This is a genomic window from Vibrio sp. B1REV9 (genome assembly GCF_905175395.2).
Taxonomy (GTDB): domain Bacteria; phylum Pseudomonadota; class Gammaproteobacteria; order Enterobacterales; family Vibrionaceae; genus Vibrio; species Vibrio alfacsensis.
Genome location: NZ_HG992745.1, coordinates 1,728,663 through 1,786,333, shown reverse-complemented (window position 1 = coordinate 1,786,333; position 57,671 = coordinate 1,728,663). Strand labels below are relative to the sequence as shown.

Genomic DNA, 57,671 nt, shown 5'->3' with positions numbered 1-57,671 from the left:
CTGGCGTTATCAACATCCGTAAATTTACATCTTACGAAATAGAAGTAAGTGCTTAAGCCATTTACTTTTCCCAAAAAGAAAAAGCTCGAGTCAATCACTCGAGCTTTGTTTGCTAAAAATAGTATCACTTAGGCATCAAGGATGTTTTCCAGTATATCAAACAACATATCTATTTCCGCCGTGGTGTTGTAGTGCATACAGCCGATACGAACCACGCCCCCCGACTCCTCTAAGCCTAATTGACGTACCAAACCCAAGGCGTAGAAGTGACCATTCCACACACAGATATTGTGCTCCCCTAACGTCTTAGCAATAAATTCAGGAGAGTATCTATCAAATGTTAAAGCAAAAGTAGGCGTTCGATGTTGACTGCTTTCGTGATTAATACCGAATAAATTAACACCATCAAGCGCGCTTAAACGCTGTAAAAAATGTTCGCTTAATCGCTCTTCATGTTGATTATACAAAGCGTAACTTTGCTCTAGTCTCTGGCGAAGTGGCAAGCCTGCTTCTCCAAATTGTGCTAAGTAATCCACCGCAGCGGTGACGCCAGCCAATCCTTCGAAACTTTGCGTGCCCGTTTCAAAGCGCCCAGGGCCAATATTCGTGGCAGGCTCAACCTTATATGGTTTAACCGTATGTAGCCACTGATCTGCCACGTATGCAATACCGACATGAGGACCGAAAAATTTGTACGCAGAACATGCTAAGAAGTCACATTCTAGCTCTTGCACATCCACTAAATGATGAGGCGCGTAATGAACTGCATCAACATACACCTGCGCACCAACCTGATGGGCCATGTCAACGACACGTCGAACATCTACAATCGAGCCTGTCGTGTTGGAAGCGTAAGTCACTGCAACCAAACGGGTCTTTTCATTGAGCAAGTTTTTCAAATGGTCGAGATCTAATGTGCAGTCTTCTTCATTAACTCGAACTTGATGAACAACCGCCCCTTTGTCTTGCGCAGCTTGCTGCCAACTCGATACATTTGAATAGTGATCTAATGAAGAAACGATAATTTCATCGCCCTCTTTCCAGTCACGACTGATTGCACGACTCAATTGAAAAGTAAGAGAAGTCATGTTTGCGCCAAACACAATATTACCTGAAGACGGTGCGTTCAAAAGCGCTTGTGCAGACTCTCTCGCCAACTGCATCACTTGGACGGTTGCTTGGCTAGAAAAGTAATGCCCACCAAGGTTTGAATTAAAACGGCCCAGATAGTTAACCATACTATCCAATACCCTTTTCGGTACTTGCGACCCGCCCGGGCCATCAAAAAATGTCACCGGTCGATCATTATGATATTGAGCCAATGCAGGGAATTGCTCTCTGATCTGATTAAGATTGAAGTTCATTGCGCTTGTCCGTTGCTGTCAAAACAAAAACATCCATGTGACCTTCTTGATCATTAATAACAGAGCGAATTGGGACGGCGTTATGCCACAGCTTACTGTCTGCCAACATAGCCACTTCTCCATTCTCTAACACTTTCCTAAAAAACGGTGCTTGGTTATGACTGCTATATAACATGATATCCCCCCCCATGATGTTATGACGCCCCACACCAACTAAAGCGATATGATCAAATCCATCTTGGTGTACCCCCTCTGGGGCAACTTGGGTTTCATCATAAATGGCCGTGATTCGAATCTGATGAATCTCAATTTCTTGTCCATCCGCTAAATGATTCGCGTTCATAAACAAAGCACACATCTCTCGGAATCCCTCGCTTGAGATGATTTCCTTTTCAATCGGTTCAAATTGACGAACGACATCGCCTTGAAATCGGTTGATATCCGAAGATTGGACAAAACTGTTCTTGTTTAAATCCACAACTTGTCCATTTTCAAAACCAACCACAGAGTAACGTCTAAGACGATATTGGCCATCTGCATGTTCCGTGCGTGGTAAGCCATTAAATGATGGCGAAAGCTGCTCAATGGCTGCCATGCTGAGCTGGGTTAAATGTAGGGTATTCTCACGTGAATGTAACATCATTGACTCCTTTAATGAGGCACATCTAGTTTATTTATTTAACATTTAATTTACATCATAGGATACGCAAATATCCTGCAATTGCCAGCATTTGACGTTGATAGCTTCAACATATTACATAAAACGTCATACTATGCTTAAATTTCAACCAAAAATAGATTAAACATTCAAACATGAGCATTGGCAACATTTGAAACTAGCGTTCTCTACTATAAATAGAATTTTATGCTGCATTAAAACCACGATTTATGAACATCAGCAAGTTCTAACCTATAACCATTAATTCGATCAGAGGCCGCCGTTTATGCTTTTAAAGCACGGAGAATTTCCCTACAATCGAGAGAAATGTTCTGCCCTCTTTGGAGCCATAATGAGCGACGTAAAACACTGTAAACTATTAATTCTTGGTTCTGGTCCAGCCGGATACACTGCCGCGGTATACGCAGCACGTGCTAACCTAAATCCGGTACTTGTGACGGGAATGCAGCAAGGTGGTCAGCTAACCACAACAACAGAAGTAGAAAACTGGCCAGGTGACGCGGAAGGACTGACTGGTCCTGATTTGATGGAGCGCATGAAAGCGCACGCGGAGCGATTCGAAACAGAAATCGTATTCGATCACATCAACGAAGTAGAATTGTCTCAACGCCCGTTCCGTCTAAAAGGTGACTCGGCGGAGTATACCTGTGATGCATTGATCATCTCCACTGGTGCATCTGCGAAATACTTAGGTTTAGAATCCGAAGAAGCGTTCAAAGGCCGTGGCGTTTCGGCATGTGCAACCTGTGATGGGTTCTTCTACCGTAACCAAAAAGTAGCAGTAGTAGGCGGTGGTAACACTGCTGTCGAAGAAGCACTTTACCTATCGAATATTGCTTCTGAAGTTCACCTCATTCACCGTCGCGACACATTCCGCGCAGAGAAAATCCTCGTCAAACGACTGATGGACAAAGTAGAAAGTGGCAACATCATTCTCCATACGGATCGTACACTCGATGAAGTGCTAGGTGATGATATGGGTGTCACCGGCGTTCGCATTAAAGATGTAAACAATGGTGCAACTGAAGATCTTGAAGTCATGGGCGCATTCATCGCAATCGGCCACCAGCCAAATACTCAAATCTTTGAAAACCAACTCGACATGAAAGACGGTTACATCATCGTTAAATCAGGTCTTGAGGGTAACGCAACACAAACCAGTGTTGAAGGTGTCTTTGCCGCAGGTGATGTGATGGACCATAACTACCGTCAAGCAATCACTTCTGCTGGTACAGGTTGTATGGCCGCATTAGATGCAGAACGCTTCCTAGATGCACTACCTGAATAACCTTTGCTCACTAAGATATATTGACATATAACTTTTCACATTTGTGTCATATCCTTACAGCCCAGCGGTATTCCCGCTGGGTTTTCTTTTGTATACTACCGCCTCATTAAAACAATTATCATTAAGCCTTCATAATGGATAAGAAAAAGCAAAGCAGCTTGAATAAGTGGCTTAAGCAACAGAGTAAGTTGGCCAAGCGCTGGCTAATGGTTGCGATAGGCCTAGGCGTACTATCAAGCGTGTTTTTATTGGCTCAAGCAGCCCTGCTCGCCTCCATTCTTCATCAGTTAATCATTGAACATGTCGACAAAAATGAGCTTGTTTGGCATTTCGTCGGATTAGGCGTCACCGTTATTGGACGTGCAGCTTGTACGTGGGGACGCGAAATCGCAGGTTACCGCTGTGGTGAGCAAATCCGCGTTTACATCCGTCAACTGATTCTAGATAAAGTCCACCAGCTTGGCCCCGCTTACATTAAAGGCAAACCTGCTGGTAGTTGGGCAACACTGATCTTAGAGCAAGTGGAAGATATGCAAGACTTCTTCTCTCGCTACTTGCCACAAATGTCACTGTCTGTACTCGTGCCTTTTATCATCCTCGTGGTGGTCTTCCCTATTAACTGGGCTGCGGGTCTAATTTTCCTTATCACTGCTCCGTTAGTTCCGATGTTCATGGCACTTGTTGGTATGAAAGCCGCGGATGCCAACCGCAAGAACTTTAAAGCACTGCAACGCTTATCCGGTCATTTCTATGATCGTTTACAAGCGATGACAACCATTCGTCTGTTTGACCGCACTCAATCCGAAACAGAGACACTGAAAGGGGCCTCTGAAGTATTTCGCACTCGCACCATGGATGTGTTAAAGATTGCGTTCTTATCTTCAGCTGTTCTTGAGTTTTTCACCTCTATCTCTATCGCAATTACCGCGGTGTACTTTGGCTTTAGCTACATTGGTGAGCTCAACTTTGGCTACTACGGTACAGGGGTCACTCTATTCGCGGGCCTCTTCATCTTGATTCTTGCCCCTGAATTTTATCAACCACTGCGTGACCTTGGCACGTTTTATCATGCCAAGCAGCAAGCTGTTGGTGCAGCCGAAAGTATCGTAGAGTTTCTTGAGTTAGATGTTGACCAAGTCAAAAATGGCAATAAAGCAATAGAGCCAAATTCAGCCATTCATATTGAAGCGACGGACCTGATTATCTTTAGCCCTGAGGGAAAGCAGTTGGCAGGCCCACTGAGTTTCACACTAGATTCAAACCAAAGTACGGCGTTAGTCGGACCAAGTGGTGCCGGTAAAACCAGTTTAGTGAATACTATCCTTGGCTTTATGCCATACAAAGGCAGCCTGAAGATAAACGGTGATGAATTGTCTGAATTGGATCTATCCACATGGCGTAAAGCCATTAGTTGGATTGGCCAAAACCCAATGCTTCTTCACGGCAATATTCGTGACAACGTCACTCTTGGTAAGCAGAATATTCAAGATCAGCAAGTGCACTCGGTACTCCATGATTCTCATAGTATTGAATTTGTTGAGATGCACGGTTTGGATTACCAGGTCTCCGACCGTTCCGGTGGTTTATCTGTCGGTCAGGCGCAACGTCTCGCGCTTGCACGTGCGATGTTGCAAAATGGTCGTTTTTGGTTACTGGACGAACCGACAGCCAGTTTGGACGCGCGCAGTGAAAAGCTTGTTATGGAAGGCATTACTAAATACACGGCGTCTACCACCAACTTGATGATCACTCACCAACTTGCACCACTACAAAATGTGTCGCAAATTCTTGTTATGCAACAAGGTCAAATCGTTCAACGTGGTGACTATACTACATTAGCCTCTCAAGATGGTTTATTTAAAGAAATGTTGGCAGCGAACCTCGCTCAACGTGAATCAGACAAGGGGAACTTAGATGCGTGATTTACTCCCTTATCTAAAGCTGTATAAGAAACATTGGTTTGGCTTGTCGTTAGGCATGTTATTAGCATTCCTCACTCTAGCGGCTTCTATTGGGCTATTAACTCTTTCTGGTTGGTTTATTTCTGCATCGGCAGTTGCGGGCCTCACCATTGCACGTGAAACTTTCAACTACATGTTGCCAGGTGCAGGAGTACGTGGTGCAGCGATGGCACGAACCGCCGGTCGATGGGGAGAGCGTGTTGTTAGCCATAATGCAACATTCAAACTTCTGACCGACCTACGGATATTCTTCTTTAAGAAGCTTGCACCGCTTATTCCCGGCCGTATTTCAACTTTACGTGATGCAGACCTCCTGAATCGCTTAGTGGCTGATGTCGATGCAATGGACCACGTTTATCTGCGTCTTATTAGTCCAGTAATTGTTGGTATCTTCGGCATTTTAGCGATGACCGCCGTTTTAGCGTTCTTCGATTGGCACCTTGCTATTCTACTAGGCGGCATCTTAACGGTTATGCTCCTGATATGGCCGGTGCTGTTTTACAAACTTGGTAAACACAATGGTGAGCACCTCACTCATAATAAAGCTCAGCTACGCGTTGCGACATTAGACTGGCTGCAAGGTTACAGCGAATTGAGTCTATTTGGCGCGGAAGAGCGTTACCGAAATGCGATTCTTGAAAAGCAAAATCAACTGCTGTCGAACCAGTTCGTAAACGCAAATCTCACTGGTATGGCTTCTGGTTTGCTGATGCTGGCAAACGGACTAACGTTGGTGGTTATGCTATGGTTTGCGGCGGATGGTGTTGGTGGTCGAGCGCCCGATCCTTGGATTGCTCTATTTGCATTCGCAACCCTGGCAAGCTTTGAGATCCTCATGCCAATTGCAGGTGCATTCCAATATCTGGGTCAAACCTTAACTTCTGCACGTCGTTTGAATGACGTCATTCTGGCACAGCCTGACGTTATCTTCCCAGAGCAATCTGAACGACCAGATTTACCACTGGATATTGAATTCGACAATATTGATTTCACTTACCCTGATGGCCAGCAGAAAGTAGTAAAGGATCTCACGCTATCACTACCGCTTGGGTCAAAAACGGCGGTCGTTGGTCAAACGGGTTCAGGTAAATCAACGTTAATACAATTGCTATGTCGCTACTGGGACGTAAACAAAGGCCAAGTGCGTATTGGTGGTGCTCCACTTCAAGATTGGAGTGAGTCTGATTTACGTGCTGCGATCACGGTAGTAAGCCAGCGCGTGGACGTTTTAAATGGCACACTGCGAGATAACTTATTACTTGCCGCTCCAGAAGCAAGTGATGATCAACTTGTCGAAATTCTAACCAAAGTGGAACTGGCAAATCTGTTAGATGAACCAGGGCTAGACGCTTGGTTAGGTGATGGTGGTCGTCAGCTATCTGGGGGCGAAAAACGCCGTATTGGTATTGCTCGAGCACTATTACGAGATGCCCCTATTCTACTTCTTGATGAGCCAACTGAAGGTCTTGATAAGCGCACTGAACAAAAAGTAATGGAATTGTTCCAGCTGCACTTTAGCAATAAAACAGTCGTATTCATCACTCACCGCTTAATTGAGCTCGAAAGCATGGACAACATCTGCTTAATGGAGCAAGGCGAGATCATCGAGCAAGGTGATCACCACACGCTGCTTGCACAAAAAGGCCGATACCATCAGCTGTGGCAATCTTTATAGCGACAACATTTATACACAAGGCTCATCGTTTGGTGAGCCTTTCTTATGGTACATCGATCTTCTCACCTCTGATTTTTGTCCATATAATTATTCTGCGGCATATAGACTATGCACTCAGCACTGTTTATTTCATAAGTCGTTACATAAACCGACGCTTTAATGCTTTACATCTGCGGCTGAGCAGTAAACACTTCCCATCGAAGTGAAATCGTATCCGACACAATAGAGTCATTAGAAATTATGAGTAACACGACCACAAAAAAGTCGAATCCCTTATTCGAGATCCTCTTTAACGTCTTCATCCCCTCTTTCATCTTGATGAAATTTAGTGGCGAAGAGCATTTGGGAACAGCAATGGCACTCATTGTTGCTTTGCTCTTTCCCATTATTTACGGCGGCATGGATCTTATTCGCAATAAAAAGTTTAACTTTATCGCTGCACTAGGCTTTGTCAGCGTGCTATTAACTGGTGGCATCGGTTTATTAGAACTTGATACACGTTGGTTAGCACTTAAAGAGGCTTTAATTCCTGGTCTTATTGGTTTAGCAGTACTGGGGTCGACGTTCACACGCTACCCGTTTATGCAAAAGATGCTACTCAACGACACCATTTTGAACCTCACACTAATCAAAGAGCGGTTGACAGAAAATGGGCGTACTGACGAGTTCGAGCGTTGCCTCATGTCATCAAACTACTTGTTCGCAAGTACTTTTGCGTTCTCTTCAGCAATGAACTACTTCCTTGCTACATGGATTGTGACTAGCCCTGCGGGCACTGCTGCTTTCAATGAAGAGTTAGGCAAGCTCACGTTATACAGCTACCCAATGATAGCCATTCCAAGTATGTTGATGATGTTCGGTATTTTTTACTACGTATGGCGCCAAATTCGTGCTTTGACATCACTCGAAACAGAGCAAATTTTCCATACTAAGTAAGTCGTATTTAGAGTAGATGCAGTTCAAATTAACAAAGCTCCAATTAACATAATTCAAGTTCGTTGAGATTCCATGGACGAGCATTTCTAATAAAACGGCCAGCAATAGGAAAACCTATGCTGGCCGTTTACATTTTGTCTCATCCAATTTCGTCATTGTTTGTACAAGACGAATAGATGAATCAACATAGTGCTTTAGTCAAAAGAATGCACTTTGTAACGTACTACAAGGAATAATACTCTCTTTTCTTACGGTACATCGCTTCATCAGCAATGGAGATCAAGCTGTTTAGCGGAGCTACTTCGCTAGTCTCACCACCAGCCGAAAATTTAACTGGATAACGCTGATTCTCAGACAATTCAATCCATTGCTCGTTCTGTACAGAATCTAGCGCGGCAACAAGCGATTCTAACTCTTGCTTACCATGGTTTTGGGCAATCACCGCAAACTCATCACCCCCAATTCGATACAAAGAATGACCATCACCCAAGATACTGCGAATAAGGCGCGTTGACTTCATAATAAGGATATCGCCTCGGTCATGCCCATAAGTGTCATTTAACGTTTTTAGACCATTAATATCGATAATAATCATCGCCATCGCCCCCCAACGATTCTGGGCAACCGATTGACAAGCATATTCGTAATCTTCATCAAACGCTTTACGGTTAAAGCACTTAGACAATTTATCTCTTCGAGCAAAATCCTCAAGCTCCAACCAGGAGTACAACTGTTTTTTGAACAATTCGAGTAGGAGTCGCTCTTCATCATTCATCTTATAAGAACCATAATCAAAATAGCCTAAGATCTCACCATGAGAAGAACACATGGTTTTAATACGGTTTCCTTTAGGCCTTAGAAAGCTAAAACTCATATCTGAATGAGGAAACAATCGAAGTAGGCCTGAATTAATTAAATCCGGTATAGCATGATAACCAACGCCGGCATGACTCGTAGTAAAGTTAATGAGCGTCATCAAGTGGGCTTTATGGGCTTCTTCTCTGGCTAAGTTAGTTCGTAATTCTGCCGTTTGCTCACCAACACAATGCTCCAGTTCTTGGTTAAAGTTTTCTAACTGCGCATTAGTCTCTTGCACTCTTTGGTTTGCTTTATGCAAGGCTTGGTTCCGAATTTCTAGCTCTTCTACATAATTGGTGATTTGCAGCCACATCGAGTCCAGCAAACTCATCAACTGTTTAAATTCTTTAAATTGAACTCTTTTTGATTGTAGATCGGGGCGTTCGTTGTCTTTAAAGCTACGTACCACCTCTTCCATTTGTCGAATTGGCTGGGTTAGCCAACGACTCGCCAATATGGCAATGCACAAGGTCACGATTAACGTTGCGATAATGATATTGTTCAATTGTTGCTTAGATTGCTTCAACTCCTGATCACGGACAACATTAGAAACGGAATGGATCATCGAAATATCAAGTGGCTCAACAAAATGCGTGTTTGGAATCTCTACCGTGGAAAGATGGCGATCCCCATCTCCTTTTGTATTGCTGACATCCCCATAATGGAAATCGACACTCTCTTGCTTATACAAAAATGGCTGAGATATCTGGATAAGGTTTTGATAAGAGATCAACACCACAATATAACCTTGAGGCTCATATTCAGATTCAGGAAGCAGCGTGTAAGGCAACAAAGGGCTCACTAATGCAATACCGTTCTGTCCTCCTTTTAATACCAGTCCCTCGTCAAAATAAGTGGTATGCAGCATCTTACCTTGTTTATAAACCGATGTGGCCGCACGGACTTTTTGTAATAACCGACTTTTCTCCAGATGATAAACAGAGCCATTGCTTTCATACATGGGTTGCCAATTCTTATCCACAATGTAGGTCGTGCTAACATTGGTTGCCAACTCTTCAAACGTTGCAATCATCTGCCAGATAATGCTGGAATAAAGAACATTGTCCATTCCTTGAACCAACAAACGATCTTTCGAATACCAACTGGTTAAGTTAGTAATAAACGTCAGATCTTCTTTGATACTTTTTTGAATACCTTTGGTGCTGTTTTCTAACTTAAGTGCTTTTTGAACTAAGAGATCGTCTTGGTGTTTGTCGATCATCGTCGTTCCGACCCAATACGCCGGTAACAAAGAGCCCATCACAACAATCAACGTTAAAATATTACGTAAACTTATCATGATGATTTCCTACTACTGTGAATACGCTCAGAATGCTCATTAATGAACTCAATGACGAACTTTGCCGCCTCTTCTGCGGGCATGCCTGCACTGTATCTTTTATAGCCGCGTATTAATGCTTCCCATGTCACCGCCATTTCCACCGAACTTGGCATTACATAAGATGGCGATAACTCTCGGTAAAGATCACTGTAATAGGAATGAGTTTTGTCATACCACTTGCGATTAATCGTTTGATTGGTCGATATCAGATTCTGGTTTATGATAACGTCTTCAATAAAATCAGGCTTTTGAACAATCATTGCTAACGTTTTCATCGCTTTTCGTTTTTCAGGAACGAGCATCGCTTGCGCATTAAACGCTAACACTTTACCCCCGCTTAGAGAGTGCATATGATGATTGTTATACGTTGGCAAACGGCTTATCTTCAACTCATCGGAGAAATGCATCCTTAGCTCACCTAACGCCCAATCCCCATCGATCAGATAAGGCACTTCCCCATTCACAAATTGAGCACGAGCTTGTTCCTGTGTATAGCTACCTTGAAGCACACCATCTTTAAGTAACCGTCCATAAAACGTCAGCGCTGCAGCCAAAGCCTCGGTATCAAATGCGGTAACGGGGTCAAAACGATGATCCGAGAACATCGGTATAAATGACATCAAAAAATACATATTGGGGTATTGCATTGCCAGCGAAGCCCGTCCTTGGCCTGCCAAACTGCGCAATCTCTCCCAAGTCGGATAAAGATCGTCCGTCAGCTTAGCATTCACATACAAAACTAAGTGATTACCGAGTCCGAGCGGAACCCCATAGATGGCATCCCCAACGGTGACCAACTCCAATGCTTTGGGCTCTATTTTCTGTTTATCTATCCAACTTAGTGGAATTTCTGCCAAATCAAAATAATCGTGTAAACCAAGAAAGTCAGATGGCACCCAAATCACATCCGGTACAGTGATGCTTGTCTGCTTTGCCAATAAAAGCTCTGAACGAATATTATTGACATCGAATTCCCTAATCGTGAGCGTGTTACCTGTCTCGGCCTCAAAGCGTTCTTTGATTTCAGCAACGGTTGAATACTCAATACCACTCCATACTTGAATGCTCTGAGCTAACGTCACAGAAGAGAAGCAAAATATTAATACCAGGCAAAGTTGTCTCACGAGGATTCTCTATAGTTGATGATGAAACAAAAGTAACGAACCTAAATCGCGCATTCAAAAAAGCTCAATGAAAATGTGCGTATGCTTCCACTTAACGGAGTTAAACTAGCACAATACATCTTGCGCGTAGTCAGCACCTATTGAAATAAGCAGTCATCGGAAAAAATCGGCATTAGCATTGCAGTAATAAACACAAAAAGCGCCGCAATTGCGACGCTTTAAATGAGTATACCACAGCGAGTGATTAAGCGTATTGCTGCTCAAATTCTCGCATAAAGTCAACCAGCGCTTGTACGCCTTCAATTGGCATTGCATTGTAAATAGAAGCTCGCATGCCACCCACTGCTCGATGACCTTTTAGTGATTTCAAACCTTTTGCGTCTGCAAGTTCTAAGAAAACACCATCTAGATCTGGTTTCGCAAGTTGGAATGGCACATTCATCAATGAACGGTTACCCGAGTGTACTTCATTTCGGTAAAAATCTGATTGATCGATGAACTCGTAAAGTAATTGCGCTTTATCGCGGTTAACTTGCTCAATCGCTTTAACTCCGCCCTGTCCTTTTAGCCATTTGAATACTAGACCAGACAAATACCAGGCGAACGTCGGTGGCGTATTAAACATGGATTCTTTTTCTGCCAATACTTTGTAATCCAAAATGCTCGGTAATACCTTTTTGGCTAGGCCAAGTAGATCATCACGTACAATGGCAATTGCTATGCCTGATGGACCAATGTTCTTTTGCGCTCCAGCATAAATTACGCCATATTTTGATACATCAATTTCACGAGATAGAATCGTAGAAGACATATCGGCGACGATTGGTTTATCTGTAATAGGCAACTCATTGATTTCAACGCCGTCAATGGTTTCGTTTGGACAAAAATGAACGTAAGCCGCGTCAGGTAGTATTTTCCACTGTGAGGCTGGCAGCACCGCGATTTTTCCATCAATCGTTGTTTTTGCGTCAAATACGTCGGGTTCACAGTACTTTTTTGCTTCTTCTACTGCGCTCTCTGCCCAGTAGCCAGCATCAATGTAAGTCGCTGTTTTAGCATCACCCAGTAGGTTAAGCGGAACCGCTGCAAATTGAGCACGAGCACCACCTTGGCAAAATAGCACTTTGTAATTGTCAGGGATGCTTAACAGATCGCGAAGATCTTGTTCTGCTTCCTCTGCAACTTTGATGAACTCTTTGCTTCGGTGACTGATTTCCATCACTGAAGTACCAAGACCTTGCCAGTTAATTAGCTCCTTTTGTGCTTGCTGCATAACTGCTTTTGGCAGACCTGCTGGCCCTGCACTGAAGTTAAATACGTTATCCGTATTTTGTTCCATGATGCTCATTGCTCCTGCTAAGTAAAGATTACGAAATTAATATCACGTTTTCGTGGGGATAAAAACAAGAAAAGAGGTCTTACGACCTCTTTTTGTACTGAAAAAGATAAAAACTCATTTTGTATAAAAATAACGTTCGATCACCGTCATAATTATCAAGCAATATCAGATAATGCTTTTAACAATGAATTGCACGAATCATTTTTACTTTTTACTTTTTAACTTACAGCTTAGTAAATATGCTGTCAGGACTATTGCATCAAAGCAGGCATCAGCAAAGTGATCAAAGGAAACTCTTGACCGTTTTCAAATTTCAGTTTGCCATCCGATATTTGTGCTTTTAACTCATAGCCATTGTCTTTTTTCTCAATCAGCTCCATCACCATTAACTCATCGATGCCCTCTTGAATAAACGGATACTGTTCGACAAGTTCATCTGAGAAGTAAGTGCTCAATGAACCCGTTGTCGCCATCATTAACTTCATCGGATCTTGTGTAATATTGTCGGTTCCTTGAGGTACAGAAAGTTGCCACTCATTTCGGAACTTACCCTCACCAAACGCAAGAGAAAGTTCATTGACCGACAAGTTAAAACCTTGACTGAATAAAGTATCGATGTAAGGCAACAAACTTTCAATTTCTTGTGTATCCAGCATTGGTGAGCTTTGGTAAATCGACATAATCTGGTCGAATGATTGGCTATCAACATCTGCAATCGAGAAATCCAGCTTAAAATCATCCACAACCGTACCATCGGTTAAATGCATTTTCTGCGCGCCGAGATTGAGATTACTGTTTAACTTCTCTCCAGCTTCATCTAGTTTTGTCACTCCGCTATAGCTTGCGTTCTCAATGACAAAAATAGGAGTAAGTGACGCATCTAACACATCCAACTTTTGCAGTGAGAATGTTTGCTCACCGAGCCAATAACCTTTTGCTTGTTTTCCTTTTCCATGACCGGTCAGTTTATTGAGGAATATTTCTTCACCATTATCAAAATCGACCTGAACGGATGGGATAGAAACCGCATAATTGAGATCCCCTAGTACAGTAATATCTCCCGTCACTTCCATTGGACTGGTTGATACCGAAACGCCTTGCGCTTCATTTTGGTAATTCCAACTGTCCAAATTCAAGGTAAATTCTGTATTCCCATTCAGTTGGGTTTGACTATGCATTGTTAGAGGTAACATGTCATTGTCGACCAACTCCGAATCCGCACTTAGACTCGTCAAACCATGTGAAACTTGGCTCGTTACATCAAATGTCGTCGCCAGACCATCTCTTTCTAACTCCGTTTTCAATACCGGGTCGATAACGGTGTAGCGCGTATGCACAACGGAAGAAAGGTAGCCTCGGTCATATTGAACGATTTCACTTTTAAACATGTCGTCGTTCATATTCGCAATACCATCTTCAATAATGGATTGTCCGATTTGACCAACAGCAAGTGGCCAACAAAGTGCCAACGCGACAGCACCGCCAATCGCTCCAATTTTTCGTAAATTTTCCATAACGTCACTTTTTAAGTATTTGTACTCAGTCTAACCTAAACCCTGCGAGGTTAAAACATTGAGATAAATCAGAGTATTGACGGTTATCTATTCAAACAAGTTCAGAATAAAACCTAGCTCTCAACCAGAGTATGCCAAAATTGCTATGGTGAACAACGCAAGTTTATTACCGGAGCCTTAACGCCAGTGAACCGTTACGCCGTATTGTGCCTCGATAACAACCCCATCAGTGCCGAGCAATTTCGGTTAGAGTTGTCCGCGTTCTCAAGTAAATTTGACATCCTCTCTGTGGAGTCAATTGAAGAAGCCCAACACGCTCTTGAATATTTAGAAGAAAAAGAGCAAACCGTCGCGCTCGTGATCGCAAGCCATCACACCCAATTTAACGGTGTTGATTTTCTGATTGGTCTGGACCGCAAACCGCACACTGAGCAAGCTCGGAAGATACTAATCAGCTGTTCATCGGATATTGACGCCATTCTCACTGCCGTCAATGAGGGGCGTCTTGATCACTGCTTGACCAAGCCACTTCCTGATAATGTCTTGTTCAATACGGCACAAAAAGAGCTCACACAGTTCGTCTTACGCCATGACAAAGACGAGCTACTTAATTACAGCCAAATCCTTGACCAACATAAATTGCTCCGTGCTCATATTGAAAACCAAATGAGTAATTTTCAAGCCGGTTTTTTAAATGACTATCATGCTCTGTCTGATTCCGCATTGGCAGAACAAGTCATTACTGCCCTGCAAGATTTTTTCGAGCAAAACAAGGATACAACCGCTTGTCGCACATACTCTCCAGAGCACTTACTGACCACCGAAGGCGAACCCAATAGTTTTTTGTGGTTTATTACCAGCGGTGAAGTCGCCTTATATAAACGCGATGAGCTTGGTATGCAACGTGAAGTCGTCCGTCATTCGAAAGGTAACATTGTTGGTAGCATGTCATTTGTCACCGGTGAACATTCCTTTTCTACCGCATTAACCCTGACTCAAACTGAGGTCATCAAGTTAGATAGAAATGTATTTCGCAAAGTCATGCAAAGCGATTCAAACTTACTGCCTCTGTTTACCAACCTACTTTTACGACATTTCAATCGACGGCTTCAACGCAGCATCAACACGAAACTACAACTACAAAAAACGTTAGAATCATTAGAGTCTGCCCATCAACAATTGATTGAGCGTGAGAAAATGGCCATGCTAGGACAACTTGTTGCAGGCGTAGCACATGAGCTTAACAACCCAATTGCCGCCATATTACGAGGGGTTGAAAACCTTACCCAAACCCTTGAACAACTCTTAATAACGCGCCCAAGTCACGAAATACAAGATCAAGGTGTCGCACTACTAAACCGAGCACGAACGGCCAAACCGGCCTCCACTTCGGAGTTAAGAGATCGAGTAAAACAACTGTGCCATATATTGCCTGAACGAGCGTTGGCCAAAAAAATGGTTAACTTAGGCTTAGAGACCGATCAAGCACTTATTGAGCAAATCAAACAACAAAAACACCATTCGCTCGATATGCTCGCTACATTTGAGCACTATCATCAAGTCGGCTCTTCTCTGCGTTCAATTAACGTTTGTGCAGCTCGAATTGCCGATATGGTAAAAAGCCTCAAAGGCTATGCTCGCTCAGATGATGAGACGTTGCATTTTGCCGATCTCCATGAAGGCATTGAAGACACATTAGTGATCTTTGAAAACAAGCTCAAATTACACACTGTCAGAACAGAATATGCTGACTTGCCAAAAACATTATGCCAACCCATAGCACTGCAACAGGTTTGGACCAACCTCATATCTAATGCGATTGATGCTTTTCCTGAACGAGGGATACTGACTATCCAGTCAAAACTCGTCAAAAAACATCAACAAACCTACGCCGTCATTTCTTTTCGAGACAACGGCAGTGGGATCCCAGAGTCACAGAAAAAAGCAATTTTTGAGCTCAACTATACAACGAAGAAAGAAGGCAATTTTGGCTTGGGCATTGGGCTTTCTATCTGCCAACAAATTGTAGCCAGTCATCGAGGATGGATAGACGTTGATTCAGAACTCAACCAATTCACGTGCATGACAGTCTGGTTACCTATTACTCAAGAAGGAGATGAAGCATGACTAAGTATCTAATATTGTGCGTGGATGACGAAAGAGAAGTCTTAGAGAGTGTCCTTCAAGATCTGATGCCATTTGAAGACAACTTTATCGTTGAAGGAGCGGAATCCGTCACAGAAGCCAAACAAGTGATAGAAGAAATGGCGGAAGAAGACATCAAATTAGCACTGATCTTGTGTGATCACATCATGCCAGAACAAACTGGTATCAGCTTCTTGATTGAATTGAGTCAAAATAACGACACTAAATCGGCACGTAAAGTACTATTAACCGGACAAGCTGGCCTTGAAGACACGGTTGAAGCCGTTAACCATGCGAGTCTCGACTACTACATTGCTAAACCATGGCAAGGAGAGGCTCTTCGTTCAGCAATCATCTCTCAACTGACTGCTTTTATGATAGAAAACGATGACAACTTACTTCCCTGGACGGCAATTCTCGATTCAGAAGCCATTTTAAATGCCATGTCAGAGAGGCGCGCCAGTTTCGGTGAGTAAGAAAAAATCTAGAAAACGCGCCATGTCGAGTTGAGGTGGCGCGTTTTTTGCTGTTTAGTTGGCACAATTGAGTCAATTGACAAAACATCGACACATTTTTGTTGGTCGTAGACCACCGTTTTTATTATGATGTCGAACAAATCAGATTACGGTTCAAGTGTTTATCCCAATCAAAGTAAATCCGTGTTCATAGTTAGCGTAATAACAAGCTAACATGACTCGTTATTTGCAGCGATTGGAATGACTTGTGCCCACGGGAAAATTAAACAAGGTTTATCGTTAGTTATGCGTAAAACATTATTAGCCGCGGCTCTACTTATGGCATCAAACCACGCTCTAGCTGCAGACGATTACAACTCACCTGCAACTATGAGCAACTTTAGCTACGACTATTTCGAAGCACGTATTGGCGCAAGCCCAGTGACATTCGGTGCAGGTTTTAGTAAGTCTATCCACCCAAATGCACACGTTATTGCTCGTATCGACTCTGAGTTCGATGGCGATTTCGACTCTGCAGCTGGTTTTGGTTTCCATTCTCCAGTCAACAACTGGGCAGACCTAACCGGTGCAATGCTAATGCGCGTCGTTCAGCCATCATCTTCTAGCAGCGCTGATGTGGGTATGGAACTGAACCTAGGTGTTCGCCAGTGGCTTGGTCCTCAACTTGAAGTGGGCGGTAAAGTTGGCTATGTTTCTATCGACAACGATGACGATTGGATGGGTTCAGCTTACGCACGTTTCCACTCCACAGAACTATTCTCTCTAGGTGCTGAAGCTCGCATTAATAATTTCTACGGTGATCAACTAATGTTCACTACACGCTTTAAGTTCTAAGCAACCATCTAAGTTCTATTTGTATAAGCTCTAAACGATATAAGCTTTACACGATCAAAAAAACCGAGCTCAAACCTCGGTTTTTTATAACTTTTGCGTTGTAATGACAGTCGCCATGAAGCGGTCAAAAACGTTAACTTCCTTTTAACTTTTCAACACTTTGTATATTATGACTCGCGAACTTCATTCCAAATGAGTCATTACTACCGTTATTCAATACCAACACCTAAGTCACGAGTTTCCGTTCGCTTAAATTAGGTAACGCAACAACGACACTACTCACACATAGAAAGCAGCTGTTTCTTACGCGGTTCTTGAATCAACTTCCAGTGAACGCCATCAACTGCACCAGCAAACTTCCATAGCAACTTCACGTCAACATCACTACCATAAGCGGCTTTGACTTTGTTAAACGTTTCAACTGGCCCCAATTCTAAGAACATTTCAACGTCATCAATGCCCGCTTTTTTAACCATGCGCTCTAAGGTAAGTTGCATGTTTGGGAGATCGCGTAGACGTCTACTTGCGAGAGAGCGTTGATGCTTGCGCTCTTTCACTGAACACTCGATGGATTTACTTAATAATTCATCTAAGCCTGCATAACCTGATTCAAATAGCTCTGTCACTTCATAGTAATTAACTGTTGCCGTGGTTTGCTTCTTGACGTGCTTATACTTTTCACAATCCAGTCGAATAAACTCTTCATCTAGCCCATCTCCACCACGCAAGTAACAACTATCATTACTGACTAACGCGAACATGGCATCATTGCTAAATAATCCAATTCCACCGAACATAGAACGTTTTTGAAACTTAGTAAAACTGCTTACATACTTAAAAAAAGCTTGGTCTGTCATTTCCATTGACCTCTTTAATCTGAATAAATTACCCCGATTAGCGAGTCGCCAGATATACAGCAGCTTGAAGCGAATAAAATGTTATTACGTTGGCGATATTTTTTGTGATTTGTACTCACCAACTTGCCTAATCATACTTAACGACAAAAAATAAGTTAGGATCTGCGTCACATAAGACAAAAAACACTTAGCAAATTCGTGATAATTATCACGAAAATTAGCCGATAATGCTATTTTTTTGACGAACTCAACGTCAAGAATCAAACATCAAATTAAGCAAATACAACGATAACCTTCTCATTTGATTGATAAGTAACTCGTTGTAAGGGTAAACTGTCTAAAAGTTCTTAAGCACTATAATATAAATGGAACACTTATCATTTTTTTGGCTGCCAAATAATAAAGACAAGCTTATAAAAGCACTGGAATCAGAGTTTGCACAACTGGTAGAACAGTCGATTTCTACTGGGAAAATTTCGCTACCTCCGATCCCCGATGTCGTTTTAAAGATTCAAAAGCTATGCACTGAAGAAAACACCACTATTATCGATGTGGCCAGTGCATTGCTAGAAGACCCAGGATTAGCTGCGGTCGTCATTCGTGTGGCAAATTCCGTTATTTTCAATCGTCGCAACATTACCTGTACCGACTTAAGTACTGCGGTTTCTCGTTTAGGTATCCTGCGAGTGCGAGACATTGTTACCGCACAAGCCATTGAACAGTTGAAACATTCTGTCAATCTGTCTAAAGACTGTAATCTCATTTTGATGAAGAGTGCGGCCGTTTCTCGAGATTTGGGCGCAACCATGGTCATGGTGGTTCAAGAGTTTCGAAAGCATGAACCTTCAACGTACGGTCACCTTGAACAAGAAAAAGCGCTATTAGTTGGCCTACTGGCGGATATCGGCCTTTTCTGCTTAATCAATGAATACCACCTCTATCTGGACAAAGGTAATTACTTAGACGCAGACATCGCACTACAAATTTTCCAGACTCGCTGTTCAGCAACAAGTAAACTGGTTTTGGAAAGTTGGGGGTTTGATAATGATTTCAGAGAAGTCTCTTCTAATGAAAAATACCTCGATGTACGCCCTGAAGTCAGTTATTTGGATATCGCGAGAATAGCCAACCACTTACTGATGTTCCGTAATCAAGATGAACGTATTGAAGATCATGACGTTGAGTTTAATGTCACTGGCGCAGAAATACTCTATGAGTTGAGTAACATGAGTAATGTCGATTTTCAGCGTAAAATTAGCGATGTACTCGTAGCGAGTGGTCTTTAATCAACAAACTATCGTTCCGTAGGCTCTTTCACTTATTAGATTTACTAATAAATACTGAAATAGTGCGGTTATCTCACAAAGGAATTTCTGAGTCTTATGTTTTCAGGGATGCTATTTATATTTGCCCCACTTGTTGTGGGGTATTTAATACCAATTTCTCGTGCCTCTGTTCTCGAGAAAATCAACCGTTCTACCTCCTATCTGATTTACGTCATTTTATCATTAATGGGATTAAGCTTAGCCGCTCTTGATAACTTAGGGACGAACTTACAGACGATCTTGCTTTACGCTGGTACCTTTTTCTTTTGCTTAAGTGTATGTAACTTATTAGCCTTACCGGTTATCGACAAATTGATCCCTCTTCAAACGGATCACAACTCTAAAAAACTACCACTTTCTTCTATGGCATTAGAGTCAATCAAACTTGTCGTGGTTGTTGGGGGTGGTTTGGCCGCGGGACTACTATTACCGATTGGCCTGTCATGGGTGGATACTGCAAGCGAATGGATTTTGTTTTTACTACTGTTTTTCATTGGTATTCAACTTCGAAATAGTGGCCTGACGTTAAAGCAAATTCTCTTGAATAAGCAAGGTATGGCGATTGCCGCCCTTATTATTGTGACTTGTATGCTAGGAGGAGTCATTGCTGCAGCCATTTTGGACATTCCACTTTATCACGCCCTTGCGATGTCTTCAGGCTTTGGTTGGTACTCACTTGCTGGCATTTTAATGGGTGATGCGTTTGGGCCAATTTTTGGTGGCGCATCATTCCTTATTGAACTCATGCGAGAGTTACTGGCTCTTGTGGCCATTCCTTTGCTAATTCAACGCTACCCTTGTACTGCTATTGGTTATGCTGGCGCAACGGCAATGGACTTTACTCTTCCAGTCATTCAGACCACGGGGGGTGTACGGTGTGTGCCCGTTGCCATTGTTAGTGGTTTTATTCTTAGCCTGCTCGTACCTGTATTGATGCTTCTCTTTGTATCACTTGCTAGCTAGATCTCAGGAATAAGTTTTAACATCTATTACAATATGGAAAACAAATATACCCAAACAGCCTCTAGCCAAATGTTACAAGCTATTGGTTTCAAACCATTGGTTTCAAGCTATTGGTTTCAAACTAAACGCGACTTGGGTATCACTCACAATTGAAAATAAAGTATCGTTCGCATTAGTGTTAAAACGGATAAAACTAAAAGGAATAATAATGAAACGCTTTGTCGTTGCAGCGCTCCTCGCTACAAGCTCAACTTTCACTTTTGCTGCTGATCAGCAGTGCCTCGCAAATAAATATGATGGTTACGTTGACGCTTCTCTACAGTGGTATCAAGATTTAGTTGATTTAACTGTCTCTCAATATCCAGACCTGAAAGAAGTTGGTCAATGGTTTCTAGACGGACGCAAACATCACTTTGAGTTAAACCGTGAAGCCGTGCATTACTTCTTAAAAAATGAACCCAACCGAGTAGCAACAGAGCAGCCAGTTGAAGCCTGGCTAAAGCTTGAACAACACGATGTAAAGCAATTAGCGACACGTGATGACAAACTAGGTGAAGTTGCAAAGAAAACGTTCAGCGATCGCCAGTCAACTAACCACCCGCAAAACTACGAACTGCGCTCAGCATTCGCCGATTTGCTAAGCCATCCAAAACAGATCGATACCGCTTTAAACTCGTACAATCAATCCATTGCTAAAATTGAGCAACTAAAATGCCAGTAACCGCACGATAGTGTATTTCATTCTGGCAATATGGGTTTCAATAATTAAAACGGGACTTTGCGCCCGTTTTGGTTTAGATTGTGCCGTTCGCATTACCACTATAACTACAAAGATTCTTTGCCATGGTTAAGGAACAAAAAACCGCTGACGTTAGCTTTGAAAGCTTGCTAAAGATCTTCACGATTCCTGAAGGTCCTGATTCTACGTTAACCAAAATTGACGTAAGTCTTTCCCAAAACCTTAACGAATTTCTTCGTGAACATATCGTTGCAGAAGAAAAGCCTTTACATGAAATCGAAAAAGACTTTTCTTCTGCTCAGATTCCTGAGCAACCTGAGTTTGTATCAGACCATACCGAACACTTACTCGATACATTAGTCTCTCACTCCGTTCATACATCGGCACCTAGTTTTATCGGCCATATGACATCAGCTTTGCCATATTTCTTAATGCCATTGTCGAAAATTATGATCGCGCTGAACCAAAACTTGGTAAAGATTGAAACATCAAAGGCATTCACACCATTAGAACGTCAAGTTCTTGGTATGCTGCACAGGCTTATCTACGGCCAAAGTGACGACTTCTATACCAAGTGGATGCACAGTGCTAAGCATTCGCTAGGTGCTTTTTGTTCAGGTGGTACCATCGCGAATATTACCGCGCTTTGGGTAGCTAGAAACCGAGCACTGAAAGCAGATGGTGCTTTCAAAGGTGTTGAGAAAGAAGGCTTATTCAAAGCCATGAAGCATTATGGCTATGATGGTTTAGCCATACTGGTTTCAGAGCGTGGTCACTATTCACTCAAAAAAGCGGCGGATGTCCTTGGTCTTGGTCAAGATGGCCTAGTTGCAGTGAAGACCGACGCGAATAACCGCATTATCGTGGATGATTTAAAAGCCAAAATGGCCGAACTTGAAGCTCACAATATCAAGCCGATAGCCGTTGTTGGTGTTGCTGGTACAACAGAAACCGGAACTGTTGACCCGCTACCACAAATTGCAGAAGTTTGTGCGGCGCATGACTGCCATTTCCACGTTGATGCCGCTTGGGGTGGTGCGACTCTTATGTCGAACAATCATCGTCATCTACTAAGCGGCGCTGAACTGGCGGACTCTGTTACCATTGACGCCCACAAACAGCTGTACATTCCAATGGGCGCAGGAATGGTTCTGTTCAAAGACCCTGATGCGATGAAATCAATTGAGCACCATGCTCAATATATTCTTCGTAAAGGTTCGAAAGATTTAGGAAGCCATACCTTAGAGGGATCACGTTCAGGTATGGCAATGCTAGTTTATGCTGCTATGCATATCATCAGTCGACCTGGTTATGAGTTATTGATTGATCAGAGTATCGCGAAAGCACGTTACTTTGCAGACCTGATAAATCAACAAGACGATTTTGAACTCGTTTCTGAACCTGAGCTTTGTTTGCTAACCTACCGCTATCTACCGAGCGATATTCGCCTGGCGCTTGAAAAAGCGCAAGGTACACAAAAAGAAAAGCTCAATGAGCTGATCAACCAGTTGACTCAGTTTATTCAAAAACGTCAACGTGAAACGGGTAAGTCATTTGTATCACGTACTCGACTTAACCCAGCTCACTGGCAACATCTCAATACCATCGTGTTTCGTGTCGTGTTGGCAAATCCATTAACAACGAATGAGATACTGAGCTCGGTACTTGAAGAGCAAAGAGAAATTGCACTGCAAGCACCAAGTTTAATGGCTAAAATTCAAGAAACCGTACAAAAGATCCACAACTCATGATCTTTTGAATGAGTGAGGTCAATCTGGATAAATCCGTTATCAGAACATTTGCGGACAAAATCGCCTAAAGCAAAGTATCAATGTAGTAGCTAGTGCTTTTCACTAAGAACGCTTTTAACTAAGAACTCTTTTCACTAATAAAGCTTCTAGCTACTCATGGCTCTACCTATAAAAACGGTAACGCAGCCATCAATGATTTTACCTAGCCAGAATGTTGAATGGATAATTTGGATTGACATTACATCGACTTGAAAATTTCTTTCGTTTCGATGTAACTCAGTCACATTATCGTGCCACAAGCGGCACAAATGTGCGAAGAGACATTCATTTCTGTAGTTTTTACAACATTTTGTTTGAGGCTTGTCAAATTCTCACCAATTTGTAACCGTATTTGTTTTAGCCAGATTGTGGTTCGGGTTTATACTGGTTTTATGGCGCTGGTTGCTTTCGTTAACGCCCCTCTTACCCTAGAAGCTAGGATGTTTCTGTCCGTTAACAGAGCCAGCGAGTTGTTCTCTATACCCTCGTGAACACTATGAATACATTAGAAAAAATTCAAAAAAATCTGGAGAATTTCAGTAAGTCAGAGCGCAAAGTTGCGGAAGTAATTATGGCGTCGCCACAAACTGCTATTCATTCTAGCATTGCTACATTAGCTAAGATGGCTGATGTAAGTGAGCCTACTGTAAACCGTTTTTGTCGACGTCTGGATACGAAAGGTTTTCCTGACTTCAAATTGCACCTTGCACAAAGCCTTGCTAATGGAACACCTTACGTTAACCGCAACGTGGAAGAGAGCGACGGCCCAGATGCCTACACGCATAAAATCTTCGAATCCACGATGGCTTGTTTGGATGTAGCAAAAAATAGTTTAGATCCAATGCAAGTGAATCGCGCTGTTGATTTGTTGACTCAAGCGAAACGTATCTCTTTCTTTGGCCTTGGCGCGTCTTCTGCTGTAGCGCGTGATGCTCAAAACAAGTTTATTCGTTTTAATATCCCTATCACTTGTTTCGAAGACATTGTAATGCAACGCATGAGCTGTATTAATTGCAGTGATAACGATGTCGTGGTGCTGATTTCTCATACAGGGCGTACTAAGAGCCAAGTGGAAATTGCAAATCTAGCGCGAGAAAATGGCGCAACTGTCATTGCCATTACAGCAAAAGACTCACCACTTGAAAAAGCAAGTTCACTCGCTATCACACTGGATGTCCCTGAAGATACAGACGTGTACATGCCAATGGCAAGTCGTGTTGTTCAAATGACTGTTATCGACGTTCTCGCTACAGGCTTTACGTTACGTCGCGGAACTGGTTTTCGTGAAAACCTAAAACGAGTGAAAGACGCGCTAAAAGACAGCCGTTATGACAAACTCAGCCAATACTAGCGATTAACCAGTACTAACTGTCAGCTACTACTTATCTGGTCAGTTTTGCCTCAATCAGTACTGGTCAAGGCAAAAACATCAAACGTTGGCAGCTTAATAGTAGCCAAATCATTCTAAGGGGAGCAAATATTGCTCCCCTTTTTAATCATTTACCCCTGTTAGGTCATGATCTTGTTTGAGTACTTCGACAGAGCTTAAATGACGTTTTCCAATGCTTTCACATTCTTCGCTGCCATCACAGACTAGCCCTAATATATGGATTAACCTGTCTTGCGTAAGAGGAAGTGGATTACCTTTGATTGCGACAGACTTGAGCGCATCATCAGCGACTTGTTCAAATGAGGTTTGGCAAACACCAAACTTTCCAAGTTGGGGCAACTCTAGTTTATCCAACACCATTTTGACCCAAAGTACGCCATCATTTTCATTCGCATTTGCTCTTTCAGTAACGATCTGAGCAATTTTTCTGTAACGACTTATCACATCACTGCGCCCGGCCCTTTTTGCTGCATTAATGTTCTCTTGCATTACATGCGGAGCTAGCCGTGCGGTAATGACACTATGAGGCGCATTTAGCTTACCGCCTAAAGCCGACGCTAACCCATGAGCCGCCCCCAATTTTGCATTGGTGATTGCCATGCCGCCAAGCAAAGCAGCAAACGCAAGATCGGAGCGTGCTTTGTGGTTGTCTTGTTTGCATCCCGCAATGACTGAACGGCTTAATCGTCGCAGCCCCTCCTCACAAACCATATCGGTCAGTGGGTTTGGATCACCACAAACATAAGCTTCCATTAAATGAGTAAACGCATCCATTGCGCCTCGCCCAGAAGTGTATTGATCGGTGCCATAGGTTAATGTGGGATCAACAATCGCAACATCAGCGAGCATCTCGGGGCTGCGGAGGCTTACTTTAACTTGATCTTGGCCTGATTTTAGAACCGCATTGCGCGTCACTTCTGAGCCTGTACTAGCGGTAGTAGGAATGGCGATAAAATGAATGGGTCTGGTTTTTAATGGGACATTACGACCGACTACCTCAACGTAATCATAAACGTCACCTTGGTTTGGGATGATAGCAGCCAGTGCCTTCCCCATATCTATAACGCTTCCTCCCCCAATAGCGATCACCATATCTGGCTGAAACTTGCGCCCCAAAACGGCGGTTTCTTCTACCATCGTGATATTGGGTTCCCCACTGATGGCAACATGCTGATAACGCATATTCTGCGCTTTAAGATAATTAATAATAGGTGTAGCTCTTTGCGTATCTTTACCCGTAACAAGTAAAACGCTGTAGCCAAACTGATTGATTACAGACAACGAAGATTGGAGCGCGCCCTCGCCGAAGATAATCCGTGTCGCAGTCATAAACTGAAACATACACTTCCTCCCCAAAACAACAACTGACTCTAGAGTGCTTTGCTTTGATTGAAAAAAAATTGACCCAGTGCACTTTGCCACTATTAACCTTACAAAATGTATGTTTTTATGCGTTAGTTCACATACATTGCCTTATTTTTCAGCAATTCCAATTTCGACTCAAAGTCGAGTCCGCGCCGCTTTGTAACGAAAATGCCTAGTATTTATACGATAGAATTTGCCTATTGAAACAACAGGTAATTGCTACTTTATTTCCGGATCTGGATCGGGCATAGTTAGGTCAACAAATGAAAGCGTGTCACGACATAAAGTCAATCCGCTCTCAACAAGAATAAATTTTAGGAGAAATGAGATTATGTTCGTAGTTATCTTTGGTCGCCCAGCTTGTCCTTACTGTGTTCGTGCGAAAGAACACGCAGAAACACTTAAAGCAAAACGCGATGATTTCAACTACCGTTACGTAGACATCCACGCAGAAGGTATTTCTAAAGCGGATCTAGAAAAAACCGTTGGTAAGCCAGTAGAAACGGTTCCTCAGATCTTCATCGACCAAGAGCACATCGGTGGTTGTGATGACTTCGAAGCTTACGCGAAAGAGCACCTAGGTCTATTCGACGAGTAATACAGCTAAGACTGTAATAAAAGAAACAAAGAATGTTTAAAAGCCGCTATGCGGCTTTTTTAATATGAGAGAGATTATTTCCTTACGTCAAGTAATGACAAAAGCAAAAAAAATTCACTTATCTTTTGGCGATTATTCGTTACAATTCGCAACTCTTAATCTTTTTGGCACCCACTTTACCGAGCCACACAGTGAACATAGACGTCGTACACCTTCTTGAACAAAACCCGATTCTTCTGATCTTCGTCGTATTAGCCATCGGTCTTGGCATTGGTAAGATTCGCTTTGGAAGCCTGCAGTTAGGCAATTCTATTGGCGTTCTTATCACCTCGCTCATCATGGGCCACCTCGGTTTCTCATTTAATCCAGAAGCGCTCACCATTGGCTTTATGCTATTTATCTACTGTGTAGGAATCGAAGCAGGGCCCAACTTTTTTGGTATCTTCTTCAGAGACGGAAAACATTACTTTATTTTAAGTATGACCGTATTAGTCGCGGCAGTCAGTTTAACGTACTTTTGTAGCCATTATTTTGGTCTCGATTTTGGACTTTCTGCGGGCATGATGGCAGGCGCATTGACAGCAACGCCTGTTTTAGTTGGCGCACAGGATGCTTTAAATTCCGGCCTAGCCACGATTCCACGTAACATGGACTTTTCACTGGTATTAGAAAACCTATCCGTCGGCTATGCGATGGCCTATCTAGTGGGTTTGATCAGCATGATCATGTTCGCCAAATTGCTGCCTAAACTACAAAAACAAAACCTCTCGGATTCAGCACAACAAATCGCACAGGAACGCGGTCTCGGCAGTTCAAGTCAACGCAAAGTGTATCTGCCAATAATCCGTGCTTACCGAGTGGGTCCAGAATTGATTGATTGGACCGATGGTAAGAACTTGCGTGAGCTAGGTATTTATCGTCAAACAGGTTGCTACATCGAACGCATCCGTCGTAACGGTATCCTAGCCCACCCTGATGGCGATGCGATCCTGCAGGAAGGGGATGAAATCGCACTGGTTGGTTTCCCAGATAGCCATGCGCGTTTGGATCCAAGCTTTCGAAATGGTAAAGAAGTATTTGATCGCAACTTGTTAGACCTTCGCATTGTCGAAGAAGAAATCGTCGTTAAAAGTGATGCGATTGCCGGTAAGCGTTTGTCTGATTTAAACCTATCAGAATTTGGCTGTTTCTTGAACCGCGTGGTACGCGCGCAGATTGAAATGCCGATGGATTTAGACATCGTTCTTGCCAAAGGCGACGTGTTGCAAGTCAGTGGCGAAAAGAGCCGCGTTCATGGTCTTGCTGAGAAAATCGGTTTCATCTCGATCCACAGTCAAATGGCTGATCTACTAGCATTTTGTAGCTTCTTTATCTTAGGCATTATGTTTGGCCTCGTCACGATGACGTTTGGTCAAGTATCATTCAGCCTTGGTAATGCAGTTGGTCTATTGCTATCAGGTATCACTCTAGGCTTCTTACGTGCCAACCACCCTACTTTCGGTTATGTGCCGCAAGGCGCGCTGAACATGGTCAAAGACCTAGGCTTGATGTTCTTTATGGTAGGTATCGGTTTAAGTGCAGGTGGAAAAATGTTTGAGCACCTTACTCAAGTCGGTCCTCAAATCATTGGCTTAGCATTTATCGTTAGTGTGGTTCCTGTCGTTCTAGCTTACCTTGTTGGCGCTTACGTGCTTAAGATGAACCGTGCCCTCCTCTTTGGTGCTATCATCGGTGCTCGTACATGTGCGCCAGCGATGGACGTGGTAAACGAATACGCGAAGTCAACAATCCCAGCACTGGGTTATGCAGGTACGTACGCGATTGCCAATATCTTAATGACGCTCGCAGGTACTATCCTTATCATCCTGAGTTAGTTACTTTTGAATGAGCGTTGCTGGTTGGTTTACGTAGCGCTCATGATTCGACACAAAGCTTTAAGATACAAAGCTTTAAGACACAAAAAAGGCGCTCATTGAGCGCCTTTTTCAATTTCGTTAGAAACAATTAGATTTGTGTGAAATCAGTTTCTACTGCTGGGTTCACGTCTGCTTCGTAATCTACACCGTCAACCCCAAAGCCGAATAGCTTCAAGAACTCTTCTTTGTACTCAACGTAGTCTGTCAGTTCTTTTAGGTTTTCAGAGGTAATTTGTGGCCATAGGTCGCGACAGTGTTGTTGGATATCTTCACGCAGTTCCCAGTCATCCAGACGTAGACGGTTTACTTCATCTACTTCTGCAGCGCTGCCATCTTCTTTGTAAAGACGTTGGCTAAACATGCGGAAAATCTGCTCCATACAACCTTCATGTACGCCCTCTTCACGCATTTTCTTAAATACCATAGCGATGTATAGAGGCATTACAGGAATTGCAGAACTTGCTTGAGTCACAACAGACTTAAGTACCGCTACGTTTGCGCTACCGCCAGTTGCAGACAGTTTTTCGTTCAGTGCTGCTGATGCACGATCTAGGTCCATCTTCGCTTTACCTAAAGCGCCATCCCAGTAGATCGGCCAAGTTAGCTCAGTACCGATGTAGCTGTATGCCACGGTTTTACAGCCATCTGCTAGCACGCCAGCGTCCGATAATGCGTTAATCCATAGTTCCCAGTCCTCACCGCCCATTACGGTTACTGTGTCTTGGATTTCTTGTTCGGTTGCTGGCTCTACGCTTGCTTCGATGATTACATCTTTGTTGGTATCAACAGCTGTCGCGGTGTAAGTCTCACCGATAGGCTTAAGTGATGAACGGATTACTTCACCCGTTTCTGGCATTTTGCGTACTGGAGAAGCCAATGAGTAAACCACCATATCTACCTGACCAAGATCTTCTTTGATCAGATCGATTGTTTTCTGTTTTGCTTCATTTGAGAAAGCGTCACCATTTAGGCTTTTCGCATACAGCCCCTCTTCACGAGCCAATTTCTCAAACGCTACCGAATTGTAAAAACCAGCTGTACCTGGCTTCTTCTCAGAGCCTTCTTTTTCGAAGAACACACCGATAGTCGAAGCACCGCCACCAAATGCCGCAGCGATACGAGAAGATAGGCCGTAGCCACTTGATGCACCCACAACAAGAACGCGTTTTGGTGCGTTTTTAATTGGGCCTTGTGCTTTAGTGTAAGCAATTTGTTCTTTTACGTTAGCTTCACAACCCACTGGGTGCGTAGTAGTACAGATAAATCCACGAATTCTAGGTTTGATGATCATATTCAACTTCCTTTAAAAAACGTTGCTAGGATAAAAGTTTCGGCCGGACTTCGCACCTAATTTCTGTAAAAATGCAGCGAAAATGCAAGTGGTTGGAGCACTCATGCTACTAACCACTGACAATCTGGTACAAAAAAGCACCTCATTGGAGGTGCTCTTGTTCGTTATCTTTGACCCTAATATTTATGCGGCAGAGTTCAGGTGTGATTTCTTCGAAGCGTTGGTTCGAACTTCTGAAAAATCGTGACTAAAATGATCAACTTGAATCGCATGGTAACGCAACTTATCCGCCGCCATGATCTGGTCGATTTCTTGCTCAGTCAGTACGCCCGCTTCAAACGCTTGCTGCAAACGATCATGTAATAAACCTTTGCGTGCAACTTTGCCATCTTTCGCTGCTTTCATCAGCTTGCGCTCAAGTGGTTTCACTTCGTACATAGCTAAGAACGCACGCTCCATCAAGCCAACGCTGTCATCCTCTTCTTTTCCGATATAACAAAGGTGTGTCATGCGGTCACGCTGCGCTCCTGGCGTCATCATCGCTTCAGCGAGCTTCACACAAAGCTCATCGCTCGGCGCTTCAAAGTGATTCCCAAGCGGGAACAACAAGCCTTTAAGTACACCACCAACATACTTTACAGGGAAGTTAGAATAAGCTTCATTTAGTGACTTAGCTGCATTGTATAAACAGTACTGAACGGCATAGTGTACAAAATCTAAATCGCCTTGCTGACGACCCTCGTCTTCGTATTTCTTAAGCGCAGCGGATGCCATGTAAAGGTAACTTAGACCATCACCTAGGCGTGCAGAAATCATTTCCTTACGCTTTAGGTCTCCGCCTAATGTCAGCATAGCGAAATCAGCACTTACTGCTAGCGCGCGACTTAGACGAGTGATGTCTTTGTAATATTGTTGCGTTGGCCCACTCATGTGCGCTTTGACAAAACGCGACCCCGTCAATGCGGCGCCTAGCGCTCCAAAGGTGTTACCTGTCGCATGGCCAATATGTTTGAACAGCAGTTCATCAAACGCTTTGGCGCCTTCATTGGCATCTGGGTTTGCTGCGGCTTCCATCTCTTTAAGCACATATGGATGACAACGCGTCGCACCCTGACCAAAGATCATTAAGTTACGCGTTAGGATATTTGCACCCTCAACCGTAATCGCTACAGGAATACCTAAATAGTGCTTCGCAAGATAATTCATCGGACCATCTTGAATAGCACGGCCTGCGTGAATATCAAAAGAGTCATTTAAAATCGTACGCGCTATTTCCGTCATATGGTATTTCGCAATAGCGGTAACGATCCCAGGTTTTTCTTTCAAATCTAACGAAGTAGTCGTCAACGTTCGTGTTGCTTCCAACAGATAAGTCAAACCACCAATGCGGCCCATCGCCTCCGCGACGCCTTCAAACTTACCGATAGACATACCAAACTGTTTACGAACATATGCGTATGCCCCTGTGGTGCGCGTAGTAAGGTGGCCAATTGCCGTTCCAAGAGCAGGCAGAGAGATACCTCGGCCCGCAGAGAGACACTCCACAAGCATACGCCACCCTTTTCCTGCGTACTCTGAACCACCAATTAGCCAATCCATTGGAATGAAAACATCATTACCGCGTGTTGGGCCATTCATAAAAGCCGAACCTAGTGGATCATGACGCTCTCCGATTTCGACGCCATCGTGATCTGCCGGGATCAGTGCACACGTAATACCAACGTCTTTCTTATCACCCAATAAACCGTCTGGATCTTGAAGCTTAAAGGCAAGACCAAGTACAGTCGCCACTGGTGCAAGTGTAATGTAGCGTTTATTCCAGCTAACACGGATACCAAGAACTTCTTTCCCCTCGTGCATGCCATAACATACAACGCCTTGATCAGGAATGCCGCCCGCATCTGATCCCGCTTCTGGGCCAGTCAACGCAAAACAAGGAATATCCGTACCATCGGCTAGTCGTGGTAGCCAATAGTCTTTTTGCTCCTGAGTACCATAATGTGAAAGCAGCTCACCTGGACCGAGTGAATTAGGCACCATGACAGAAACAGCAGCACTGATACTACGAGTTGCAATACGAGAAACAATGGTGGAATTCGCAAGTGCAGAGAACTCACGACCGCCATACGATTTAGAAATTATCAAGGAAAAGAAACGCTCTTTACGCAAGAAATCCCATACATTCGGCGGAAGATCTCGATCGTCTTTGACGATTTTTTGGTCATCCAACATTTCAAGTAAGGTTTCTAATTCATTGTCCATGAACGCTTGTTCTTCAGAAGACAACGTCGGTTTTGGATAATGATGCAGCGTAGTAAAATTTGGCTTACCCGAGAACAGCTCTGCATCCCACCAAACGCTACCGGCTTCCATCGCTTCTTTTTCGGTGCTTGATAGTGGTGGCAGCACTTTCTTAAAAACTTTAAAAGCTGGGTCACTAATCCATTTTCTTCGTAGAGAGCTCATAGTTCAGATCCTTTTGTTCACTTTACCGCATGCGGCTGGTCTTATTATTAATTCTGTCGTTGCTTATAGTGTTATTCTTATACGTCTTTCAATGACTACTTCGTTGACATTCCGGCGGACAAGTAAGGGATGAGTAAATCAACCACTGATTTTGCATCCACTTGTTTATCAAACTTACTCTCAGCCAGTTCTGTTAACGCTTGACTTGATGCCATGGTAAATACACAGGTACCAAGCGTGAAATGTAATCGCCAGAAAAGCTGCTCTTCGGTCAAATCAGGACTGGCTTTCTTAATCGACAACAAAAACAGGTTCAAAACTTCCTCATATCGAGTGCTAACAAACCAGCGCAGATGTCCTTGCACGTCTGTATAACCTCGCCCAATCAGCAACATAAACAACGCTGTTCCATTTGGTCTTACGTCGTTCAGTGCTCTAAGTGGTAAACGCAGAGATTCAAATACTTCGTCCATACTGTAAGAATCGCGCGTATTTAACTCGACTAACGACGTCTTAATACTGGGCATTAAAGCCTCTAAGTATCTATCTAGCACCGCTCTAACCAATGTTTTCTTATCACCAAAATGATAGTTAACTGATGCAAGGTTCACATTTGCTTTGCCTGTGATCGTTCTTAACGATGTGTCATTGAAGCCGTATTCTGCAAACAGTCCTTCCGCAACATCGAGTATTTTTTCTTTAGTTGTACTTCTCGGGGCCATTTCAATCACTCGTATTAAACAACTGTTTGAAAATATACCCTTGAAACTATAAGTTAACAAATGATTAACATCACATTTTCAGCAATTGGTCCGACCAGAAAATCAACGATGCTTCCAAACTAATGAATTACAAGCAGATATTCTTTAATCAAAAAAACTTTTAAAAAAATTGGAACTGTTTGGAAATCGCTCGGTCTGAATAACTGTAACGATTAGGGCATTTAGAGTTTTACTGGCCGTCGAACTTGTTTCAATCTAATGGTTACACTGCTGCTTTTTTCTTATTAACTCCTATGTTTGTATCCGCCCAGACACTTTTTCGTCTGGGCTTTTTTTCGCCGCTTCTTCTGTGACAGGCTAATTGTTACCTGATGTCCATTACTGCCTAAGTGTGACCCTTTCCTAACTATTCGTTTTCCTAACCGTTAAATCTCTCTAGCCGTTAGCTCTCCTAACTATTGATTTTAGTAACTATTGATTTTCAGTAACTATTGGCTTTCGGTAACCATTTTTAACAGCCGTTTGTTTTCAGTAACGATGACTACTCCCATGCTCTGAGGCATGTTTTGGTACAGTTTGCTGTACGGTTATCTGTTCAAATTTGATGACGTTTCACAAATTTCAGGCATAAAAAAACCTCCTATCAAAGGAGGTTTTATGATTAATTTCTGTGTAATTATGCTTCTGCGGTTTCTTCAGCTGCTGTCTTTGGTAGCGAGAAATGCAGCAGAGCATAGCCAAGAATCGCCGCTGTCGTTGAACCCATCAAGATACCTAATCGAGCATAGGTATCAAACTCTGGGCTTACATTCGCAAAGGCCAGTGAAGAAATGAAGATCGACATAGTAAAACCAATGCCGCACAACACTGATACTGCAAAGATATGCATGAAGTTAACGCCTTGAGGCAGCTTCGCAATCCCCATTTTCACTGCCACCCAGCTAAAGGTGAAGATACCAAGTGGCTTACCAACTAGCAGTCCCAAAGCAATGCCTAATGGAAGCATTGAAGTCAAACCAGACATTGATACACCTTGAAGTGAGATGCCCGCGTTTGCAAATGCAAATAGAGGAAGAATCCCGAACGCAACGTATGGATGCAGCGCGTGCTCCATATGTTTCAGTGGAGAGTGTTCGCCTTTTTTGCCTTTCAACGGAATAGAGAAGCCGATAACAACACCCGCAAGCGTTGCGTGTACACCGGATTTCAATACCGCAAACCAAAGGATGGCACCTACTATCATATATGGCGTCAGCTTAGTTACGTTTTTCGCATTTAGCATGAACAGGACGCCAGTCATGACGAAACCAACCACTAGAGCCATCGTTGATAGATCGCCTGTGTAGAACAATGCGATGATGACAACAACACCCAAGTCATCAATGATCGCTAGCGCAAGCAAGAAAACTTTCAAGCTAATAGGCACACGTTTACCTAATAGCGCCATAATACCAAGCGCAAATGCGATATCTGTCGCGGCTGGGATTGCCCAACCTGAAATCGCTTCTGGATCACCTGCATTAAATGCAACATACACAAGTGCCGGAGCTAACATACCGCCTACCGCTGCGATCGCCGGGAAGATAGCTGTTTCTTTTGATTTTAATGCGCCTTCAAGTAGCTCGCGCTTCACTTCAAGACCGATTAATAGGAAGAACACAGCCATAAGGCCATCGTTGATCCAGTGAGAGACTGACATACCAAACACATAAGTATGCAGCATTGCCTGATAAGTTTCGCCAAGTGGTGAGTTTGCAATAGTCATTGCGATTGCCGCTGCAATCACTAGAAGAATACCACCTGCAGATTCCATTTTGAAAAAGTCACGAATGACATCGTTCATGGTTTCGCCCTTATATTTATTATCTTAATAAACGAGTAACAAAGAATGATGAGAGTTTATAGCTGTGGAAAATTTAAGAATAATCGCTTGTTCAGAGTATAAAGTTCGTTTTTTCCGATACTTTGTATACGATACATCGTTTTTTCCAACAACATCATAAATACTTGAAGTCCTTTTCGTCTCCCCTATCAAACGAATTGCACACATAGACTACTATTAAGTTAATGTAATATGTGATTAATTTTCGTGATTTAAATGTTATTTTGGATGAAGTTAATGTCATCCATGCCTAAAAAAGCCACCTTACATGGCGGCTTAAATCTTAAATCAGTACCCCGTTAGCTGCATAAATCCCCACGCCTCATTGGAGCCCGATGCAAGTATCGGCCCCTCCCAATAAGGAATCAGAAATGGCTGCCACATATCGGATTTACTGATCCGTGTCGTTAGGTTGATACCATGTTTTGGCACGTTTACAATCCATTGCAAAGGTATTCGTCGCCCATTTGCTAGGCTGGTCACTTGCATCGGTGTGATGCTGAAATCTTTCTCAGTTAAATTAAACACCGTGCCAGAACGGGTTGAAAGCGTGCCAAATAGATGTGGCACTTGCCCATTCTGTCGATAACGGCTTACCGTCAGTGCTCTACCATCATCTAAATTGAATACAAGCCAATCCCAACCTTGTTGATCTTCCCCGATCAAGCCGCTGCCCCACTCTTTTTGAGTCCATGCAGAACCTGTCACAGAAATGGGCTGACCATTGAGTGTTATTGTCCCTTTTACATTTAGGAACGGAGCACTAAAGCTAAAAGATGAAACAGATAGCAATGCATGCTTAACCTGAAAGCCTTTATCGCCATTAACCACAAACGGTCCATTGGTCGTGGTATTTAACTCTAGACCAAATGTGTCGGTTGAAATTTCAAGCTGCCCAGGAAATGGCGTCGTGCCTAACGCACGCCAATACCAGTTATCTATCCACAATCGAAACGGACGATTGCTCATCCCTGCTTGGCCTATTCCACCACGCGCAACGCGTTGTTCTCGCCAAATATGACTACCACGGCTGATAATGATATGAGAGATAAAAAGCTGTGGGTTTTGCCAACCACGCGTATCACGTTCATCGGTCGCAACTCTAAAGTAGCTCCACTGTACGTTGTAAACATGGCCATCTTGATCTTGAAGTTTCGCAAAATAATTCCACCATTCATGCTGGTAGTTAGGATGAAAACGAAAATCTTCTGGTAATGACACGTGTTCACTCGGCAAAACAGGATCAAAAACCGTCCTTTCTTCTCGTTTCAATACCGCGCTGATTTCGCTTTCTTCTGTTGCAGTCGCTTCAGCCCAAAGGGTTAAATAGAACGCTCCACCAATCAATATAATGAAAGCAATGACAACCAATGCAGAGATAGAAAAGATTTTTTTCTGCTTCATGTTATTCATTACAGCGCATCCCTTAGCGACTTCATTGGCGTGCTCTTGATCATTCTGATGACAGGAAGTGCCCCTGCTAACATGATCGCTAACATTGCCCAAGCAATCGTCTGTGCGTATTCCCACGGTATGACTTGAAGCTCTAATGACCACCCAAATGATTGTTTAATTATGATATCAACAATAAGGTGTGCCAACGCTAAGCCAAGCGGAACGGCGACAATTGCAGAAATAGTGCCAAATACGAATAACTGCAAGCCTCCCAAAGCAACAAGCTCCCTGCCTGATACGCCCATACAACGTAATAGTGAGAAATGTCGTTGACGAGACAGCTCTCCCGCTAATGTCGCAAAAAATAGGCCAAAAACAGCAATGATCAAGGTAATATTGCCAAGCGTTCCAGCAATCGCGAACGTATGGTCAAACACCCGCATCGCTTGGTTATAAATATTGTTATTGTCGAACAAACGATCTTGAGGTAAACGATAGACACTTTCTAATCGTCGTTTTAACCCATCTCCATTCACGTTCTCTTGCAGAACAACACCCAAGCCAACGTTACCTGAACCGGCAAACGCTGACAGCCAGTTTCGATGAGACATCATCACTTGGTTATAAGGATTACCATAATCGTAGTAAACCCCTACAATCTGCCAACCACCGCCAAGTGGAGGGAGTAAATCAATGTAATCACCAGGGCGAAGATCCAACTTCAATGCCATCGACTCGCTGATCATCAAGCTCTTAGAGTGATGTAAGTGATACCAGTAGTTCGGTACACCAAGTTTAACGGTAAGCGAATCAAGTTCTCCCTCCGATGCCCCTGTACTCACCACTTGAAGCGCACCTCGCTCCGTCGGAAAATCTTTTTCCCAACGCCACCAAACTTCATCAACTTCCGGCTGTTTTTGTAACCATGAGCTCATTCGTGCTGCTGAGTTATTGGTTGGGTAAATATAGATATCCGCCGCCAAACGTTGGTTAAGCCATTTATCAGTCGTATCTCTGAAGCTGCCTACCATGGTTTCGACACCAATGTTCGCCGCTAGCGCTAGCATAAACGCCATCGTCGCAACACCTCGGTAGCTCATACTTGCCGCCGCATCAGAGAAAAACCAGCGAACACGAACCCAACGCATAGAATAAGAGAAGCTTTGGAACATATGCCACATCAAAAATGGCATAAATAGCGCAACACTGACTAACATAAGCGCAATGATCGTAAAGCCGGACTCTTGCGTTTTAGGCGCTTGATAAACCGCAATGGCAGCAACACAAAGTGCGCAAGCAGCTAAAGCCTGCCAAGAAAACTCTCTGCCAGCAAAGCGCATAAGCGAGAGCCTTGAAGACAAACGAATAGGTTGTGCTTTAAGTAAGCGGATCAACGGCCATAAGCAAGAAAGCAATGCACCCAATGATGACATGGCCAAACTGTATAAGCTCGACTCCCAAGACCAACCTATCGTTAAGCCAACATTGGCATCATACAAATCACTTAAACTGGATGAAACCGCTGGAATCAATTCATTCGCGAGAATCAAACCAAAGAAGTTTCCGCAAGCCCATGCAAATAGAACCAAAATAAGCAGTTCAAGTAACAATGCTTGCGTAAGCTGGATGCCTGTTACCCCAGTTTGACGCAAAATGCCCACTAAACGTTGGCGTTGGATAAATGACAGCGACATTGCTTGATAGAAAATGAACAGACCTACTAGGAAAGAGAGCATACCCATTGCCGTCAAGTTCATATGGAATGCATCCGTCAGTGCTTGTAGCTCACTACGGCTACTGCGCACTAAAACCATCCCGCTAGGCAGTTTTTCTTTTAACGCGAGAACTTTCTCTTCTGGCATCTCACCACATGCAATTGCTGATAACCCAGAACTGCGCTTAAGCATACGAAGTAACGAAATATCAGAAACCAGTCGAATACCAGAGAGCATTTGATTCGTATCGACTTTTAATGGCCCTAATTGACTGCCATCATTAAGCTCAATAAAGTCTCCATCTTGCCACGTCATGTACGAGGCTAAATCTTGGCTCACTAATATTGGATAAGGTGGCTTCATTAACGAAAGTAATGGCAATTCGTTAATTGATTTGCCTTGGTGTAGAGGCAAAAGCGCAACAGGATCGACACCAACAAGCGTCAAACCAAAGTCATCTTTAGATTCAAGATGCAAAGTATCGAAAGGCGCACACTGGTTAAAACCCGCGCGACGCAATTGAATATAAAACCCTTGCGGAATTTTATTCGCGGAGTGTTTAGTGCGGATGCGATACGGAAGAGGATTGGAAAAAAGTTTTTCACCCGTTTCATAACTTTGTTTGGCATGCTGGTTAATCGATGTCACACCGACTAGCAGTGACACGCCTAATGTTAAACCAAGCCAAACAAGTAGAATTTGTAGAGGATAACGGCGGTAATGACCGAGTAGTGCCTTAACTACGGGCCATAACATGCAGTTGCCCCCCTTGAAGACGAATACGACCTTCCATGTGTTCAGCCACTTTTTCACTGTGAGTAACAAGCAACAAGGTACAATCTAACTGACGAGCCAAGCTGGTCAAAAGTCGCATTACTGCTTCTGCATTTCGCTCATCCAAGCTGCCAGTTGGTTCATCCGCTAATAAAATCTTCGGTTCCATGTACAAAGCACGAGCAATAGCTGCACGCTGTTGTTGACCACCAGAAATTTCTTCAGGGTAACGTCCAAGCAATGGCATGAGATCAAGAGCAGAAAGGATTTGGCGCCACAAACCTTTATCTTCTGGTAAGCCTTTTAATTGGCGACAGAAACGAATATTGTCAGCGATATTTAGCGTAGGCAGTAAATTAAACTGCTGGAAGATATTACCAATGTTATTGCGGCGGTACTTTGTTCGTTGATTCTCCGGCGCATCATGCATAGCAAAGTTTGGGTACTGAATTTTCCCAGAGTCTGCGGTATCAAGTCCTGCTATAAGATTAAGTAGTGTACTCTTCCCAGAGCCACTCTCCCCCATCAATGCGACTTGCTCACCTTGTTGTAACGTTAATTCTGCCCCTTGTAGTACAGGATGAAATTCTCCCCCGTCTACATAGCCTTTGCATAGGTCTGACAGTTTTAACATTAATTTGCCACTCAATTGGTATTTGAAATTGGTGTCAGAATCTACACTAAAACACGTACAGTAGAAAGCATTTTGACTGACAGATCACAGCGTCCGCCTACAAATAAAACGGTTCTCGTGGCAGACCTCAATCCCCGATAAGATTATTCATCCATTTGCGGCTTAATATGCGATACAAAGAGACGCCCCATTTGACCAATTCTTCACTTAAAAACAATAAGTAAACCCATTGAGGCTCAACGCCTAAATAGATGGCAGCAAACGCGGCAAGTGGGATGCTGATTATCCATTGAGCTACCAAATCTTGATACAAACAAAACTTAACATCACCACCAGCACGAAGTACACCAACAATCGCCATCATTGGCACAGAACGAAGTACAACGCCTACCGCTAAGATCACCATAAACTGCTCAGCTAAGTGACGCGTTTCTGTTGTCAGTGCACTGAATGCATCCAATATCAGTCGATTCGAGATAAGCAGTAATCCAGCGACCACTATCGCTATCAATAAATTCAAGATAACAGTAGCCCACGCTTGGTAATATACCGGGCCATAATTGTTTGCCCCCAACTGATTACCAACCATTACCGCCGCTGCGTTGGACAACCCGATCATCATCGCCAACGCTAAAGATTCGACCGGCGTCATGACCGATAATGCGGCAAGGCCTTGAACCCCTGCCTGTCCCATGATGGCATGATAGGCAAATAAACCACCAGCCCATGCTAAAAAGTTAAACGTGGTCGGAAGAGAAAGCGTAAGGAATCGCTTGATCCTATTTATCACTAAACTGGCGTGAATGTCCTCAAAGCCAAATGCGATGGTGTGCTGAGTAAACCAAAGATAACCAAACAGGCAACCTACTTCTATTGCACCACTAATGACCGTCGCAATAGCCGCACCCTTAATTCCCATTGCAGGCATGCCCAAATGACCAAAAATCAAAATCCAATTCAGAAATATATTCGAGGCTATACCAATGCCACTGAAAAAGGTACTCAATCCCGGTTGATGCATAGCGCGAAGTCCCACCGCCATACTGGCAACACACGCAACAGCCAACATACTGACGGACGAAATCACCAAGTATTCAGCCCCTAAGTGAATAACTTCAGTTGAATCAGTGGTCAATTTCATGATTGCTTCAGGGAATAAAATAAAGAAGATGACTGTCATCACGGCGAACGCCATTGCAATCATCCAAGTCAGTGACGTACTTTGTCGTACACCCACTTTATTACCGGCCCCCCAATACTGGGCCGTTAAAAGCGCGCCTCCCGTCGTCACGCCAACAAGCATAATCGTAGTAACAAACGTTGCCCTTGCCGCGACGCCAACCGCAGCAATCTCCGCTTCGCCCAATTGGCCCAACATCAATACGTCCACTAAGCCTCTACTAGAGAACATCATGCTTTGGAGTGTAATCGGTAGTGCAATCGCAAACAGTCGTCGCAGGAATGGCTTATCCGCATGAGTCAGCAATTGTGAGAAAAAAGTCATGACTACTCCGACGACAACTTATTGATAGAAAGGAGAAAATGTCCCATGATTATACGCGGCGGTGTTTTTTCCACCAGCAATAAAAGGATTTAATATGAAAAAGGTGTTGGTACTTGGGGCTTCCGGCTATATCGGGTCACAACTTCTCCCGCAACTACTCGATAAAGGTTACATTGTCACGGCAGCGGCGCGTCATATTGACTATTTGGAATCGCGAACTCATCCACACCCTAACCTCACACTCACGTATTTAGACCTCGCCGATGTAAAAGCGACGCTAGAAGTCGTGAATGATTTTGATTTGGTGTTCTTCCTCGTGCACGGTATGGCGCAAGGTCACGACTTTGTTGAATACGAATTAAATCTCGCAGAGAACTTCAAAAATGCGCTTGAGAAAAGTCGTGTAGAACACGTTATTTACTTGAGTGCAATTCAGCCTCAAACCGGCAACTCTCAACACTTGGCAGCACGCAAAGCAACGGGAAAAATCATTCGCCAAGCCGGTGTGCCTGTTACTGAACTTCGAGCTGGCGTAATTATTGGTCCCGGTTCTGCGGCATTCGAGATCATGCGCGACTTTGTGTACAACTTGCCCGTTTTGATCGCACCCAAGTGGGTCGACTCCAAAGCCAACCCAATCGCCCTACCCAACCTCAATCACTATTTGCTTGAATTGGCAGAAACCAAACCAACAGAAAGTGAAATCTATGAAGTTGGTGGTCCAGATACACTAAGTTATCGTGAGCAATTTGAAGTCATTTGTAAGATCACGAAAAAACCTTACCGACTTTGGTCAACGCCACTGCTCACACCTAAAATGGCCTCTTACTGGTTAGCGCTTGTCACCTCTGTACCAGCCAATATCGGCAAAGCATTACTTGCTGGCTTGGAGCACGACTACATTGCTGATACCAAGGCCATTCACGAGCGATTCCCACAAGAGCTCATTAGCTACAAGCAGTCCGTTGAAGACACCATCGCAACGGAAGGGACTTTTGTCCGTAGTAACGTTTGGGGATTTGAACCAGCAGCACTCAAACGTTGGCAACCGGGCTACGGGTACTATCCAAAACAAGCAGGAGCAAGCATCAAGACAAAAGCCTCTGCGAAATCACTTTGGAAAGTCGCGCAAAAGATCGGGAGCCCTGAAAAAGGCTATTACTTTGCTAACATTCTTTGGCGCACCCGCGAATGGCTCGATATCTTCTTTGGTGGTGGGAAGCCCATTCGAGTTTCACCACCGGGACCACAACTAAAGGTGGGGGATTTCATTGACTCCTGGAAAGTCATTCGCTGTGAAGAAAACCAATTCCTATCTCTGTTTTTTGGCATGAAAGGCCCAGGGCTTGGTCGTTTAGAAATCACCATCAAAGATCATGGTGAAGAACGAGAGCTCGACATCACTGCATGGTGGCATCCACAGGGCTTTTTAGGGCTACTCTATTGGTTTGCCATGATGCCAGCACACCTATTTATCTTCAAAGGAATGGTGAAAGCCATCACCAATGAAGCAAAAGTATTGGAAAGCCAAAGCGAAATCTAACCTAATGGTTAAGGCAATAATCGGCGGATATTTTCTAGATGGACGAGTATTTCTTGCTTATCATAAAGTGTATCCGCCTTTGTCGATGTGCTTTGTCGTTCAACCAAACTAACAGGCAATACTTCTGAAACAACGTTTTCCCCGCTCTCCATCTGGCTCAACACTAACTTAACGGCCCTACGTCCAAGTTCATTAAAATCTTGCTTAACCGTTGTCAAAGGGGGTGAGAAAAACTGGCTGTCTTGAATACCATCAAAACCAACCACAGACACGGTTTTAGGTACATTAATTCCTGCCTCTGACAGTGCACATAATACACCAAGTGCCATCTGGTCATTCGCCACTAATACGGCATCAAAAGGCACGCCTTTTAGCACAGCATCTTTGATTGCGTTGTAACCACTGACTGCTTGCCAATCTCCCTCATAGCACGCTGCTTGCACCAATCCATATTTCTGAATCTGGGATTGCCATTCTTGGTAACGAATCTGAGAAGCAGTAGATGCCTTAGGGCCAGAAATGCACACAAAGGATTCGCGCTTGTGCTCGATCAAATGGGAGACCGCTAAATTTGCCCCAGCCTTATGATCAGAACTGAGAGAATTAACGGGCGTCCCTTCTGGTACATCAATAAAAACCAGCGTGAGCTGACTAAACTGCTCCACTAGGGTCTCTGCCATCTCTCTGGTTACCGGAGCGTTGATAATAATGGCATCAACTTGTTGGGCAATGAGCTCTCTAATTGCACCGCGAAATTCCTCAATTGAGTTGTCACCTAACACTGCCAGCGCCGTCGCGTAATTCATATCATGTGCTTGAGTACGAATGCCATTGGCAATAAGAGCCACACCGTGCAGTGAGATATCCAAAGAGACAATACCGATGATCCGCGACTTCGCTCGACTCAACATTTGTGCACCTTTATTGGGTACGTAACCCAATTTTTTGATGGCATCATTTACGCGCTTTCGAGTTTCCTCCGCGACGTTATCAGCGCCATTCGTTACTCTAGATACGGTTTGAGTAGATACCCCTGCTAAACGTGCGACGTCTTTAAAAGTAACGGCCAACGCTCTCTCCTAGTCGGTTTTATTTATATTCTTCTTACTTTAACAAATTCAATAAAACTTTCTCGTGAAGCATGTCGTAAAAACACAAAAAAATGTTTCCGAAAACACAAGATCTAGCACACAAAAAGCAACTCCATAACCTGCTTAAAATCACAAAATATAGGCTTAACAATCGATTTAATTCCAGATGAGCGCATCATTAATTCAAATTACATGTTTGCGAAAACAGAGAAATATGATGCAGAAAATTGTTCACTTAAAATCAAAGAACCACAGCATGATCATTAAAGTCGATCGTGTACCAGAAATTCTTCATTGGGGCGCAAAAATCGCTCAAATTGATCCTGATTTATTGCTTTCGACAGAGCGTCCAATTTCTCAAGCTCGCCTTGATGTCGATGTACCGTTATCACTATGCCCTGAGTTAGGCAGCGGTCACTTTAATGCCCCAGGTATCGAGGGGCATCGCAATGGCGAAGACTGGGCTCCAGTGTTCACAACCACATCCATTGAGCACGATGACAACAGCGCGACATTTACTCTGCAAGATGACATTGCTGGTCTTGAATTATTGATTGAGCTACGACTGGACTTGAACAGTGATGTGGTACAAAAACGCATCACCGTAAAAAACACGACTACCGGTGAGTATTGCTTGGGTAAGCTCTCCTCTACCCTGCCACTTCCTAACCATGCAAACGAGCTGATGACGTTCCACGGTCGCTGGTGCCATGAGTTTCAAACTCAGCGTTTGAGCTTTGAGCATGGTGGCTTTATGCAAGAAAACCGTCGTGGTCGCACTTCTCACGAAAACTTCCCAGGTTTGTTCGCGGGCACTAATGGCTTTTGTGAACAATTGGGACAAGTTTGGGGCTTCCATCTTGGTTGGAGTGGTAACCACCAACTTCGTGCCGACGTTCGTAGCGATGGTCGCCGCTTTGTTCAAGCAGGTGAACTGCTACTGTCTGGTGAAAAGCGTCTACAAAGCGGTGAAACCTACCAAACACCATGGCTTTATGCGACATACAGTAACTCGGGTTTGAATGGAATATCAGAGCGATTCCACGAGTTCGTTCGTGCCAATATTATTCAATTTCCAAACAACAAGCCTCGTCCTGTTCATTTAAACACATGGGAAGGCATCTACTTCGATCACAAACCTGAATACATCATGCAGATGGCAACCGAAGCCGCTGAGATGGGTGTCGAGCGCTTCATCATTGATGATGGTTGGTTCATTGGTCGTGATGGCGAACGCGCAGCGCTTGGTGACTGGTACTTGGATGAAACGAAGTACCCGAATGGTCTAGAGCCTGTTATCGAGCACGTAAACAACAAAGGCATGGAGTTTGGTCTTTGGGTTGAGCCAGAGATGGTTAGCCAAGACTCTAATCTCTATCGCCAACATCCTGATTGGGTATTGAGCCTGCAAGACTACCATCAACCTTCAGGTCGCTGGCAATATGTGTTGGATTTGCAAAACCAAGATTGCTTCAACTACTTGTTTGAGCGTTTGAATGACTTGCTGACTCGCTACAACATCGGCTACCTAAAATGGGATATGAACCGTGAATTGGTTCAACCAGGGCATCAAGGTAAACCTGCTGTGCATGGCCAAACTAAAGCACTTTACCGCCTATTAGACGAACTTCAAGCCGCTCACCCTGCGGTTGAAATTGAGTCTTGCTCATCCGGTGGTGGTCGTATTGATTTTGAAATCCTTAAACGCACTCACCGTTTCTGGGCTTCTGATTGTAACGATGCGCTGGAACGTCAAGCAATTCAACGTGGTATGAGCTACTTCTTCCCTCCTGAAGTCATGGGCGCTCACATTGGTCCAGCAGAGTGTCACTCGACCAATCGTCGCCATGCGATCAATATGCGTGGCGTCACAGCGTTAAGTGGTCACATGGGGGTAGAGCTCGATCCAGTAAAAGAAAGTGCGGAAGAAAAACAAGCTTTCGCTCATTACATTCAACTGCATAAACAGTATCGCGATTTACTTCATTCGGGACGTACTTTCCGCATCGATCCTGCGGATAAAAACCAGAACATCTATGGCGTTGAGAACGGACAAGAGATGCTGATTACGGTGTGTCAGTTGGCAATGCCAAATCATGCGCTGCCATCTCCACTTCGCGTCAGCTGTGCGGATGAAAACGCCCGTTACGAAATCAAGATTGTTGAAATGCCAAAAACCAGCTTCCAGTTAATGAAGCAACGTCCGCAATGGCTAGACAAAACTCTGACGCTAAGTGGCGATAACTTAAGGGAAATTGGGGTGACGCTTCCGATTCTCGATCCAGAATCGGCACTGATTGTTCATCTTAAGAAAATTTAAACCTCTATCTGAGCCCTCTAGCGACCAGTTTCAACTTCACGTTGTTCCTGATAAAACACTCCTATACGCGCTAGAGGGACACCCTACAACTAACAAGCAAAACTTAATTGCTTAACTTGTTAAGGAAACAAAATGTCTATTACAGTATTACTTTCGTTCTTGCTGTTTACAGGCTTTGTTGTGGTGTTCACTTACAGCAAAGTTAAAAACGATAAAAACACCTCTCAAGACGGCTTCTTCCTTGGTGGACGAAGCTTAACAGGCGGACTGATTGCCAGCTCTTTGATTCTTACCAACCTGAGTGCCACCAGCTTTGTTGGCATGAGTGCGCAATCCTACACCCACAACATGAGTGTGATGGGCTGGGAAGTAGCATCTGGCGTTACACTGGTTATCATTGCGCTGCTGCTTGTTCCTCGCTACCTCAAGCAAGGCATCACTACTATTCCAGACTTCTTAGAAAGCCGTTACGACATGTCAGTGAAGAAGTTCGTTACCCTGTTGTTCTTGTGCCAATACGTCATCAACATTCTTCCTACCACTCTTTACGCTGGCGCAGTGGTGCTGGGCGAAATCTTTGATGTGCAAGGTTTACTGGGCATTTCTGAGTTCAGCTCTATCGCCCTTATTTCTGCCACTATCGGTTTGCTAGGTTTCTTCTATGCGATTTACGGCGGTCTAAAAGCCGTGGTAATTGCAGACACAATCAACGGCGTAGGCTTGATCACCGGCGGTTTGATGATCCCTGTATTTGGTCTGATGGCATTAGGCGGCGGTAACTTTATGGAAGGTTTAGACGTATTGCTGACGGCCGCACCAGAAAAGCTGCAATCCGTAGGTAAAGAGACCGACCCACTGCCGTTCTCTACCCTGTTCACAGGTCTATTGCTGGTCAACTTGTACTACTGGGGTACTGACCAATCAATTATCCAACGAGCACTTGGCGCGAAAAACCTGAAAGAAGGTCAGAAAGGTGTCATTCTGGCGGGTGCGATTAAAGTTATCTCTCCACTTTTCCTAATCATTCCCGGAATCATTGCGTTCCATATGTTTGGCGCAGATGCGGGCAACCCAGATACGATGTACACACGCTTGGTGAACGAAGTGTTGCCTAAGCCTCTTGTTGGTTTCTTCGTTGCGGTCATGTTCGGCGCAATCCTAAGTACCTTTAACGGTGTATTGAACAGCTCAACCACCTTGTTTGCTTTGAACGTTTACAAGCCACTATTTGGCAAAGACAAATCGGATGAAGAGTTAGTCGGGAAAGGTCGTATCTTCGGCGTTATAATTGCGATCATTTCGGTCTGTATTGCCCCTTTCATCATGTACGCACCAGAAGGCTTGTTCCAATACCTACAAATGGTTGCGGGCTTCTTTAGTGTGCCTATCTTCACTATCGTGTTTGTGGGCTACATTTCAAAACGTGTTCCTGCTATTGCTGCTAAAGTTGCTTTGGTCGTGTTTGTTAGCTCCTACGCTGCGATGCAATTGGTCTTTGGTACACCAATCCACTTCCTACACCAATTAGCGATTCTATTCGTCGTGTGTACTGCTCTGATGTTTGCGATTGGTCACTTCATGCCGCGTGATACAGACTACGTAATGCCTGTAAATGAGAATATCGATGTGACGCCGTGGTCATTCCGCTTTGAAGCATCAGCGGTCATCATCTACATGGTATTGGGCGCTTACGTGATGTTCTCAGACTTTGGTTTTGTCTCAAGCGATCCGACCATCATGCAAGTGTACGGCTTCTGTGGTGTGGTTTTGATGTTTGGCGTCATCTCTAATTACTTCATCAAGCGTAGAAAGAACAAACCTGCCACTAAGCTCAATGACATGTATATGCCTTAATAAGCCGCTTATTAATAGACAAAAAATATCGTGAATAAAAAAATCGGAGCGCTGCTCCGATTTTCTGTTGGATATAATGATAAGCGAATTAGTCCGCTTTGAATGATAATGGAATCTCTGCGAGCTGATTACCCTGGTTCTCTGGGAATATCAAATACTCACCGTGGTATTTCACCATCGACTTATAATCTGTCACTTTATGAACCATAAAGCCTGCCTGAGATGCTTTCTCAACAAAATCTGCATGGTTGCCACGGACAAACCAACTCATTGGTTTCACCATGCGCTCACCATCAAAGCAGTTGTCACATTGATCCGCACACAATGCCAACGAATTTTGACCCTCGGTGAAAATTTGCACCTTGCCAAAACCAATCAGCGGTTCAGATGTTGATACTTCCCAACCTTCTTGCTCAATCTTGTCAAGAAACGCATCAATTTCAGAATCTTTAATCACTCTGCTTTCTTGCCCCTCAGGGAAGCAGTGTGCGTAGTATGCTGAAATACGTTTGAAGATAAACAGCAAACCTGCATCGTTACCTTTTGAGCGCCCCGCTTTTTGCCAGCGAGTGAGATCGCCTAGAACACATCGATCAAACCGCTGAGCTTTTAGCGCTTTGGTTACCCAGCGAACTAAGTATAAGTTGTTGGCTATTGGCGCATTCGCCAGTTTTCCAGAACGATGTTCCTGCTCGAGTTCACTCAGAGCCGCATTAACCAAGTTTTGAATTTCTGTGGTGTAATTAGACATTACGCCTTTCTTCCTAAAGTCCAATAAAACAGTGCAGAAAGCACCGAACAAGCAAACATAACAATAATCATTGGCCAAGCAACGCCATCTGGTAGAGTAGCGACCAGAACACCAATCAATGATCCCATACCAAAGCGCAGTGTTCCTGCTAAAGAAGATGCCGTGCCCGCCATTGTCGGATAGCCACTTAACAACAAGGCCATAGAGTTACTGCCGATCGTCGACAAAGTGCCAATAAACAACACAACAAACGGCACCATACCCCACAAACCAAGGCCAAGCGACCAACCTAAGAATAGACCGATACCCGCGGTTAATTGTACGAATAAGCCAAAACGAAGCATCGCGTGCGAACCGACTTTCTTAACTAATCGTCCATTAATACTGGTCATCACGATCATTGCCACGATGTTCAAGCCAAACAGATAACCAAAATGGTCAGGTCGAACACCATACAAATCAATGTAAACAAACGCACCGGCGGTTAGGAAAGCAAACATACCCGAAAACGAAAATGCGCCAGACAGCATGAGACCTAACGCCTGTGGGTTAGCACACAAACGAACATAATTTCGAATCGTCGTGACAAATCTCAATGGCTGTCGGTTTTCTGGTTTTAGCGTTTCAGGGATTTTCCACAACACGAGCAAAATAACAATCACGGCAAACGCAGCCAATACCCAAAAAATTGAACGCCAACCAAACCAAATGGCGAGGTAGCCACCAATCAAAGGGGCCACTAGCGGCGCGATAGTGATAACCAATGTTACAAACGACATGGTTCGTGCAAAATCTTCACGATCGAACATATCACGAACAATTGCTTGAATGATCACTGCCGCTGCTGCGCCCGCAAAACCTTGCGCTGTACGCACATACGTTAACGCATCAATACCATTTGTAGTCGCACTGACCACTGCAGCCAAACCAAAAAAGAGCACACCTAAAATGAGTACTGGTCGGCGGCCATAGCTGTCTGCCAAAGGACCATGAATCAGCTGACCAAGCGCAAATCCTGCCGTATATGCAGTCAGCGTTATTTGTACTTCACCTGCCGTCACACCTAAATCTTTTGCAATGGTTGGCATCGCTGGTAAGTACATGTCGATGGCAAGGGGCGTTAACGCACCAATCGCGCCAAGTACGAGAAACAACAAGAAACTGAGTTGTGATTGGGGAGCGCTTTGGGCTTTTTCTGCCATTCGTTTACCTCTTGTTAAGCCTCTTTCATCAATATTTTGAATTGATTGAGACCGATGATTTACTCTCCACCAAGGTTTGCCAGGCAGCACGTTTAGATTACGAAAACGAGACGGACAACATATGGCAAAGCCAACACTCATGTTCCTACGAGTAAAGGGGAATACTTAGGTGTAAAAGTATACCAAGAAGATCTTGATTAACTCGACGCCAAGACTTGCATGACCATTATGCAATAAAATTTATTGAGCAAGATCAGTAGCATTACGGGGCATGCTGATACCCCGTATTCTTTCTATTGGATTACTTCCAGATAGATTCGACTTCTTCTTCAGTCAGGTAGCGATAATCGCCCGGTTCTAATGCTTCATCTAACACAATCGAACCGATGCGCTCGCGATGAAGATAATCAACCTTATTACCGAGCGCAGCAAACATACGTTTAACTTGGTGATATTTGCCCTCAACAATCGTTAACAACACTTCATTTTCTGCTTCGTTAACAATCTCTAAATGAGCAGGGAGCGTAGCGTCACGTTCATTACGTAATTCGATGCCTTGCGCAAATTTTTCTACGTAATCAGGCTCAATAGCATCAGCCAACCAAACTCGGTATGTTTTCTCACACTTGTGTTTTGGCGAAGTAATACGGTGAGACCATTGACCGTCGTCCGTAATAAGAACCAAACCTGTGGTGTCCACATCTAAACGGCCAGCAAAGTGCAAGTTTTCAACCTTTGGCTCATCAAGCAAAACAAAGGCCGTTTGGTTAAAGCCATCTTCATGCGAACACACAAAATCCGCTGGCTTGTACAACATGATGTAACGTGGACCCGGTGCACCAACTTTACGCCCATCCCACTCTACGACACTATTTTCTGGCACTTTAAATGCACCACTCTTTTGCACTTCACCATCAACCGTCACTTCGCCACTTTTGATGATTTTTGTAGCCTGCTTACGAGTTGCACCCAAACCATCGCACAAATATTTATCTAAACGCATGAATACCTCATTGAATTATGCCCAAGTGACCTCTTACAACTCTCAATGTTCCGCCATCGAAAAGTCGCTAGGTATATGCACTTAAAAGTCACTTGGGTATAAAAGTCAGGTATTATAGCCATCCTCGTAAGAATAGTTGAGCAATTTCACAGATTTTCATGTACACCCTGCGCCCATACCAAGCCGACTCAGTAAAAGCGGTGATCCACTATTTTCGTAAACACACGACACCCGCGGTTATCGTGCTGCCAACTGGCGCAGGTAAAAGCTTAGTCATTGCCGAACTCGCTCGACTTGCTAAAGGACGTGTTTTAGTACTTGCTCACGTAAAAGAACTGGTCGAACAAAACCATGCCAAGTACGAGGGTTATGGTTTACATGGTTCTATATTTTCTGCAGGTCTAGGGCGAAAAGAGACCGAACAACAAGTGGTGTTTGCCTCCGTCCAATCTGTCGTACGCAATTTAGACGCGTTTAAAAACCAATTTTCACTGCTAGTGATCGACGAATGTCATCGCGTTCCAGAAGACAAAAACAGCAGCTACCAAAAAGTGATCACGCATTTAAGAGAGCTTAATCCGGGCATTAAAGTGCTTGGGTTGACCGCGACGCCCTACCGTTTAGGGATGGGGTGGCTGTATCAATACCACACTCGTGGTCAAGTTCGCACTGAAGAGCCTCGATTTTTCCGTGATTGCATCTTCGAACTTCCGATTCGCTACTTATTAGATGAGAACTTCTTAACACCTGCTCGAATGATGGATGCGCCAATCTTGTCCTACGACTTTTCTCAACTCAAACCCACCATTGCCGGACGATATAAAGAAGCCGAAATGGACATGGTCATCGACAAAGCCAAACGAGCCACGCCTCAGATTGTCGAACAGATCATACAATACGCAGAAGCACGTAACGGAGTCATGATCTTCGCTGCGACGGTTCGCCACGCGCAAGAGATCTTTGGACTGCTCCCTCAGGGTGAAACCGCCATTGTCATTGGTGATACACCAACACCGGAGCGCGATGCGATCATTCTATCGTTCAAAAATCGCGAGATAAAATACTTGGTTAATGTATCTGTTCTTACAACGGGATTCGATGCGCCACACGTTGATTTAATAGCGATTTTGCGCCCCACAGAGTCCGTCAGTCTGTATCAACAAATTGTTGGCCGTGGCTTACGCTTGTCCGAGGGGAAAACGGAATGTTTGGTGTTAGACTATGCTGGCAATAGCTACGATTTATATCAGCCAGAAGTTGGAGACCCTAAGCCAGATTCCTCTAGCGAGATCATCACTATCCCCTGCCCGGCGTGCGGATTCAACAATAACTTCTGGGGTAAGTTAGACAGTAATGGCTTTCTGCTAGAACATTTTGGTCGTCGTTGCCAAGGCTACTTTGAAGATGATGAAACCGGAGGGCGCGAACACTGCGGCTATCGATTCAGAGCAAAATACTGTGGTGAATGCGGCGCAGACAATGACATCGCTGCACGAATTTGCCATGAATGTGACGCGACATTGGTTGACCCCGATAAGAAACTCAAAGAAGCCCTTAACCTCAAAGACGCGTTAATCTTCGAATGCACAGAAATGGAACTGTCTGTGTTTAAATCAAACGATGGCAAGTCACAAGTAAAAGTCACCTATTCTGGTGAAACATACCAAGGTGAGGGAAATGCGCTAGTGCATGAATTCTGGTCGTTAACGACCAAAAAACAGAAACAAATGTTCAAAGATCAATTTGTTCGCCCTCATCTGGCGGATAAGCATCGGCCCTTTGATGAATCGTCACCGACTAAAGTTGTTGCCAATCAACATCGTTTCCGTTTGCCGCAGTTTGTTATCGCTCGAAAATCAGGACGATTTTGGAAGTTGCGCGACAAAATATTTCATGATGAACTCAACATTGGCTGACTTAAAAATACGGTTCACTTTCTGTTCATATACCTCTCATTATAATTGCGTTAACTCTTAGAAAAAGGCTTTGCTATGTCACGCTTCCTCGTCGCTCGTAAGCTCATCATGCTGTTAGGTTTAGTACCGCTTTTATTGTCTACTCCGAGCTTTGCTTCTCATCACAATCATCACGATAACGAAAATGGGCATGCCATCGTACGTGATGTAGAAAAACCCGGCACCAGAATTGAATTCGACGAAGACCAAGATGAAGTCTATCGTGCGGTCCAAAAAGGCTACATCCGTCCTTTTTCTGAAATGTATAAAGCGGTGGAAAACGACCTCTATGGACGTATTATTAAGGTTGAGCTTGAAGAAGACGATGACGAGTGGATTTATGAACTCAAAATCCTGTTCAATGACAGCGTGATAAAAGTGGAGTATGACGCAGCAACACTAGAGATGTTAGAGATCAAAGGTCGTAACTTTAATAAAGCACTCAAGCAGCACTAAGGGTACAAAGCTCTAAGTATGCCCCAAAAGCTAAATATGCAAAAACGTTAAGTATTCAAAAAACTAAGCATGCAAAAACATTAAGCATTAAAAGACACTTGATGTCTATAGCAGCAACAACTAGATAAATAGAACACAATAAGAAGAACGATTATGAAAATACTTGTTGTCGAAGACGAGCCTCGCCTAGGCGAACAAATTATTGAATCATTAGAAAACAACGGTTGGGTGCCAGAACTTTCCCAAGATGGTATCGACGCACTTTACCGTGCTACCTCCGAAGAATGGGACGTGATAGTTCTCGACCTTGGTTTGCCAAAACTAGACGGGCTAACCGTGCTAAAAGGCATTCGAGATGAAAATATTAATACACCCGTAGTGATTTTGAGTGCTCGTGATACCTTATCTCAACGCGTAGAAGGTTTGAATGCAGGTGCGGACGACTATCTAACCAAGCCATTTGAAATGGTGGAACTCACCGCTCGTATCCGAGCTCAGCTTCGTCGTGCTTCAGGTAACGCATCACCAGTTATGCAGATTGGTGATTTAAGCCTAGATACACGCTCATCAAAAGTGCTGTGGCAAGGCCAAGCGGTCAGTCTTACTGCCCTTGAATATAAAGTCGTTGCGTATTTCATGCACAATCCTGAAAAAGTCATTTCCCGAACCGAGTTGGTAGAGCACATCTACAAACAAGATTTTGACCGTGACTCAAATACGATTGAAGTCTTTATAGGCCGCATCCGTAAGAAAATTGCACCTAAAATCATTAAAACGGTTCGTGGACTAGGGTACCAATTGAATGCCGAATAAAAGAGCCCTTAACCACCATAGGCTCCCGATGCATTTACTTAAGCGGCTTAGTATTAAAAGCCGCTTAGTTTTGGCGGCAGTCGTGTGGCTGACAGCAATGATCTTGGCTGCTGGTGTGACAATTCCCACGCAGGTTTACCATTACATGGTGGACGACACTCGCTCCCAACTGAATGTCTACATGGATGAAATTGCTGCCCAACTCGAAGTCGACAGCAAAGGTCAACTCACACTCTCAACTCAACTTTCTGACCCAAGATTCAGCCGCCCTTACAGTGGTCTTTACTGGAGTGCCTCCACCAAAACAAGCTTAGAGCGTTCGCGTTCACTTTGGGATAAGAAGATTGAATACAAAGGGTTAGACAAAGACGCCTTTGGCGCTCGTGATGAAAAACTCATCACGTTGAAAAAGACCCTTTATCTACCGGATTACGACGGCCCAATTAATGTCATTATCGGCATTGACGAAGACCCGATTGAGCACACCATTCAATCTTTAACTGGACAACTTTGGATAATTTTGGGGTTGCTTTTTGCTGGCGTTCTTGCCGTCATCTTGTTGCAAATTGCGTGGTCATTGAGCCCGCTCACCAAATTACAAAGAGAATTGGCAGAGCTTAAATCCGGTAACAAAAAAGGCTTGGAAGAAGAGTATCCTAAAGAGATATCGCCTTTGATTTCTGATCTTAATGCCCTGCTCTTTCACTATCAAGAACTGCTAGAACGAGCTCGAAACCATGCGGGGAACTTATCTCACGCCTTGAAGACGCCGCTCTCTGTCTTGAAAAACGAAGTGCAAACCTTATCGGCTGAAGAACAAGATCGACTGAACGCGCCAATTACTCAGATTCAACAACATATTGATTATCACTTAGGCCGTGCCCGAATGGCAGGTTCAATGAATATTCTTTCTGTAACATCAAACCCCTCAGAACGCGTGGATGCGATTTCAATGGCGTTCGACAAAGTGTATGCGTATCGCGACATCACACTGATTAACGAACTTGATTCTGAGTTAAATGTCGCCGTAGAGAAAACCGATCTTGATGAAATGGTGGGTAACTTACTTGAAAATGGTTACAAGTGGGCAAACAGCATCATTCGTGTTCACTCAACGCTAGACAAAGACAACATTCACATCATCATTGAAGACGATGGGCCTGGTATTCCCTCAGAGCAGTTGTGCAAAGTAATCAAACGTGGTTATCGATTAGATGAAACAACTCCAGGTTCTGGATTAGGCTTGAATATTGTAAGCGAAATGGCACATAGCTATCGTGGTCAACTGAAGCTTTCAGAAAGCAAAATGGGGGGGTTAAGAGCCACTTTGACTGTTCAAAAGAGCCGTAGTCGATCCAAACAATAAATCGGTCAAAATAAATTCAATTTGAACAAAGAAATACCTAACTAGCATCTATCAGCGATTGTATAAGCAAAAATGACAGGAATTTTGTTAGTTTAGGGGCAATTTTGGTTGCCGAATCTAGCACTGGATGATAGTATCCGCGCTCGCTTGAACAGTTACTGTATCAAGCTCTACCACGAACCCAAGGTCGCATTGTGGTTTGTGAAATTTAATTTTTACTAATTTGAGAGTAAATACTATGAAATTCGAAGCAGTAGTACGTACTGAACTAGGTAAAGGTGCGAGCCGCCGCCTACGTCACGCTGGCAAATTCCCTGCAGTTGTATACGGCGGTGAAGAAGCAGCAGTAGCTATCGTTCTTAACCACGATGACATCGTTAACCAAATGGATAAGCCTGAGTTTTACGAAGCAATCGTTCTAGTTATCGATGGTGCTGAAGTTAAAGTTAAGCCACAAGACGTTCAACGTCACGCTTACAAGCCAAAAGTTGAGCACATGGACTTCATCCGTATCTAATTCCCTACCAAGGAATTAAACGGAGAAAATCCAACCTTTTGCATGATTAAGATAATCGACCTTACCAATCGAGATATCTAAAAAATTCAAAACCCCGGAGACTTACCACCTCCGGGGTTTTACTATTTATTGAATTTTACTACTTAAAACGTGTTAATCAATATCGACAACGATAACACCTGCTCTCTGCGACTGACCTACCCTGCTTATTTTTGTCTGCCCTATTCGAAATACATTTCACTAAATACACTTTCCTAGAATCAACAATATATACACTCAAAAAGTTTAACGATTTATTTCTTCAAAAAAGAATATCAATTAAATTGGCCAAATAATCTTCGACATCTGAACACTAAAACTGCAAATTTCTTAAAAGCAGAAATACATTCCAAATATTCAAGTAGTTAGATCACAACTTTTAATCCAAAACCCATACTTTATTTCTTAAGTACCATATCTGTTTATTTATCGATACTGCCCGCAAGACCGGTATTTAGTTTCTTACACCAATGCCTAAATATGAGCTTGGTCACTAAAGTTTCACGTAAACTCAGTATATTTCACGGCAAATCAACATAATAATCACAAAGAAAGGAACCCCTATGAAGTTTTACAAATCCCTTTTGGTACTTTCTGTCGGTGCTGCACTTGCAGGATGTGGTTCAGATAATGACTCGACTCAAGTAACTTGCGAAACTGCAGACTCTTGCACAAAATTCACCATACTTCACACCAACGATAACCACGGCCGTTTCTGGCATAACAGTGATGGTGAATACGGTATGGCCGCGCGCAAAACACTCATCGATAATATGCGTCAGGAAGTCGCTGCCAATGGAGGTTCTTCGTTATTGCTATCTGGTGGTGACATTAATACAGGCGTGCCTGAGTCTGACCTACAAGATGCGGAACCTGACTTCTTGGGTATGAGTGATATTGGTTACGATGCAATGGCTGTAGGTAACCATGAGTTTGATAATCCTCTCAGTGTCTTAGAAAAACAAAGAGTTTGGGCAAACTTCCCAATGCTAGCGGCAAACATCTATGACAAACAAGGCGATCGCTACTTTCAGCCTTACAAAATTTTTGAACTGGGCGATCTGCGTATCGCTGTCGTAGGTATGACAACTGAAGATACCGCTCGAATCGCAAACCCAGAATACACTGCCGATCTCACGTTTACCAAGCCAACCGAAGAAATGCCAAAAGTCATCGCAGAGATCAAAGAGACTTACAAAGATGACCCTGTGGACTTTATCTTCGCTACGACCCACATGGGGCACTACGAGAACGGTCAACATGGTTCAAACGCACCGGGTGACGTAGCAATGGCTAAGGCAGTTGAAGAGGGTGAAATTGCAGCTATCTTTGGTGGACACTCTCAAAACCCAGTATGTATGGAACCAGATGGCTCTGGTTACGCAGAATTTGAACCTGGTGATGATTGTAAGCCAGATCAACAAAACGGCACTTACATCATGCAAGCTTATGAGTGGGGAAAATTTGTAGGCAAAGCTGATTTTGAATACTACAACGGAAAGCTACACCTTGCAGGCTACGAGTTAGTTCCAGTTAACCTAAAACGTGAAAATGCCGCGGGCGAACTTGAGTTTATTGGCGAAGAAATTAAACCAAATGAAGCGTTGCAAACACGTCTTCAGTACTTCCAAGATAAAGGTCAAGAGGAACTGGGCGTTGTGATTGCGAACTCAGATGGCTTCCTTGATGGTGAACGTGACAATGTTCGATTCAAGCAAACCAATTTAGGACGTTTGATTGCAACAGCGCACATGGAAAACCAATCTGCAGACTTTGCTGTTATGAACTCTGGTGGTGTGCGTGCATCAATTAAAGCTGGTGAGATTGCATATCGTGATGTGCTTACCGTACAACCTTTTGGCAACACAGTAACGTTCAAGGAAATGAAAGGCAGTGAAGT

Annotated in this window: 44 protein-coding genes (2 of these 44 cut by a window edge); 24 read left to right on the top strand and 20 right to left on the bottom strand. The window is 43.7% G+C overall.

Annotated elements, in window-relative coordinates; genetic code table 11:
- Window positions 1-56 carry the 3' portion of a DUF2797 domain-containing protein gene (locus KHN78_RS13690; RefSeq protein WP_211916453.1) on the top strand. Its footprint begins 769 nt before the window's first position, so 56 of the gene's 825 nt are visible here — the last part of the coding sequence; the start codon falls outside the window, past its left edge; it ends in the stop codon at window positions 54-56.
- A gap of 72 nt (window positions 57-128) precedes the next feature.
- Here KHN78_RS13690 and KHN78_RS13685 read toward each other — a convergent pair whose 3' ends face one another.
- Window positions 129-1,364 (bottom strand): cysteine desulfurase-like protein, encoded by a 1,236-nt coding sequence (locus tag KHN78_RS13685; RefSeq protein ID WP_211916452.1) that lies wholly within the window; start codon window positions 1,362-1,364, stop codon window positions 129-131.
- Window positions 1,348-2,004, bottom strand: a complete 657-nt coding sequence (locus tag KHN78_RS13680; RefSeq protein ID WP_211916553.1) for a 2OG-Fe dioxygenase family protein — start codon at window positions 2,002-2,004, stop codon at window positions 1,348-1,350. Before KHN78_RS13680 ends, KHN78_RS13685 begins: the two co-directional genes overlap by 17 nt.
- Window positions 2,005-2,374: 370 nt before the next feature.
- Here KHN78_RS13680 and trxB point away from each other — a divergent pair, with 370 nt between their 5' ends.
- The 4 genes from trxB to KHN78_RS13660 all read left to right on the top strand — a co-directional run bounded on the left by trxB (window position 2,375) and on the right by KHN78_RS13660 (window position 7,903).
- Window positions 2,375-3,331, top strand: coding sequence for a thioredoxin-disulfide reductase (trxB, locus tag KHN78_RS13675; RefSeq protein ID WP_211916451.1), 957 nt, complete (start codon window positions 2,375-2,377; stop codon window positions 3,329-3,331).
- A 134-nt stretch (window positions 3,332-3,465) separates the two neighbouring features.
- Window positions 3,466-5,253, top strand: a complete 1,788-nt coding sequence (cydD, locus tag KHN78_RS13670) for a heme ABC transporter permease/ATP-binding protein CydD (RefSeq protein WP_211916450.1) — start codon at window positions 3,466-3,468, stop codon at window positions 5,251-5,253.
- A complete protein-coding gene (gene cydC, locus KHN78_RS13665) occupies window positions 5,246-6,967 on the top strand; it encodes a heme ABC transporter ATP-binding protein/permease CydC (RefSeq protein ID WP_211916449.1) in 1,722 nt (573 codons plus the stop codon). Before cydD ends, cydC begins: the two co-directional genes overlap by 8 nt.
- Window positions 6,968-7,207: 240 nt before the next feature.
- Window positions 7,208-7,903, top strand: a complete 696-nt coding sequence (locus KHN78_RS13660; RefSeq protein WP_211916448.1) for a VC0807 family protein — start codon at window positions 7,208-7,210, stop codon at window positions 7,901-7,903.
- Window positions 7,904-8,126: 223 nt separating this feature from the next.
- Here KHN78_RS13660 and KHN78_RS13655 read toward each other — a convergent pair whose 3' ends face one another.
- The 4 genes from KHN78_RS13655 to KHN78_RS13640 form a co-directional block, all read right to left on the bottom strand.
- Window positions 8,127-10,061 (bottom strand): GGDEF domain-containing protein, encoded by a 1,935-nt coding sequence (locus tag KHN78_RS13655; protein ID WP_211916447.1) that lies wholly within the window; start codon window positions 10,059-10,061, stop codon window positions 8,127-8,129.
- The gene (locus tag KHN78_RS13650) at window positions 10,058-11,185 is read right to left on the bottom strand and encodes an extracellular solute-binding protein (protein ID WP_411912349.1); all 1,128 of its coding nucleotides are present in this window, start codon (window positions 11,183-11,185) and stop codon (window positions 10,058-10,060) included. Before KHN78_RS13650 ends, KHN78_RS13655 begins: the two co-directional genes overlap by 4 nt.
- Before the next feature lie 286 nt (window positions 11,186-11,471).
- Window positions 11,472-12,566, bottom strand: a complete 1,095-nt coding sequence (gene serC, locus KHN78_RS13645) for a 3-phosphoserine/phosphohydroxythreonine transaminase (protein ID WP_211916445.1) — start codon at window positions 12,564-12,566, stop codon at window positions 11,472-11,474.
- 251 nt (window positions 12,567-12,817) lie between these two features.
- Complete coding sequence (locus KHN78_RS13640) at window positions 12,818-14,080, bottom strand: DUF945 family protein (protein ID WP_211916444.1); 1,263 nt, start codon at window positions 14,078-14,080, stop codon at window positions 12,818-12,820.
- Window positions 14,081-14,266: 186 nt separating this feature from the next.
- Between KHN78_RS13640 and KHN78_RS13635 the strand changes: the two genes are divergently transcribed.
- From KHN78_RS13635 to KHN78_RS13625, 3 genes are all read left to right on the top strand, one after another.
- Window positions 14,267-16,207 (top strand): ATP-binding protein, encoded by a 1,941-nt coding sequence (locus KHN78_RS13635; RefSeq protein ID WP_211916443.1) that lies wholly within the window; start codon window positions 14,267-14,269, stop codon window positions 16,205-16,207.
- The gene (locus tag KHN78_RS13630; protein WP_211916442.1) at window positions 16,204-16,701 is read left to right on the top strand and encodes a response regulator; all 498 of its coding nucleotides are present in this window, start codon (window positions 16,204-16,206) and stop codon (window positions 16,699-16,701) included. The genes KHN78_RS13635 and KHN78_RS13630 overlap by 4 nt, the downstream gene beginning before the upstream one ends.
- A 285-nt stretch (window positions 16,702-16,986) precedes the next feature.
- Window positions 16,987-17,535, top strand: a complete 549-nt coding sequence (locus tag KHN78_RS13625; protein WP_211916441.1) for a hypothetical protein — start codon at window positions 16,987-16,989, stop codon at window positions 17,533-17,535.
- Between the two features lie 275 nt (window positions 17,536-17,810).
- Here KHN78_RS13625 and KHN78_RS13620 read toward each other — a convergent pair whose 3' ends face one another.
- The gene (locus tag KHN78_RS13620) at window positions 17,811-18,398 is read right to left on the bottom strand and encodes a TfoX/Sxy family DNA transformation protein (protein WP_211916440.1); all 588 of its coding nucleotides are present in this window, start codon (window positions 18,396-18,398) and stop codon (window positions 17,811-17,813) included.
- Between the two features lie 359 nt (window positions 18,399-18,757).
- Between KHN78_RS13620 and KHN78_RS13615 the strand changes: the two genes are divergently transcribed.
- The 5 genes from KHN78_RS13615 to KHN78_RS13595 all read left to right on the top strand — a co-directional run bounded on the left by KHN78_RS13615 (window position 18,758) and on the right by KHN78_RS13595 (window position 24,560).
- On the top strand, window positions 18,758-19,678 hold the full coding sequence (locus KHN78_RS13615; protein ID WP_211916439.1) for an HDOD domain-containing protein: 921 nt from the start codon (window positions 18,758-18,760) through the stop codon (window positions 19,676-19,678).
- Window positions 19,679-19,774: 96 nt separating this feature from the next.
- The gene (locus KHN78_RS13610) at window positions 19,775-20,680 is read left to right on the top strand and encodes a lysine exporter LysO family protein (protein ID WP_211916438.1); all 906 of its coding nucleotides are present in this window, start codon (window positions 19,775-19,777) and stop codon (window positions 20,678-20,680) included.
- A gap of 208 nt (window positions 20,681-20,888) precedes the next feature.
- Window positions 20,889-21,401 carry a hypothetical protein gene (locus KHN78_RS13605; protein WP_211916437.1) on the top strand — a complete coding sequence of 171 codons (513 nt, stop codon included), beginning with the start codon at window positions 20,889-20,891 and terminating at the stop codon, window positions 21,399-21,401.
- 122 nt (window positions 21,402-21,523) lie between these two features.
- The gene (gene panP, locus KHN78_RS13600; protein WP_211916436.1) at window positions 21,524-23,170 is read left to right on the top strand and encodes a pyridoxal-dependent aspartate 1-decarboxylase PanP; all 1,647 of its coding nucleotides are present in this window, start codon (window positions 21,524-21,526) and stop codon (window positions 23,168-23,170) included.
- Window positions 23,171-23,705: 535 nt separating this feature from the next.
- Window positions 23,706-24,560, top strand: a complete 855-nt coding sequence (locus KHN78_RS13595) for a MurR/RpiR family transcriptional regulator (RefSeq protein WP_211916435.1) — start codon at window positions 23,706-23,708, stop codon at window positions 24,558-24,560.
- 141 nt (window positions 24,561-24,701) lie between these two features.
- Here KHN78_RS13595 and KHN78_RS13590 read toward each other — a convergent pair whose 3' ends face one another.
- Entirely contained in the window at window positions 24,702-25,940 is a 1,239-nt protein-coding gene (locus KHN78_RS13590) for an iron-containing alcohol dehydrogenase (RefSeq protein WP_211916434.1), read from the bottom strand.
- 355 nt (window positions 25,941-26,295) lie between these two features.
- Here KHN78_RS13590 and KHN78_RS13585 point away from each other — a divergent pair, with 355 nt between their 5' ends.
- Both KHN78_RS13585 and KHN78_RS13580 read left to right on the top strand, forming a co-directional pair.
- Window positions 26,296-26,562, top strand: a complete 267-nt coding sequence (locus KHN78_RS13585; protein ID WP_128810701.1) for a GrxA family glutaredoxin — start codon at window positions 26,296-26,298, stop codon at window positions 26,560-26,562.
- A gap of 191 nt (window positions 26,563-26,753) precedes the next feature.
- The gene (locus tag KHN78_RS13580) at window positions 26,754-28,436 is read left to right on the top strand and encodes an aspartate:alanine antiporter (protein WP_211916433.1); all 1,683 of its coding nucleotides are present in this window, start codon (window positions 26,754-26,756) and stop codon (window positions 28,434-28,436) included.
- Between the two features lie 130 nt (window positions 28,437-28,566).
- Here the strand turns inward: KHN78_RS13580 and fabV are convergent, their stop codons facing one another.
- The 8 genes from fabV to KHN78_RS13540 form a co-directional block, all read right to left on the bottom strand.
- Window positions 28,567-29,769 carry an enoyl-ACP reductase FabV gene (fabV, locus tag KHN78_RS13575; protein WP_211916432.1) on the bottom strand — a complete coding sequence of 401 codons (1,203 nt, stop codon included), beginning with the start codon at window positions 29,767-29,769 and terminating at the stop codon, window positions 28,567-28,569.
- Between the two features lie 183 nt (window positions 29,770-29,952).
- A complete protein-coding gene (locus KHN78_RS13570; protein WP_211916431.1) occupies window positions 29,953-32,235 on the bottom strand; it encodes an acyl-CoA dehydrogenase in 2,283 nt (760 codons plus the stop codon).
- A 95-nt stretch (window positions 32,236-32,330) separates the two neighbouring features.
- Entirely contained in the window at window positions 32,331-32,957 is a 627-nt protein-coding gene (locus KHN78_RS13565; RefSeq protein WP_211916430.1) for a TetR/AcrR family transcriptional regulator, read from the bottom strand.
- Between the two features lie 676 nt (window positions 32,958-33,633).
- Window positions 33,634-34,800 (bottom strand): Na+/H+ antiporter NhaA, encoded by a 1,167-nt coding sequence (gene nhaA / locus KHN78_RS13560; protein ID WP_211916429.1) that lies wholly within the window; start codon window positions 34,798-34,800, stop codon window positions 33,634-33,636.
- A gap of 327 nt (window positions 34,801-35,127) precedes the next feature.
- Window positions 35,128-36,252 carry a lipocalin-like domain-containing protein gene (locus KHN78_RS13555; RefSeq protein WP_211916428.1) on the bottom strand — a complete coding sequence of 375 codons (1,125 nt, stop codon included), beginning with the start codon at window positions 36,250-36,252 and terminating at the stop codon, window positions 35,128-35,130.
- Entirely contained in the window at window positions 36,252-38,705 is a 2,454-nt protein-coding gene (locus KHN78_RS13550; RefSeq protein WP_211916427.1) for an ABC transporter permease, read from the bottom strand. The genes KHN78_RS13555 and KHN78_RS13550 overlap by 1 nt, the downstream gene beginning before the upstream one ends.
- Window positions 38,686-39,357 carry an ABC transporter ATP-binding protein gene (locus tag KHN78_RS13545; protein WP_211916426.1) on the bottom strand — a complete coding sequence of 224 codons (672 nt, stop codon included), beginning with the start codon at window positions 39,355-39,357 and terminating at the stop codon, window positions 38,686-38,688. Before KHN78_RS13545 ends, KHN78_RS13550 begins: the two co-directional genes overlap by 20 nt.
- Before the next feature lie 127 nt (window positions 39,358-39,484).
- Window positions 39,485-40,861: an MATE family efflux transporter gene (locus KHN78_RS13540; RefSeq protein WP_211916425.1), complete on the bottom strand. Its 1,377-nt coding sequence runs from the start codon at window positions 40,859-40,861 to the stop codon at window positions 39,485-39,487.
- A 94-nt stretch (window positions 40,862-40,955) separates the two neighbouring features.
- On the opposite strand from KHN78_RS13540, the gene KHN78_RS13535 reads away from it, so the two are divergent.
- On the top strand, window positions 40,956-42,404 hold the full coding sequence (locus KHN78_RS13535) for a DUF2867 domain-containing protein (RefSeq protein WP_211916424.1): 1,449 nt from the start codon (window positions 40,956-40,958) through the stop codon (window positions 42,402-42,404).
- A gap of 8 nt (window positions 42,405-42,412) precedes the next feature.
- Here KHN78_RS13535 and KHN78_RS13530 read toward each other — a convergent pair whose 3' ends face one another.
- Entirely contained in the window at window positions 42,413-43,474 is a 1,062-nt protein-coding gene (locus KHN78_RS13530; protein WP_211916423.1) for a LacI family DNA-binding transcriptional regulator, read from the bottom strand.
- 238 nt (window positions 43,475-43,712) lie between these two features.
- Between KHN78_RS13530 and KHN78_RS13525 the strand changes: the two genes are divergently transcribed.
- Both KHN78_RS13525 and KHN78_RS13520 read left to right on the top strand, forming a co-directional pair.
- On the top strand, window positions 43,713-45,815 hold the full coding sequence (locus KHN78_RS13525; protein WP_211916552.1) for an alpha-galactosidase: 2,103 nt from the start codon (window positions 43,713-43,715) through the stop codon (window positions 45,813-45,815).
- 132 nt (window positions 45,816-45,947) lie between these two features.
- Window positions 45,948-47,669 (top strand): solute:sodium symporter family transporter, encoded by a 1,722-nt coding sequence (locus KHN78_RS13520; protein WP_211916422.1) that lies wholly within the window; start codon window positions 45,948-45,950, stop codon window positions 47,667-47,669.
- Between the two features lie 88 nt (window positions 47,670-47,757).
- Here the strand turns inward: KHN78_RS13520 and KHN78_RS13515 are convergent, their stop codons facing one another.
- The 3 genes from KHN78_RS13515 to rsuA form a co-directional block, all read right to left on the bottom strand.
- On the bottom strand, window positions 47,758-48,420 hold the full coding sequence (locus tag KHN78_RS13515; RefSeq protein WP_164837169.1) for a DUF2913 family protein: 663 nt from the start codon (window positions 48,418-48,420) through the stop codon (window positions 47,758-47,760).
- Complete coding sequence (locus KHN78_RS13510) at window positions 48,420-49,622, bottom strand: Bcr/CflA family multidrug efflux MFS transporter (protein ID WP_211916421.1); 1,203 nt, start codon at window positions 49,620-49,622, stop codon at window positions 48,420-48,422. Before KHN78_RS13510 ends, KHN78_RS13515 begins: the two co-directional genes overlap by 1 nt.
- A gap of 301 nt (window positions 49,623-49,923) precedes the next feature.
- The gene (rsuA, locus tag KHN78_RS13505; RefSeq protein WP_211916420.1) at window positions 49,924-50,625 is read right to left on the bottom strand and encodes a 16S rRNA pseudouridine(516) synthase RsuA; all 702 of its coding nucleotides are present in this window, start codon (window positions 50,623-50,625) and stop codon (window positions 49,924-49,926) included.
- A 158-nt stretch (window positions 50,626-50,783) separates the two neighbouring features.
- On the opposite strand from rsuA, the gene KHN78_RS13500 reads away from it, so the two are divergent.
- From KHN78_RS13500 to ushA, 6 genes are all read left to right on the top strand, one after another.
- Window positions 50,784-52,541 (top strand): DEAD/DEAH box helicase, encoded by a 1,758-nt coding sequence (locus KHN78_RS13500; protein ID WP_211916419.1) that lies wholly within the window; start codon window positions 50,784-50,786, stop codon window positions 52,539-52,541.
- A gap of 75 nt (window positions 52,542-52,616) precedes the next feature.
- Window positions 52,617-53,036 (top strand): PepSY domain-containing protein, encoded by a 420-nt coding sequence (locus tag KHN78_RS13495; RefSeq protein WP_211916418.1) that lies wholly within the window; start codon window positions 52,617-52,619, stop codon window positions 53,034-53,036.
- A 153-nt stretch (window positions 53,037-53,189) separates the two neighbouring features.
- The gene (locus KHN78_RS13490; protein WP_211916417.1) at window positions 53,190-53,849 is read left to right on the top strand and encodes a response regulator transcription factor; all 660 of its coding nucleotides are present in this window, start codon (window positions 53,190-53,192) and stop codon (window positions 53,847-53,849) included.
- Window positions 53,839-55,215 carry an ATP-binding protein gene (locus KHN78_RS13485; protein ID WP_211916416.1) on the top strand — a complete coding sequence of 459 codons (1,377 nt, stop codon included), beginning with the start codon at window positions 53,839-53,841 and terminating at the stop codon, window positions 55,213-55,215. The genes KHN78_RS13490 and KHN78_RS13485 overlap by 11 nt, the downstream gene beginning before the upstream one ends.
- 238 nt (window positions 55,216-55,453) lie before the next feature.
- On the top strand, window positions 55,454-55,732 hold the full coding sequence (gene rplY / locus KHN78_RS13480; RefSeq protein ID WP_211916415.1) for a 50S ribosomal protein L25: 279 nt from the start codon (window positions 55,454-55,456) through the stop codon (window positions 55,730-55,732).
- Window positions 55,733-56,334: 602 nt separating this feature from the next.
- Window positions 56,335-57,671: the 5' portion of a bifunctional UDP-sugar hydrolase/5'-nucleotidase UshA gene (ushA, locus tag KHN78_RS13475; RefSeq protein ID WP_211916414.1), read on the top strand. Its footprint extends 367 nt past the window's final position; only the first 1,337 of its 1,704 coding nucleotides appear in the window; it begins with the start codon at window positions 56,335-56,337; its stop codon lies beyond the right edge, outside the window.

What these genes read in the sequence shown, in the direction of transcription:
- KHN78_RS13585 (WP_128810701.1), top strand. Translation starts at nt 26,296, where the DNA reads ATGTTCGTAGTTATCTTTGGTCGCCCAGCTTGTCCTTACTGTGTTCGT.
- KHN78_RS13510 (WP_211916421.1), bottom strand. Translation starts at nt 49,622, where the DNA reads ATGGCAGAAAAAGCCCAAAGCGCTCCCCAATCACAACTCAGTTTCTTG.
- KHN78_RS13615 (WP_211916439.1), top strand. Translation starts at nt 18,758, where the DNA reads ATGGAACACTTATCATTTTTTTGGCTGCCAAATAATAAAGACAAGCTT.
- KHN78_RS13535 (WP_211916424.1), top strand. Translation starts at nt 40,956, where the DNA reads ATGAAAAAGGTGTTGGTACTTGGGGCTTCCGGCTATATCGGGTCACAA.
- KHN78_RS13630 (WP_211916442.1), top strand. Translation starts at nt 16,204, where the DNA reads ATGACTAAGTATCTAATATTGTGCGTGGATGACGAAAGAGAAGTCTTA.
- rsuA (WP_211916420.1), bottom strand. Translation starts at nt 50,625, where the DNA reads ATGCGTTTAGATAAATATTTGTGCGATGGTTTGGGTGCAACTCGTAAG.
- KHN78_RS13570 (WP_211916431.1), bottom strand. Translation starts at nt 32,235, where the DNA reads ATGAGCTCTCTACGAAGAAAATGGATTAGTGACCCAGCTTTTAAAGTT.
- KHN78_RS13680 (WP_211916553.1), bottom strand. Translation starts at nt 2,004, where the DNA reads ATGTTACATTCACGTGAGAATACCCTACATTTAACCCAGCTCAGCATG.
- KHN78_RS13515 (WP_164837169.1), bottom strand. Translation starts at nt 48,420, where the DNA reads ATGTCTAATTACACCACAGAAATTCAAAACTTGGTTAATGCGGCTCTG.
- KHN78_RS13540 (WP_211916425.1), bottom strand. Translation starts at nt 40,861, where the DNA reads ATGACTTTTTTCTCACAATTGCTGACTCATGCGGATAAGCCATTCCTG.
- nhaA (WP_211916429.1), bottom strand. Translation starts at nt 34,800, where the DNA reads ATGAACGATGTCATTCGTGACTTTTTCAAAATGGAATCTGCAGGTGGT.
- KHN78_RS13620 (WP_211916440.1), bottom strand. Translation starts at nt 18,398, where the DNA reads ATGGAAATGACAGACCAAGCTTTTTTTAAGTATGTAAGCAGTTTTACT.
- KHN78_RS13520 (WP_211916422.1), top strand. Translation starts at nt 45,948, where the DNA reads ATGTCTATTACAGTATTACTTTCGTTCTTGCTGTTTACAGGCTTTGTT.
- serC (WP_211916445.1), bottom strand. Translation starts at nt 12,566, where the DNA reads ATGGAACAAAATACGGATAACGTATTTAACTTCAGTGCAGGGCCAGCA.
- KHN78_RS13545 (WP_211916426.1), bottom strand. Translation starts at nt 39,357, where the DNA reads ATGTTAAAACTGTCAGACCTATGCAAAGGCTATGTAGACGGGGGAGAA.
- KHN78_RS13595 (WP_211916435.1), top strand. Translation starts at nt 23,706, where the DNA reads ATGAATACATTAGAAAAAATTCAAAAAAATCTGGAGAATTTCAGTAAG.
- fabV (WP_211916432.1), bottom strand. Translation starts at nt 29,769, where the DNA reads ATGATCATCAAACCTAGAATTCGTGGATTTATCTGTACTACTACGCAC.
- KHN78_RS13655 (WP_211916447.1), bottom strand. Translation starts at nt 10,061, where the DNA reads ATGATAAGTTTACGTAATATTTTAACGTTGATTGTTGTGATGGGCTCT.
- KHN78_RS13610 (WP_211916438.1), top strand. Translation starts at nt 19,775, where the DNA reads ATGTTTTCAGGGATGCTATTTATATTTGCCCCACTTGTTGTGGGGTAT.
- KHN78_RS13495 (WP_211916418.1), top strand. Translation starts at nt 52,617, where the DNA reads ATGTCACGCTTCCTCGTCGCTCGTAAGCTCATCATGCTGTTAGGTTTA.
- rplY (WP_211916415.1), top strand. Translation starts at nt 55,454, where the DNA reads ATGAAATTCGAAGCAGTAGTACGTACTGAACTAGGTAAAGGTGCGAGC.
- cydD (WP_211916450.1), top strand. Translation starts at nt 3,466, where the DNA reads ATGGATAAGAAAAAGCAAAGCAGCTTGAATAAGTGGCTTAAGCAACAG.
- KHN78_RS13525 (WP_211916552.1), top strand. Translation starts at nt 43,713, where the DNA reads ATGCAGAAAATTGTTCACTTAAAATCAAAGAACCACAGCATGATCATT.
- KHN78_RS13500 (WP_211916419.1), top strand. Translation starts at nt 50,784, where the DNA reads ATGTACACCCTGCGCCCATACCAAGCCGACTCAGTAAAAGCGGTGATC.
- KHN78_RS13555 (WP_211916428.1), bottom strand. Translation starts at nt 36,252, where the DNA reads ATGAATAACATGAAGCAGAAAAAAATCTTTTCTATCTCTGCATTGGTT.
- KHN78_RS13685 (WP_211916452.1), bottom strand. Translation starts at nt 1,364, where the DNA reads ATGAACTTCAATCTTAATCAGATCAGAGAGCAATTCCCTGCATTGGCT.
- KHN78_RS13550 (WP_211916427.1), bottom strand. Translation starts at nt 38,705, where the DNA reads ATGTTATGGCCCGTAGTTAAGGCACTACTCGGTCATTACCGCCGTTAT.
- KHN78_RS13625 (WP_211916441.1), top strand. Translation starts at nt 16,987, where the DNA reads ATGCGTAAAACATTATTAGCCGCGGCTCTACTTATGGCATCAAACCAC.
- KHN78_RS13490 (WP_211916417.1), top strand. Translation starts at nt 53,190, where the DNA reads ATGAAAATACTTGTTGTCGAAGACGAGCCTCGCCTAGGCGAACAAATT.
- KHN78_RS13640 (WP_211916444.1), bottom strand. Translation starts at nt 14,080, where the DNA reads ATGGAAAATTTACGAAAAATTGGAGCGATTGGCGGTGCTGTCGCGTTG.
- KHN78_RS13660 (WP_211916448.1), top strand. Translation starts at nt 7,208, where the DNA reads ATGAGTAACACGACCACAAAAAAGTCGAATCCCTTATTCGAGATCCTC.
- KHN78_RS13590 (WP_211916434.1), bottom strand. Translation starts at nt 25,940, where the DNA reads ATGTTTCAGTTTATGACTGCGACACGGATTATCTTCGGCGAGGGCGCG.
- panP (WP_211916436.1), top strand. Translation starts at nt 21,524, where the DNA reads ATGGTTAAGGAACAAAAAACCGCTGACGTTAGCTTTGAAAGCTTGCTA.
- KHN78_RS13565 (WP_211916430.1), bottom strand. Translation starts at nt 32,957, where the DNA reads ATGGCCCCGAGAAGTACAACTAAAGAAAAAATACTCGATGTTGCGGAA.
- KHN78_RS13485 (WP_211916416.1), top strand. Translation starts at nt 53,839, where the DNA reads ATGCCGAATAAAAGAGCCCTTAACCACCATAGGCTCCCGATGCATTTA.
- cydC (WP_211916449.1), top strand. Translation starts at nt 5,246, where the DNA reads ATGCGTGATTTACTCCCTTATCTAAAGCTGTATAAGAAACATTGGTTT.
- trxB (WP_211916451.1), top strand. Translation starts at nt 2,375, where the DNA reads ATGAGCGACGTAAAACACTGTAAACTATTAATTCTTGGTTCTGGTCCA.
- KHN78_RS13605 (WP_211916437.1), top strand. Translation starts at nt 20,889, where the DNA reads ATGAAACGCTTTGTCGTTGCAGCGCTCCTCGCTACAAGCTCAACTTTC.